47 protein-coding genes, 1 tRNA gene and 2 pseudogenes (2 of these 50 running past the window's edge) are annotated in these 57671 nt (G+C 70.1%); 16 read left to right on the top strand and 34 right to left on the bottom strand.

Going from position 1 to position 57671, the window contains the following annotated elements; genetic code table 11:
- The 5 genes from LVB77_RS05940 to pilG form a co-directional block, all read right to left on the bottom strand.
- Positions 1-3334 carry the 5' portion of an Hpt domain-containing protein gene (locus LVB77_RS05940; protein WP_232909270.1) on the bottom strand. 3164 nt of this gene lie to the left of the window's left edge, so 3334 of the gene's 6498 nt are visible here — the first part of the coding sequence; the start codon lies at positions 3332-3334; its stop codon lies beyond the left edge, outside the window.
- Positions 3335-3436: 102 nt separating this feature from the next.
- Positions 3437-5461: a methyl-accepting chemotaxis protein gene (locus LVB77_RS05935; protein ID WP_232909269.1), complete on the bottom strand. Its 2025-nt coding sequence runs from the start codon at positions 5459-5461 to the stop codon at positions 3437-3439.
- A gap of 109 nt (positions 5462-5570) precedes the next feature.
- Complete coding sequence (locus LVB77_RS05930; RefSeq protein WP_232909268.1) at positions 5571-6122, bottom strand: chemotaxis protein CheW; 552 nt, start codon at positions 6120-6122, stop codon at positions 5571-5573.
- A gap of 18 nt (positions 6123-6140) precedes the next feature.
- A complete protein-coding gene (locus tag LVB77_RS05925) occupies positions 6141-6506 on the bottom strand; it encodes a response regulator (protein ID WP_232909267.1) in 366 nt (121 codons plus the stop codon).
- Between the two features lie 20 nt (positions 6507-6526).
- Positions 6527-6925, bottom strand: coding sequence for a twitching motility response regulator PilG (pilG, locus tag LVB77_RS05920; protein ID WP_055900524.1), 399 nt, complete (start codon positions 6923-6925; stop codon positions 6527-6529).
- A 339-nt stretch (positions 6926-7264) separates the two neighbouring features.
- Between pilG and gshB the strand changes: the two genes are divergently transcribed.
- Together gshB and LVB77_RS05910 are read left to right on the top strand one after the other, a co-directional pair.
- The gene (gene gshB / locus LVB77_RS05915; RefSeq protein WP_232909266.1) at positions 7265-8218 is read left to right on the top strand and encodes a glutathione synthase; all 954 of its coding nucleotides are present in this window, start codon (positions 7265-7267) and stop codon (positions 8216-8218) included.
- Between the two features lie 62 nt (positions 8219-8280).
- On the top strand, positions 8281-9096 hold the full coding sequence (locus LVB77_RS05910; protein ID WP_232910178.1) for an energy transducer TonB: 816 nt from the start codon (positions 8281-8283) through the stop codon (positions 9094-9096).
- A gap of 26 nt (positions 9097-9122) precedes the next feature.
- Here LVB77_RS05910 and lepB read toward each other — a convergent pair whose 3' ends face one another.
- The 6 genes from lepB to mrcB all read right to left on the bottom strand — a co-directional run bounded on the left by lepB (position 9123) and on the right by mrcB (position 16153).
- Positions 9123-9740 (bottom strand): signal peptidase I, encoded by a 618-nt coding sequence (gene lepB, locus LVB77_RS05905; protein ID WP_232909265.1) that lies wholly within the window; start codon positions 9738-9740, stop codon positions 9123-9125.
- Between the two features lie 94 nt (positions 9741-9834).
- Complete coding sequence (gene tsaB, locus LVB77_RS05900) at positions 9835-10581, bottom strand: tRNA (adenosine(37)-N6)-threonylcarbamoyltransferase complex dimerization subunit type 1 TsaB (protein WP_232909264.1); 747 nt, start codon at positions 10579-10581, stop codon at positions 9835-9837.
- Between the two features lie 50 nt (positions 10582-10631).
- Positions 10632-11060, bottom strand: coding sequence for a VOC family protein (locus LVB77_RS05895; RefSeq protein WP_232909263.1), 429 nt, complete (start codon positions 11058-11060; stop codon positions 10632-10634).
- Positions 11053-13164, bottom strand: a complete 2112-nt coding sequence (locus LVB77_RS05890) for an ATP-dependent DNA helicase (protein ID WP_232909262.1) — start codon at positions 13162-13164, stop codon at positions 11053-11055. The genes LVB77_RS05895 and LVB77_RS05890 overlap by 8 nt, the downstream gene beginning before the upstream one ends.
- Positions 13165-13182: 18 nt before the next feature.
- Complete coding sequence (locus tag LVB77_RS05885) at positions 13183-13755, bottom strand: hypothetical protein (RefSeq protein WP_232909261.1); 573 nt, start codon at positions 13753-13755, stop codon at positions 13183-13185.
- A gap of 7 nt (positions 13756-13762) precedes the next feature.
- On the bottom strand, positions 13763-16153 hold the full coding sequence (gene mrcB, locus LVB77_RS05880) for a penicillin-binding protein 1B (protein WP_232910176.1): 2391 nt from the start codon (positions 16151-16153) through the stop codon (positions 13763-13765).
- Between the two features lie 137 nt (positions 16154-16290).
- On the opposite strand from mrcB, the gene LVB77_RS05875 reads away from it, so the two are divergent.
- Positions 16291-18393 (top strand): glycosyltransferase, encoded by a 2103-nt coding sequence (locus LVB77_RS05875; RefSeq protein WP_232909260.1) that lies wholly within the window; start codon positions 16291-16293, stop codon positions 18391-18393.
- Positions 18394-18715: 322 nt separating this feature from the next.
- On the opposite strand, the gene LVB77_RS05870 is transcribed toward LVB77_RS05875, so the two are convergent.
- Together LVB77_RS05870 and LVB77_RS05865 are read right to left on the bottom strand one after the other, a co-directional pair.
- Entirely contained in the window at positions 18716-20329 is a 1614-nt protein-coding gene (locus LVB77_RS05870) for a hypothetical protein (RefSeq protein ID WP_232909259.1), read from the bottom strand.
- Positions 20330-20408: 79 nt separating this feature from the next.
- The gene (locus tag LVB77_RS05865) at positions 20409-22592 is read right to left on the bottom strand and encodes a bifunctional (p)ppGpp synthetase/guanosine-3',5'-bis(diphosphate) 3'-pyrophosphohydrolase (RefSeq protein WP_232909258.1); all 2184 of its coding nucleotides are present in this window, start codon (positions 22590-22592) and stop codon (positions 20409-20411) included.
- A gap of 76 nt (positions 22593-22668) precedes the next feature.
- Here LVB77_RS05865 and LVB77_RS05860 point away from each other — a divergent pair, with 76 nt between their 5' ends.
- Together LVB77_RS05860 and LVB77_RS05855 are read left to right on the top strand one after the other, a co-directional pair.
- Positions 22669-23163, top strand: coding sequence for a hypothetical protein (locus LVB77_RS05860; RefSeq protein ID WP_232909257.1), 495 nt, complete (start codon positions 22669-22671; stop codon positions 23161-23163).
- A 370-nt stretch (positions 23164-23533) separates the two neighbouring features.
- The gene (locus tag LVB77_RS05855) at positions 23534-24040 is read left to right on the top strand and encodes a hypothetical protein (protein WP_232909256.1); all 507 of its coding nucleotides are present in this window, start codon (positions 23534-23536) and stop codon (positions 24038-24040) included.
- Positions 24041-24536: 496 nt separating this feature from the next.
- Here LVB77_RS05855 and hrpA read toward each other — a convergent pair whose 3' ends face one another.
- Entirely contained in the window at positions 24537-28721 is a 4185-nt protein-coding gene (gene hrpA, locus LVB77_RS05850) for an ATP-dependent RNA helicase HrpA (protein WP_232909255.1), read from the bottom strand.
- Between the two features lie 141 nt (positions 28722-28862).
- Here hrpA and LVB77_RS05845 point away from each other — a divergent pair, with 141 nt between their 5' ends.
- The 5 genes from LVB77_RS05845 (at position 28863) to LVB77_RS05825 (ending at position 34396) form a co-directional block, all read left to right on the top strand.
- A complete protein-coding gene (locus LVB77_RS05845) occupies positions 28863-29438 on the top strand; it encodes a Dps family protein (protein ID WP_232909254.1) in 576 nt (191 codons plus the stop codon).
- Positions 29439-29620: 182 nt separating this feature from the next.
- Positions 29621-31432 carry a DNA helicase RecQ gene (gene recQ, locus LVB77_RS05840; RefSeq protein ID WP_232909253.1) on the top strand — a complete coding sequence of 604 codons (1812 nt, stop codon included), beginning with the start codon at positions 29621-29623 and terminating at the stop codon, positions 31430-31432.
- Between the two features lie 874 nt (positions 31433-32306).
- Positions 32307-33260 carry a prolyl aminopeptidase gene (gene pip / locus LVB77_RS05835; RefSeq protein ID WP_232909252.1) on the top strand — a complete coding sequence of 318 codons (954 nt, stop codon included), beginning with the start codon at positions 32307-32309 and terminating at the stop codon, positions 33258-33260.
- An 81-nt stretch (positions 33261-33341) separates the two neighbouring features.
- Positions 33342-33869, top strand: coding sequence for a hypothetical protein (locus tag LVB77_RS05830; protein ID WP_232909251.1), 528 nt, complete (start codon positions 33342-33344; stop codon positions 33867-33869).
- Positions 33866-34396 (top strand): hypothetical protein, encoded by a 531-nt coding sequence (locus LVB77_RS05825; RefSeq protein WP_232909250.1) that lies wholly within the window; start codon positions 33866-33868, stop codon positions 34394-34396. Before LVB77_RS05830 ends, LVB77_RS05825 begins: the two co-directional genes overlap by 4 nt.
- Before the next feature lie 173 nt (positions 34397-34569).
- Here LVB77_RS05825 and LVB77_RS05820 read toward each other — a convergent pair whose 3' ends face one another.
- A complete protein-coding gene (locus LVB77_RS05820) occupies positions 34570-35169 on the bottom strand; it encodes a hypothetical protein (RefSeq protein ID WP_232909249.1) in 600 nt (199 codons plus the stop codon).
- A gap of 231 nt (positions 35170-35400) precedes the next feature.
- On the opposite strand from LVB77_RS05820, the pseudogene LVB77_RS05815 reads away from it, so the two are divergent.
- Positions 35401-35979 (top strand): annotated as a pseudogene (locus LVB77_RS05815) (GAP family protein); the annotation flags it as partial.
- Between the two features lie 114 nt (positions 35980-36093).
- Here the strand turns inward: LVB77_RS05815 and LVB77_RS05810 are convergent.
- A complete protein-coding gene (locus tag LVB77_RS05810; protein WP_232909248.1) occupies positions 36094-36963 on the bottom strand; it encodes a LysR family transcriptional regulator in 870 nt (289 codons plus the stop codon).
- Positions 36964-37060: 97 nt separating this feature from the next.
- On the opposite strand from LVB77_RS05810, the gene LVB77_RS05805 reads away from it, so the two are divergent.
- Positions 37061-37798 (top strand): alpha/beta hydrolase, encoded by a 738-nt coding sequence (locus LVB77_RS05805; RefSeq protein WP_232909247.1) that lies wholly within the window; start codon positions 37061-37063, stop codon positions 37796-37798.
- Between the two features lie 102 nt (positions 37799-37900).
- On the opposite strand, the gene LVB77_RS05800 is transcribed toward LVB77_RS05805, so the two are convergent.
- Positions 37901-39409: a PLP-dependent aminotransferase family protein gene (locus LVB77_RS05800; protein ID WP_232909246.1), complete on the bottom strand. Its 1509-nt coding sequence runs from the start codon at positions 39407-39409 to the stop codon at positions 37901-37903.
- A 111-nt stretch (positions 39410-39520) separates the two neighbouring features.
- Here LVB77_RS05800 and LVB77_RS05795 point away from each other — a divergent pair, with 111 nt between their 5' ends.
- Entirely contained in the window at positions 39521-39952 is a 432-nt protein-coding gene (locus LVB77_RS05795; protein ID WP_232909245.1) for a nuclear transport factor 2 family protein, read from the top strand.
- 95 nt (positions 39953-40047) lie between these two features.
- Positions 40048-40929 (top strand): MBL fold metallo-hydrolase, encoded by an 882-nt coding sequence (locus LVB77_RS05790; protein WP_232909244.1) that lies wholly within the window; start codon positions 40048-40050, stop codon positions 40927-40929.
- Between the two features lie 95 nt (positions 40930-41024).
- Here the strand turns inward: LVB77_RS05790 and LVB77_RS05785 are convergent.
- The 17 genes and pseudogenes from LVB77_RS05785 to LVB77_RS05705 form a co-directional block, all read right to left on the bottom strand.
- Positions 41025-41100, bottom strand: a tRNA-Lys gene (locus LVB77_RS05785).
- Between the two features lie 91 nt (positions 41101-41191).
- Positions 41192-41890 (bottom strand): 7-cyano-7-deazaguanine synthase QueC, encoded by a 699-nt coding sequence (gene queC, locus LVB77_RS05780; protein ID WP_232909243.1) that lies wholly within the window; start codon positions 41888-41890, stop codon positions 41192-41194.
- Between the two features lie 386 nt (positions 41891-42276).
- Positions 42277-42954 carry a 7-carboxy-7-deazaguanine synthase QueE gene (gene queE / locus LVB77_RS05775; RefSeq protein WP_232909242.1) on the bottom strand — a complete coding sequence of 226 codons (678 nt, stop codon included), beginning with the start codon at positions 42952-42954 and terminating at the stop codon, positions 42277-42279.
- A 277-nt stretch (positions 42955-43231) separates the two neighbouring features.
- A complete protein-coding gene (gene ybgF / locus LVB77_RS05770) occupies positions 43232-44092 on the bottom strand; it encodes a tol-pal system protein YbgF (protein ID WP_232909241.1) in 861 nt (286 codons plus the stop codon).
- 15 nt (positions 44093-44107) lie between these two features.
- Positions 44108-44647 (bottom strand): peptidoglycan-associated lipoprotein Pal, encoded by a 540-nt coding sequence (pal, locus tag LVB77_RS05765; RefSeq protein WP_232909240.1) that lies wholly within the window; start codon positions 44645-44647, stop codon positions 44108-44110.
- An 87-nt stretch (positions 44648-44734) separates the two neighbouring features.
- Positions 44735-46048: a Tol-Pal system beta propeller repeat protein TolB gene (gene tolB / locus LVB77_RS05760; RefSeq protein WP_232909239.1), complete on the bottom strand. Its 1314-nt coding sequence runs from the start codon at positions 46046-46048 to the stop codon at positions 44735-44737.
- A gap of 123 nt (positions 46049-46171) precedes the next feature.
- On the bottom strand, positions 46172-47131 hold the full coding sequence (locus tag LVB77_RS05755) for a cell envelope integrity protein TolA (protein ID WP_232909238.1): 960 nt from the start codon (positions 47129-47131) through the stop codon (positions 46172-46174).
- Positions 47128-47577, bottom strand: coding sequence for a protein TolR (gene tolR / locus LVB77_RS05750; RefSeq protein ID WP_232909237.1), 450 nt, complete (start codon positions 47575-47577; stop codon positions 47128-47130). Before tolR ends, LVB77_RS05755 begins: the two co-directional genes overlap by 4 nt.
- A gap of 89 nt (positions 47578-47666) precedes the next feature.
- Positions 47667-48452, bottom strand: a complete 786-nt coding sequence (tolQ, locus tag LVB77_RS05745; RefSeq protein ID WP_232909236.1) for a protein TolQ — start codon at positions 48450-48452, stop codon at positions 47667-47669.
- A 37-nt stretch (positions 48453-48489) separates the two neighbouring features.
- Positions 48490-48924, bottom strand: a complete 435-nt coding sequence (gene ybgC / locus LVB77_RS05740; protein ID WP_232909235.1) for a tol-pal system-associated acyl-CoA thioesterase — start codon at positions 48922-48924, stop codon at positions 48490-48492.
- Between the two features lie 4 nt (positions 48925-48928).
- Positions 48929-49957: a Holliday junction branch migration DNA helicase RuvB gene (gene ruvB / locus LVB77_RS05735; protein WP_232909234.1), complete on the bottom strand. Its 1029-nt coding sequence runs from the start codon at positions 49955-49957 to the stop codon at positions 48929-48931.
- Between the two features lie 69 nt (positions 49958-50026).
- Entirely contained in the window at positions 50027-50482 is a 456-nt protein-coding gene (locus tag LVB77_RS05730; RefSeq protein WP_232909233.1) for a cupin domain-containing protein, read from the bottom strand.
- A 141-nt stretch (positions 50483-50623) separates the two neighbouring features.
- Positions 50624-52468: pseudogene (locus LVB77_RS05725) on the bottom strand (potassium transporter Kup); the annotation flags it as partial.
- A 136-nt stretch (positions 52469-52604) separates the two neighbouring features.
- Positions 52605-53195: a Holliday junction branch migration protein RuvA gene (gene ruvA / locus LVB77_RS05720; protein WP_232909231.1), complete on the bottom strand. Its 591-nt coding sequence runs from the start codon at positions 53193-53195 to the stop codon at positions 52605-52607.
- 34 nt (positions 53196-53229) lie between these two features.
- Positions 53230-53757: a crossover junction endodeoxyribonuclease RuvC gene (gene ruvC, locus LVB77_RS05715; protein ID WP_232909230.1), complete on the bottom strand. Its 528-nt coding sequence runs from the start codon at positions 53755-53757 to the stop codon at positions 53230-53232.
- 9 nt (positions 53758-53766) lie between these two features.
- Positions 53767-54498, bottom strand: coding sequence for a YebC/PmpR family DNA-binding transcriptional regulator (locus tag LVB77_RS05710; RefSeq protein WP_232909229.1), 732 nt, complete (start codon positions 54496-54498; stop codon positions 53767-53769).
- A 93-nt stretch (positions 54499-54591) separates the two neighbouring features.
- Complete coding sequence (locus LVB77_RS05705) at positions 54592-55227, bottom strand: alpha/beta hydrolase (protein WP_232909228.1); 636 nt, start codon at positions 55225-55227, stop codon at positions 54592-54594.
- A 297-nt stretch (positions 55228-55524) separates the two neighbouring features.
- Here LVB77_RS05705 and LVB77_RS05700 point away from each other — a divergent pair, with 297 nt between their 5' ends.
- Positions 55525-56514, top strand: a complete 990-nt coding sequence (locus LVB77_RS05700; protein ID WP_232909227.1) for a hypothetical protein — start codon at positions 55525-55527, stop codon at positions 56512-56514.
- 227 nt (positions 56515-56741) lie between these two features.
- Positions 56742-57671, top strand: the 5' portion of a protein-coding gene (locus tag LVB77_RS05695) for a DUF4832 domain-containing protein (RefSeq protein ID WP_232909226.1). 540 nt of this gene lie beyond the right edge of the window; only the first 930 of its 1470 coding nucleotides appear in the window; it begins with the start codon at positions 56742-56744; its stop codon lies off the right edge, out of view.

Raw genomic sequence — 57671 nt, 5'->3', positions numbered from 1 at the left:
CGGCCGCGACACGCTCGGCTTCGGCGCGTTCGGCTTCGGCCTGCTCGGCCGCGACGCGATCGGCTTCGGCGCGCTCGGCCTCGGCCTGTTCCGCGGCCACACGCTCGGCTTCGGCCGCGGCGGCCGACGTCAGGGCGTCGTCGTTGGGAATGGCGGAGGCGATGGCGCCGGCGATCACGCCGACGAATTCGCCCGCCGCGGAGGTTTCCTGCTCCGGCGCGTCCAGATCGGCGGCGCTGTGGCCGCGCACCAGACCGGCCGGCGCTTCGACCGCATGCTCGTCGAGCTGGCCGAATTCGCTGAGGTCCAGGGCGGTGAGTTCGGCGTCCAGGCTGGCATCGGCGAACGGCGACTGCGCCGACTCCACCGTTTCCAGATGCGGCTCTTCGACCTGCAGGTGCGAGCGCGCGTCGGGCAGGCTGTCGCGCAGCGCGATCATGCGCTCGGCCAGGCCGGGGAACACCGGCACGCTCTGCGGTTCGTTCTTGAGGCTGGCCAGGGTGCGTTCGATCGCCATGGCGACCGCGCCGATGGCGGCGACGCCTTCGTCGCTGGCCGGGCTGCCCGCGGCCAGCAGGCGCTTGACGTAGACCTCGGTGGGCGCGATCACGTCGGTGATGACCGGCACTTCGGTCATCGCGAACGCGCCGTTGAGGGTGTGGATCGCGCGCTGCAGGCCGTCGTCGGCGGGCGACGGCGCGGCCTGCGCGGCGGCGAGCCAGCGCTGGATGGTGACCAGGTGGCCGGTGACCTCGGTGTCGAGGATTTCCAGCAGCACCGCGTCGACCGAGGCCGGCACGCTGTCGGCGGCGGCATCGGCCGCGGCGACGGGTTCGGCTTCGAGCGCGGCTTCCAGCGCCTCGGGCTCGGCATCGAGCACGAACGCTTCGGTCGCGTCCGCGGCCGGCGCTTCGGCGGCCACTTCGATCACCGGCTCCGCCGGCGCTTCGGCCGGGATCTCCGGCGCGGGCGCGCTGGGCGCGACCAGGTGCATCGGGCGGTAGAAGGCTTCCTCGCCGGTCGCGAGCAGGTCGGCGTGGGCCTCGATGCCGGCCAGATCGGCGGTGATCGGACCTTCGTTGCGCAGCGCCGCGTACAGCTGCGGCAGCGCGCGATGCGCGTGTCCGACCAGGTCGATCAGCTCGGGGCTGACCACGCGGCCGTGGTCGCGCACGCGGTTGAGCAGGCTTTCGATCTTCCAGCTGAACTCGCCCAGGGTCTTGGCGCCGACGAGGCGGCCGCTGCCCTTGAGGGTGTGGAAGACGCGACGGATCGGATGCAGGCGCTCCAGGTTGTCCGGCGCTTCGCGCCAGGCCGGCAGCATCTCGTCGAGGTTGCCGATTTCTTCCTTGAATTCTTCCAGGAAGATGTCGCGGATCTCGTCGTCGATGTCCTCGCTGTGGGCGAAGCCGCCGCTGTCCGCGGACTGGCGCGGCAGTTCGGCCGCGGCGGGCGCGGTCTCGGCCACGGGCGCGGCCTCGACGGGCGGCGCCACCGGCGCCGGCACCAACGCTTCGGGCGCGACGTAATCCAGGTGCGCGCGGCCGGCGACCATGGCGTCGATCTCGGCCGCTTCCGGCAGCTCGATGCGGCCGGCGGCCGGCGCTTCGCTGGCGGCCAGCGCGGGATCGGGCGCGCGCACGACTTCGGGCAGGGGCCAGTAACGCAGCGCTTCCAGGCTCTGGCGCGCGATGTCGAGGATGTCGTCGCGGTTGGGACGCTGCTCGCGCAGCGCTTCCAGGTAGTACTCCAGGCTGGCCAGGGCATCGGCCAGGGTGTCGAGTTGCTGACCGTTGGGCACGCGATGGCGGCCGATCAGCTCGACTTCGGTATAGCGCTTGACGCCGGTCAGGTAGTCGGCGGGCAGCGGCAGCTCCAGCATGCGCAGCGCGCCGGCGACTTCGTCCAGCACGCGCGGCACTTCGACCAGCTCGGCGTGATCCCAGTTGGTCTCGACGAAGGCGACGAAGGACTGGCGCGCATCGCCGAAGTTGGCGATGGCTTCGCGCACCACCACGTCCAGCACCTTGCGCGACTCGCCGGCCAGCAGGTCTTCGTCGGCCTTCTCTTCCGGCAGGCCCAGGCGCGAAACCTGGTCGTCCAGCGAGGCGTCGACGTACAGCAGCGCGCCGGCCACATCGAGCAGCGCGCCCTCGTCGGCGGGACGCTTGCCCGCGACGATTTCGATCATGGCGTCGCGCTGCTGCAGCACGACGGTGCGGGCCACGCCCAGGCCCATCATGCCCAGCGTGTCGCTGACCCGGGCCAAGGCCTCGACCTGCGGGCCCAGTTGCGCCGCGTCGGTCTGGTTGGTGCGCAGGTGCAGGTCCAGCGCGTCCTTGACCCGCAGCAGGTCTTCCTTGATCGCCGCCGACACGGTGTCCAGCAGCGCGCGGTTGCGGCCGCTGAGGCTGCCGCGCGCGTGTTCGAGTTCGGACTCGCTGGGCAGGTGCGCGGCCAGTTCGAAGGTCTGGCGCAGGTCGTCCAGCGCCGGATGGCGGCCGTCGCTGTGGGCGACGTGATACAGCAGCTGACGGGTCGGCTCGGCCGCGGGCTCGCCGCGCGGTGCGGAGAAACCGTCGTCGGCCAGCATCTGGCGCGCTTCGCGCTCGACGCCGCCGAAGGCCTGGCGCAGCGCGCGTGTGGGCGGCAGCGCGCCGTCGCGCAGCGCGCCGGCGACCGAGGAGGCCACCCACAGCATGCGCCGCACCGGCTCCAGCACCACGTCGGCCAGCAGGCCGTCGACCGCCTGGGCCAGCTTGCCGGCATCGGCCGGGGCGCCGTCTTCCGGCCACGCCGCCAGCGCATCGCGCAGCGTGGACAGGTGCGCATTGGTGTTGCCGCGCGCGGCCGAACTCGGCGGCGGCGGCGCGATATGCGCCGGCAGCGGACGGTCGAGGTCGGGCGCGAACAGCACGCTTTCGTTGAGGCCGGCTTCGCCGCGCGAGGCGCGCAGCTCGTTCAGCAGCGGCAGCAGCACGATCGGAATATCGCGGTGGCCGCCCTGCAGGCGTTCCAGATAGTCGGGCAGCAGCACCACGCCGCGCATCAGCGCCGCGCAGGCCTCGTCGCGGTCGGCGACCTGGCCCTGCTGCAGCGCCAGCGCCAGACGCTCCATTTCCTCGGCCACCATGGCCGGCGCGTACAGCTCGACCATGCGCAGGGTGCCGTGCACCTGATGCAGGTGGCTGGCGCAAAAGCGCATGCGACTGGTGTCGGTGGGATCTTCGGCGTAGGCCTCGATCTCCTGGCGCGCCTGGCGCAGGGTTTCGTCCAGCTCCGGCTTGATCCAGCCCAGCGTGGTGGTATCGATCGCTTCTCGCAGCGCGGTCATGCCGCCCCCCGCCCGTAAGCGAGGCCTCGGCGTGTTCGCCGGTCCTGGAGAAGCCTTGCGGCTGGGATCTTCATCCTGATTGCGACCTCGTCGTTCCTGGGCTTAGGCCGGCAGCTTGAAGTCGGCGACCGAGCGGCGCAGGTCGGCGGCCAACTGCGCCAGATTACCGATCGACTCGGCGGTCTGGTTGGCGCCCTGCGAGGTTTGCGAGGTGATTTGCTGAATCGTGTTCATGGTTTGAGTGATGTTCGAGGCCGCGCTGGACTGCTGCTGTGCCGCGCTGGAAATGCCTTGAATGAGGTTGGACAAGTCGGAGGACACCTTTTCGATCTCGCCCAGCGCGGTACCCGCGTCCTCGGCAAGTCGGGCGCCGGCGACCACTTCCGAGGTCGTCTGCTCCATCGAGCTCACAGCTTCGTTGGTGTCGGACTGAATTGTCTGGACCAGCGTCTCGATTCGCTTGGTCGCGTTGGACGCGCGTTCTGCGAGGCGCTGCACTTCGTCGGCCACGACCGCGAACCCGCGGCCCGCTTCACCGGCCGAGGCGGCCTGAATTGCGGCGTTCAGCGCCAGAATGTTGGTCTGTTCCGAGATGTCGTTGATCAGTTCGACGATGGAGCCGATTTCCTGCGAGCTTTCGCCCAGGCGCTTGATTCGCTTCGAGGTTTCCTGGATCTGGTCGCGGATCGAGTCCATGCCCTGAATCGTCTGCCGCACCACGCCCGCGCCCTTGGTCGCGATCTGCACCGAGCGCTGCGCCACGTCCGCCGATTCGGCCGAGTTCTTCGAGACCTGGTCGATCGAGGCCGCGATTTCGCTGATGCGGTCGGAGGCGGAGTTGATTTCCTGCGCCTGGTGTTCGGCGGCCTCGGCCAGATGCATGGCGGTGGCCTGGGTTTCCTGGGCCGAGGACGCCACCTGCACCGAGGTGTCGGTAATCGTCTGCACCAGGCTGCGCAGCTGCTCGACGGCGAAGTTGATCGAGTCGGCGATCGCGCCGGTCATGTCTTCGGTGACCGTCGCCTTTACCGTCAGGTCGCCTTCTGCCAGCGAACCCATTTCGTCCAGCAGGCGCATGATCGCCTCCTGGTTACGGTCGTTGAGTTCCTTGGTGGTCTGGTAGCGCTTCTGCTGCGCGCGGTTCAAGGAGAACAGCAAGCCGGCGATGGCCAGCAGCGCGACGATACCGGAGATGATCGAGACCAGGATGTGGCCGAGCGGATTGGTGCTGCGCACCGAGCCGAACGAGGTGAAGGCGCTGAACAGGCTTTCGCTGTCGCTGAGCAGCTTGTCCGAACCGCTGGTGATCGACTCGGCCGCGGTCTGCGCGGCGAACAGCTTGGGCGAGCTGGCCGCGATCGCGTCCAGGTCCTTCTTCATTTCGGCCCACAGCGCCTCGGCCTGGGTCAGCGCGGTCAGCGCGCCGCCGTTGCTCAGCGGCAGCACGCCGCTGGAGGTGTCGCCGCCCTTGCGCAGGCCGTTGAGCACGTTGCCGAACACCGCCGCGTCGCGGCCCAGCGCGTCGCCGGCCAGCGAGGCGCCGCTGCCGCCGGCGCGCATTTCGGTAATGCGGCGGGCCATGTTGCCGGCCAGCAGCACCTGACGCAGCGCGATGTAGACCTGCGAGGACGGCGAGCCGGAGGCCGACATCGCGCGCACCAGTTCGTCCAGGCGCGCCTGCAGCTGCGGCACGCGGCCGGAGAAGCTGTCGAAGTTCTTGGCCAGGTCCAGGACCTGCTTTTCCGAGTTCAGCACCTGGTCGGCGTTCTTGCCCAGCAGGCCCCAGGTGTTGGTGACGGTCTCGATCGGCGCCGATACCTCGAAGGTGCCGCCGTAGATGCTGTTGAGGTCCTGGATATCCTTGTCGATGACGCCCTTGGTGGCCCTGAAGGCCGCGAAGGCCTCCTTGGCGCCGCCGACCGCTTCGCGTCCCTGCACCGCCAGTCGCTGCGAGTTCACCTGCAGCTGCGAGGCCGAGGTACTCGCGCCGCCCAGTCGCGCCGCCTTCCAGGTCGCGTAACCCGTGTTCAAACCGAACACCGTCACCGAGATGCCCAGGATGATCAGCCAGGTATTGACGCCCAGGTTGCGGCCCTTGCCGGCCACGTTGTCCATCACAGTGCTCATGTTCGACCTCAGAAAGTGTTGCTTATGCGGATTTGATGGTTTGGGCGGGGGAGCGGTTCGGGTGCAGCGTTACAGCCAGGGCAATGCGTAGCGGATCGGGCCGTCGCGGTCAGGCGGCGGCCTGGCGGAACTCGGGCGTGCGGGCCAGCCGGTCCAGGCTGAAGATCCCCCACGGGTGATCGGCCAGGCGGTAGGCCCGGTCGATGAAGTTGGCGTAGCGGCCTTCGGCCATGCGCTCCAGCGCGATCTCGTCGTCGGCGACCAGTTGCTGGTCGTTGAAGCTGCGCTGGCCGTACAGCTCGTCGATCAGCACCGCGACGTCGCCGCCGGGCTGGCGCACCAGCAGCACGCGCTGGCTTTCGTGCAGCACGGTGCGGGTGCCTTCGAGGAATTGCTTGAGGTCGACCACCGGCAGCAGGTTGCCGCGCACGTTGGCCAGGCCGAGCATCCACGGCTGCGAGCCGGGCACCGCGGTGACCTGGGGCAAGGGCAGGATTTCCACCACCTCGTCGAAACCCGAGGCCAGGCGGCGATCGCCGATGCGGTAACCGACGCCGCGCCAGAGGCCCGGCGCATTGAGCTGTTCGGGCAAGCCGACCACGTGCGCCAGGCTGCGGCGCTCGTAATCGACCAGCACATCGAACGGCGACTGCGTGTTCATAGACCGTACCTGATGGCGTCAGCCGCCGAGCAACGCGTTGATGCGCGCGATCAGCTCATCCTCGCGCGGCGGCTTGACGATGTAATCCTTGGCGCCCTGGCGCATGCCCCAGGCCTTGTCGGTGTCCATGCCCTTGGTGCTCACGATGAGCACCGGGATGGCGCTGGTATCGGCGTCGCGCGACAGCGCGCGGGTCGCCTGGAAGCCGTTCATCCCCGGCAGCACCACATCCATGAGCACCAGATCGGGCTTTTCGCGCTTGCAGGCCTCGATGCCGTCCTCGGCGCTGCCGGAGGCGGTCACTTCGTGGCCGTTGCGCTGCAACAGCTGGGTCAGGACCGCCGTGTCGGTCGGCGAGTCCTCGATCAGAAGAATGCGTGCCATTGGATTGCCTTACCCCCCGGTCAGGCGTGTACGTGCTTGCGGATCGCGTCGAGGAGCTCCTCGCGCGTAAACGGTTTGGTGAGGTACTGCTCCGACCCGACGATACGACCCCTCGCCTTGTCGAACAGACCGTCCTTCGAGGACAGCATGATCACCGGCGTGCTCTTGAACAACTGGTTGTTCTTGATCAGCGCGCAGGTTTGATAGCCGTCCAATCGCGGCATCATGATATCCACGAAGATGATTTGTGGATGCTGGTCGGCGATCTTCGCCAGTGCTTCGAATCCGTCCGTGGCCGTGACCACCTCACAACCTTCGCGTTTCAACAGCGTCTCGGCGGTTCGACGGATGGTCTTGGAATCATCGATCACCATGACCTTCAAACCGTCGAGGCTGCCGTTACGAGCCTCATCGAGCATTCTTTGTATCCCCCGGAGCGAAACGCCGCGCATTCCCCGGCGCGTCGCGAAGATGCCTTTATTCCAAGCCGCGCGCATGCTGTCAAGCACGCGTTTTTCCAGCAATAAAGCTGAACGCGTGGACCGCGGCGCCGGCCGCGGCCCGAAGGCTGCAGCGGGCGCCAGGGCCCGTTCGCGTCCGGGCATGCGCACGTTTGGGTCGGTCCCGCCGGGAATCCGGCGAAGGCCGACCCGACGAGTCAGAAAGGGCCCGGCAAGGACCAATCCTGACGCTACATGATGGCAGATATCGATGACCCGCCTGCTACCATCGCGCACATTTCCAGGTACGAACCGCCCATGCCGCTCGATATCGTCGTCGTGATGGACCCGATCGGGTCGATCAAGATCGCCAAAGACTCGACCTTCGCGATGCTGCTGGAAGCGCAGCGCCGCGGCCACCGGCTGCACTACGTGCGCCCGGGCGCGCTGATTCTGCGCGACGGTACCGCGCTGGCCGAGGCCGCCCCGCTGACGGTGCGCGACGATCCCCAGGGCTGGTACGAACTGGGGCCGTGGTCACACCTGGCGCTGGGCAGCGGCCACGTGGTGCTGATGCGCAAGGATCCGCCGGTCGACGCCAACTACCTGCACGACACCCAGATCCTCAGCGTGGCCCAGAACGCCGGCGCCCTGGTCGTCAACGACCCTCAGGGCCTGCGCGACTTCAACGAGAAGCTGGCCGCCCTGCTGTTCCCGCAGTGCTGCCCGCCGACGCTGGTCAGCCGCGACCCGGCCGTGCTCAAGGATTTCGTGCAAATCCACGGCGAGGCGGTGCTCAAGCCGCTGGACGGCATGGGCGGGCGCTCGATCTTCCGCGTCCGCGCGGGCGAGCCCAACCTCAACGTGATTTTGGAGACCCTCACCGGCGGCCACGGCCTGGCGATGGCCCAGCGCTACCTGCCGGAGATCGCCGAGGGCGACAAGCGCATCCTGCTGGTCGACGGCGTGCCGGTGGACTTTTGCCTGGCGCGGATCCCGCAGGGCGACGAGTTCCGCGGCAACCTGGCCGCCGGCGGCGTCGGCGTCGGCCGCCCGCTGAGCGAGCGCGACCGCTGGATCGCGGCCCAGGTCGGCCCCGAGATGAAGCGCCGCGGCATGCTGTTCGTGGGCCTGGACGTGATCGGCGACTACCTGACCGAGGTCAACGTCACCAGCCCGACCTGCATCCGCGAGCTCGATGCCCAGTTCGGCCTCAACATCGCCGGCGGCCTGTTCGACGCCATCGAAGTCCGGGCGGCGAGCGCGGCATGAGCGCGACGGCGGCGCCCGGCCCCGGCGGCGGCCTGAACGGCGAAGGCCGCTTCAGCGCCACCATGGTGCTGTCCCTGCTGGTGCACGGCGTGTTCGTGCTCGGCGTCGGCTATGCCCTGGAGCAGGCCGCGCCGGTGATGCCGACCCTGGACGTGATCCTGACCCAGACCCAGACCGCGCTGACGCCCAAGCAGGCCGATTTCATGGCCCAGGCCAACAACCAGGGCGGCGGCGAGCACGACAAGAGCAGCCGCCCGCGCGAGAACCAGTCCGGCCCGGCGCCGCAGCCCGAACCCGGGGTGGCCGCGCGCGCCCTGCAGGCGCAGTCGCCCTCGCCGGCCCCGCCGCCGCAGGCGCGGGTGATCAGCTCCTCGCGCGGCGAGTACCAGACCACGCGCGCCGTGGCCACCACCCCGCCCAGCGAACAGCCGCTGCCGCTGGGCCAGGAAAAGATCGAGCGCGACATCCGCATGGCGCGCCTGGCCGCCGAGATCCACCTGCGCTCGGAGCGTTACGCCAAGCGCCCCAAGCGCAAATTCGTCTCCGCCAGCACCCAGGAGTACGCCTGGGCCGGCTATCTGCGCGGCTGGGTCGACCGGGTCGAGCGGGTCGGCAACCTCAACTACCCCGACGAGGCGCGCCGGCGCCGCCTGCAGGGCCAGGTCGTGATCAGCGTGGCGGTGCGCCGTAACGGCAGCGTCGAGCGCGCCGACATCGTCCAGTCCAGCGGCATCCCGCTGCTGGATGCCTCGGCGCTGCGCATCGCCCGCCTGGCCGAGCCCTACCCGCCGCTGCCGCACACCGACGAAGACCCGGACATCCTGCACGTGACCCGGACCTGGCAGTTCCTGCCGGACGGCGCCCTGGTCGACGACTGAGGGGCCGCCGCCCTACCCCGGGGCGGTCAGAGTTCCTTCCAAACCGGGCCTTCGCCGCTGCGCCAATACACGCCCAGCGCGCGCGCATACAAGGCATCGGCCGGCACCAGGCCGAAGTAGCGGCCGTCCTGGCTGTTGCCGCGGTGGTCGCCCATCACCAGCACCTGCCCGGCGGGAATGGTCGCGTCGAGCACATCGGGACCGCCGCCCGCGTCCAGGTTCAGATCGGCGCGGTGGGCGCCGAACCATTCCACGTCCGGTGCGCCCGCCGAAGCCAGCGGCCGGCCGTCGATCGACAGATGCCCATCGATCACGCTGACCCGGTCGCCGCCCACCGCGACCACGCGCTTGATCAGGCGCGTGCCGTCGGCCGGCGACTTGAACACGACCACGTCGCCGCGTTGCGGCCGGTCGCGCTCGATCAGGGTGGTGTCGGTGAACGGTATCCGCAGGCCGTAGGCCGACATGTCGACCGCGACCCGGTCGCCCGGCATCAGGGTGTGCTCCATCGAACCGCTGGGCACGACGTAGTGGTTGGCGAACGAGGTGCGCGCCACGGTCAGCAAGACCAGCATCACCAGCAGAGACTTGCCTTCGCTGCGCAGCCAGCCGCGCAGGCCGGGTGGTTTCTCGTTCTTGGCCATGACCGCCTCTCCTTGGGATGAGGCTAGTGACCCGGGGCGCTAGGACGGAGTTCCCGATTTTTCGGCCACTAGGCCACAGGTCATGCGAGGCGCGTCAACGCGAGGCGCGCAAGGCCTGCTGCTGCGCGATCGTCAACGCGACGTTATTGCGCAGGTAGGCCGGTTCGACGCGCTCCGGCGCCAAGGCCTCGCCGCGCGCATAGGCGGCGACCGCCAGGCGGGCGAGGTCGGCGGCGTGCGGCAGCGCGGCGGCGTCGATCCCGGCGAAGCGGCCTTGGAAGTGTCGTGCCAATGCGCCCTCGGCGGCGCCGAAACCGGTGCCGACGCCGAGCCAACCGTCGCGTTCGTCGGGCAGGGTGGCGGCCTCGGGCGCGAGCACGGCTTCGGCGCTCAGCGCGAACGCGTCGCCGTCGCGCAGTTCGAACGCGCCGGTGTAAATCTCGCCCATGCGCGCGTCGATGGAGGCCAGGACGCGGGCGGGCGCTGCGGCGCCGTCATCGCGACCCACGTCGATCGCGGAGGACGACGAGGTTCGTGCCTGCAGCGCCAGCGTCGCCAACGTCGACACCGCCACGATCGGGCGGTCCAGCGCCAGCGCGATGCCCTGCCCGATCGCGATCGCCAGGCGCACGCCGGTGAACGCGCCGGGGCCGCGGCCCAGCGCGATCGCGTCCAGCTGCGATTTGCGCAGGCCGGCGTCGGCCAGCAACTGCTCGGCCCAGGGCAGCGACAGCTCGGCATGGCGGCGCGGCGCCAGCTCGTGACGCTCGCGCACCTCGCCGTCGATCCATAGCGCGACCGAACAGACTTCGGTGGCGGTTTCGAAAGCGAGCAGTTTCATGCGGCGGGCCGGTATGCGTGGGTCATGCGAGAAGGTGGGCGGCCGTGCGCTTATGCCGGCGGCGTCGTGGAGGCGTCGTCGGGGCTGGGTTCCCACAGCTCGATCAGCGCGCCTTCGGGATCGACCACGTAGCCGAACTTGCCCTGCTCGCTTTCCTCGTAGCGGTCCAGTACCTGGCAGCCCTCGGCGCGCAGCGCGGCCAGGGTGCCGGCCAGATCGTCGACGCGGTAGTTGAGCATGTAGGGCTTGTCGCTGGGCTGGAAGTACTCGGTGTCGGCCTTGAACGGCGACCACACCGTGCACGCGCTTTCGCCGGTGTCGGCGCGGTTCCAATGCAGCAGCGCGCCGCCCCAGTCCTGGGCGTCGATGCCCAGATGGCGCGCGTACCACTGCGACAGCGCGGCCGGATCGCGGGCCTTGAAGAACACGCCGCCCAGGCCGTGCACGCGCGGTTTGCGGGGGGTATCGCCGTCAGTCACGGTCCAGCTCCCAATGGGCATCCGACGCCGATTCTAGCGATTCGGCCCGCGCCGAGACGGCGTCGGCGTCGGCGCCGGCAAAAAAGTCCGCCACGTCCGCTAGCTCGCGCGTGCGCGGCAGCGGCGGCAGCGAATCCAGGAACACGCGGCCGTAGCTTTTGGACAGCAGGCGCGGGTCGCACAGCACCAGCACGCCGCGGTCGGTCTCGGTGCGGATCAGGCGGCCGGCGCCCTGCTTGAGCGCGATCACCGCCTGCGGCAGCTGCTCGTCGCGGAACGGATTGCCGCCGCTGCGCCTGATCGCGTCCAAGCGCGCCTCGAACACCGGGTCGTCGGGCGCGGCGAACGGCAGCTTGTCGATCACCACCACGCTCAACGCATCGCCGGCCACGTCCACGCCTTCGCGGAAGCTGGCCGCGCCCAACAGCACGCCGTTGCCTGAGGCGCGAAAGCGTTCCAGCAACACCGGGCGCGGCGCCTCGCCCTGCACGAACAGCGGCCAGGGACCGCCGCGCAACAGCTCGGCGGCCTCGCGCAGCGCACGGTGCGAGGCGAACAGCACGAACGCGCGCCCGCCCGAAGCCTCCAGCACCGGCCGCAGCTTATCGACCAAGCTTTCGTTGTAGTGGCGCACCATCGGATCGGGCAGGCCGCGCGGCAGATAGCACAGCGCCTGGCGCGGCCAGTCGAAGGGGCTGGGCGCCAGCAAGGTCGCCGGTTCGATCAGGCCCAGCTTGTGCGCGTAGTGATCGAAACGGCCACCGACGGCGAGCGTGGCCGAAGTGAACACCCACGATGCACGCGAGCGTTCGCGATGCTCGGCCAGCGGGCCGGCCACGTCCAGCGGCGTGCGGCTGAGGCGGAAACCGCGCGCGGTGAGTTCGTACCACAGCACGCTGGCATCGGCCTGCGGCGGCGCCGGTTCGTCGCCGTCCTCGTCGCTGGCCGGCAGCGGCATGCGCACTTCGAAATCGTCGCCGTCCTCGTCGACGATGTCGTCGGCCTGGCCGTGGCGGCGCGGCTCGCCGCGCCAGCGGCTCAGGCGCGCCTCGAATTCCTTGGCGCGCGCCAGGCAGCCGTCGAAGCCCGGCGCCGCCTCGCGCAGCGGCGTCAGCGCGGTCTGCAGCTGCTGCAGCGCCGCGGCCAGCACGTCGAAGGCGTACTCCACCGCCGGCAGCTCGGCCGCGCGACGGCGCGTGGCGCGCACCGGCAACTCGTCCATCGCCGTGCGCAGCGCGCGCACCGCCTGTTCCAGATCGCGCGCCGGCCCCTGCATCACCGCCAGCGAACCGGGCGAGTTCTTGCATTCGGCCAGCGCGTCGCGCGCCAGCTCGACCAGCGGGCGCGCGCTCAGCGCCTCGCCGAAGAACTGCGCGGCCAGATCCGGCAGCTGGTGCGCCTCGTCGACCACGAACGCCTGCGCGCCGGGCAGGATCTCGCCGAAGCCCTCCTGCTTCAGCGCCAGATCGGCCAACAGCAGATGGTGGTTGACCACCACCACGTCGGCGGCCTGCGCGCGCTGACGCGCCTGGATCACGAAGCAGTCGCCGAAGAACGGGCATTCGCTGCCCAGGCAGTTCTCCGCGGTCGAGGTCACCATCGGCAGCAGCGGCGAATCCTCGGGCAGCGCCTCCAGCTCGGCCAGATCGCCCATGCGCGTGCGCCCCGACCAGGCGACGATGCGCTGGAACTGCGCCGCCAGTTCGCGGCTGCCGAAGCGCGGCTCGCCCTGCGCCTGCTTCAGACGGTAGTGGCAGAGATAGTTCGCGCGCCCCTTCAGCAGCGCGGTCTTCAGGCCCACGCCCAGGGCATCGCGCACGCGCGGCAGGTCGCGGTGGTAGAGCTGGTCCTGCAGCGCGCGGGTGCCGGTGGAGACGATGGTCTTCAGGCCCGACAGCAGCGCCGGCACCAGATAGGCGAAGGTCTTGCCGGTGCCGGTGCCGGCCTCGGCCAGCAGGGTGCCGCGCGACTCGAAGGCGTCGGCGATCGCCGACGACAGATCCTGTTGGGCCGGACGCGGCGCGAACGCGGGCAGCGCCTTGGCCAGGTCGCCGCCTTCGCTCAAGGCCGCGCGGCTGGCCACGCCGAGGCGGCCAGGCTCCATTACGCCCACCTCATCGGCTCAGTACCGCGGCGGCGCGCCGACGGTGCAGGCGTCGGCCTGCGCGCGCGCGGCGGCCACGTCGCGGCCGGCCTGGGAGATGCGCGCCAGCACGGCGTCGAACTCTTCCTTGTAGACCGGCGTGGTCTTGAGCAGGTCCAGACGCGTCTGGCGCACGGCCGCTATCGTGCTCCAGTGCCGGCGGCACAGCGGACCGACCTTGGAACCGCCGTCGTAGGCCTGCTTGGCGTAGCGTTCGGCGTCGTCGAGCTTGCGCAGCAGCAGCGCCGCTTCGGCGCGCTCCTGCAACAACGCCGGATCGCCGGCGGTGATCGCCAGCGCCTGGTCCAACGTCGCCGCCGATTCGACGTACTTGCGCTGCTTTTCCAGGGCGCTGGCGCTCTGGCGCAGATCCTCGACGCGGTTGTCGCGCAACGGCTGCACGTCCAGCTCGCGCGCGGCGACAGCGGATTTGCGGATCGCGGCGACCGCGGTTTCGGCGTCGAACACCGGTTGCGCGGGCGCCAGCGGCGCCGTGCTGCAGCCCGTGCCGACGGCGCTCGCCGCCAGCAGCGCGACCAGACTCCACCTCATGACCACGTCACTGCTCCTGCTGCGGCGCCGGCTCGGCCTGAGCCGGCTCGTCGTCGCGCTTGCCGATACCGAACCAGTCGCGCCAGCCGCCGCCGCTCTCTTCTTCCGGCTCGGCCTGCGGCATCGGGCACGGCGCGTAGTCGGGCGCGAACCCGGCGACGAAGGCGAAGCGGCGCGCGCTGGCGCAGCCCGGATCGGTGGTGTTCTGGTTGACGATGAACTGCCAGTCGATGCCCTTGTCGCCGACCTGCAACGGCGCGCTGGGCAGGCGCGAGAAGATCGCCGACCACACCCGCATCGCGCCGGTACCGCCGTACAGGCCGGTTTCCTTGTTCTGGTCGTTGCCGACCCAGATCACCGCCAGGTGGTCGCCGGTCCAGCCGGCGAACCAGCTGTCGCGGCCGTCGTTGCTGGTGCCGGTCTTGCCGGCCGGCGACAGACGGCCGAGGCCGTCGCCGATCAGCTGGCGGCCGGTGCCGCTGGTCACCGCGTGCTGCAGGGCGATGGTGATCAGGCGCGCGGCGATCGCGTCGCCTTCCTGCGCCGGCGCGGGTTCCTTGTCGTAGCGGTTGACCGCGCGGCCGTTGGCGTCGAGCACGCCGCGCACCGCGTGCAGCGGCTGGATTTCGCCGCCGGAGGCCAGGAACTGGTACAGCTGCGCCATCGCGTACGGGCTCTGGTCGACCGAGCCCAGGATCAGCGAAGGATTGGGCGTGGCCTCGATGCCGGCCAGGGTCTTGATCAGGCCGCCCAGGCGTTCGGGCGCGACCTGCATGCCCACGCGCACCGTGGCCTGGTTGTAGGACTGCGCCAGCGCATCGATCAGACGCACGGTGCCGTGGCTGCGGCCGTCGGAATTGCCGGGCGACCAGCGCTTGCCCTTGCCCAGGGTGACGGTGACCGGTGAATCGTCGACGTAGCTGGCCAGCGAGTACTTGCCCGGCTGCGCCAGCGCCAGCAGGTACACGAAGGGCTTGAGCAGCGAGCCCACCGGACGCTGCGCCTCGACCGCGCGGTTGAACCCGTGCTGGGTGAACTCGCGGCTGCCGACCACGGCCACCACTTCGCCGTTGTGCACGTCGGTCATCACCAGACCGGTGTTGAGCGGCGGACGGCGCTTGTTGTCCAGGCTCTTGAGCGTGCGCGCGACCGCGCCTTCGGCCTGCGCCTGCGCCGACGGCGCCATGCCGCTCATCACGCTCAGGCCGGCGCCGGCCAGCGCGTCGGCCGGATAGTCGCGCGCCAGCTGGCGGCGGATCAGGTCGACGTAGGCCGGGAAACGGTTGGCGGCGGTGCTGCCGGGGGTCTTGGTGATGCCCAGCGGCGTCTTCAACGCACGCTGGTATTCGGCGTCGTCGATGAGCTGGGTTTCGTGCATCTCGCCGAGCACGAAATTGCGCCGGTCCAGCGCGCGCTCTGGATTGCGGCGCGGGTCGTAGTACGACGGCCCCTTGACGATGCCGATCAGCAGCGCGATTTGCTCGGTGCTCAGATCGCGCAGGTCGCGGCCGAACCAGAACTCGGCGCCGGCGGCGACGCCGTGGATCGCCTGAGAACCGCGCTGGCCCAGGTACACCTGGTTGAAGTAGGCCTCCAGGATGGTGCGCTTGTCGTAACGCGCCTCGATCAGCAGCGCGTACAGGATTTCCTTGGCCTTGCGGGTCGGGGTCTGCTCCTGGCCGATGCCGAGCAGGCCGCTGCGCGCCAACTGCTGGGTCAGCGTACTCGCGCCCTGGCGCGTGCCGGTGGCGGTCTTGAACGCCGCGCGGATCATGCCGGAGATGTCGATGCCGAAATGGCTGTTGAAATCGCGGTCCTCGACCGCCTGCAGGCCGGTGACCAGCAGCTCGGGCACGTCCTCGATGCGGACCAGCCGGCGCTCTTCCTGCTTCTGGCCGTACAGGGTGGCGATGCGCGCCGGGTCCAGGCGCGCGAGCTTCAGCGATTTCTTGCTGGCCGCGTCGCGCAGGCTGGCCACGCGTCCGCCGGACAGCACCACCTCGATGCGGCGTCCGGCGATCGCGCCGTCGACGTCGTTGTAGCCGCGGCTGGAGATCGACCAGCGCCCGCCCTCGCGGGCGTAGGTGCCCGCGCGCGCGCCGGCGCCGTCGTCGCGGTAGGCCGAGGCGTCCAGCTCGGTCTTGAGCGTGCCCGCGTCCAGGGTTAAGCCGGGAGTCAGTTCCAGCGGACGCGCGTAGACGCGCGTGGGGATCTGCCAGCGCAACTGGCCGAAGCGCTGCCCGACCTCGTGATTGAGGTAAAGCGTATACGGGATCAGGAAACCCAGGCCCAGGCCGACCGCGGCCAGGGTCCAGGTGACCAGGCGCCGCCGCCAGGTCGGAGCGCCGCCGTCGTGCGACCGGGAGTCGTCGGAACTGTCGTCTTCGTCGTAATCGATTCGGGCCACGGCATGGGACAATGACGGGGCTGCGCCCTCGTAGCCATCGAGTCTAACGCAGCCGGCCGGCGCCGCCGCGCGGCGGGCGCGGCCACCGTATCCGTATTAGGGAATCCCTTCAGCATGGCGAGCAGTCGATGGCGATGAGTTGGACCGATCTTCGGTTTATGTTGGACCGGGGAATGGGCCTGGCTCGACGCGGTCTGATCAGCCTGCGCACTCGCGGCCTCGCCGCGTCCTGGCAACGCGTGCAGCGCCAGTTCCGGCGCCTGCCCGGGGTCGAGCGCGCCACCCTGTGGCTGCCGCCGGACCAGGCCTTCGCCCCGTTCGCCCTGCCGACCTCGGACCGCCCGCGCGCCAGCGTGGTGATCCCGGTCTACAACCAGTTCGCCCACACTCTGGCCTGCCTGCGCGCGCTCGCCGCGCGTCCGCCGCAGGCCGCGTTCGAAGTGATCGTGGTCGACGACGGCAGCTCCGACGCCACCGAGGCCTCGCTGGGCCAGGTCGCGGGCCTGCGCTACCACCGCCGCGCCCAGAACGGCGGTTTCATCGCCGCCTGCAACGACGGCGCGGCGATGGCGCGCGGCGAGTACGTGGTCTTCCTCAACAACGACACCATCCCGCAGCCGGGCTGGCTGGACGTGCTGCTGGCCACCTTCGACGAGCAGGCCGATGTCGGCCTGGTCGGCGCGCAGCTGGTGTACCCCGACGGCCGCCTGCAGGAAGCCGGCGGCATCGTGTTCGACGACGCCAGCGGCTGGAACTACGGCCGCTTCGATGCGCCCGACCATCCGCGCTATGCCTTCCTGCGCGACGCCGACTACTGTTCGGGCGCGGCGATCGCGCTGCCGACGGCGCTGTTCGCGCGCCTGGGTCGCTTCGACACCCGTTATGCGCCGGCCTACTACGAGGACACCGACCTCGCCTTCGCGGTGCGCGCGGCCGGCCTGCGCGTGATCTACCAGCCCAAGTCGCGGGTGGTGCATTGCGAGGGCATCACCGCCGGCACCGACACCGGTTCGGGGGTGAAGGCCTACCAGGTGCGCAACCGCGGCGTGTTTGCCGACAAGTGGCGCGACGTGCTCGGCGCGCAGTGGCCGGCGAACACGCCGGCCGAACGCGCCGCGTTCGCGCGCGGCCGGCGCTGCGTGCTGATCGTCGACGCGCTGGTGCCGCAACCGGATCGCGACTCGGGCTCGCTGCGCCTGGTCAATCTGATGCGCCTGCTGCTGGAGGAAGGCGCGCACGTGGTGTTCATGCCGGCCAATCGCGCCAACGACGGCCGCTACACCGAAGACCTGCAGCGCATGGGCGTGGAGGTCTGGTACGCGCCGCACGCGCAGCGCGCGCCGGCCTGGCTGCGCGAGCACGGTCCGCGCTTCGACACCGTCATGGTCTGCCGCCACTACGTGCTGCGCGAACTGCTGCCGCTGCTGCGCAAGCACGCGCCGCAGGCGCGGCTGGTGTTCGACACGGTCGATCTGCACTACCTGCGCGAGCGCCGCGGCGCCGAAGTCGCCGGCGACGCCGCGCTGGCGCGCACGGCCGAGGCCACGCGCAAGCTCGAACTGGACGTGATCGCGCGTTCGGACGCGACCTTCGTGGTCAGCGAAGTCGAACGCAGCCTGCTGGCCCAGGACGCGCCGCGGGCGCAGGTCGACATCCTGTCCAACCTGCATCGCGTCGCCGGCGCCGGCCGCAGTTTCGAGCAACGCCACGACCTGGTCTTCGTCGGCGGATTCCGCCACCCGCCGAACGTGGATGCGGTGCTGTGGTTCGCGACCGAGGTGTTTCCGCTGATCCGCGCCGAACTGCCCGAGCTGCGCTTCCACTGCATCGGCGCCGACGCGCCGCCGGAGATCGCCGCGCTGGCGGCGCAGCCGGGTATCGACATCCACGGCCATGTGCCCGACCTGGACCCGTACATGGACGGCGCGCGCATCGCGGTGGCGCCGCTGCGCTACGGCGCCGGCGTCAAGGGCAAGGTCAACCTGAGCATGGCCCACGGCCAGCCGGTGGTGGCCACGCGCTGCGCGGTCGAGGGCATGCATCTGCGCGACGGCGAGGACGCGCTGGTGGCCGACGACGCCGCCGGCTACGCGCAGGCGGTGGTGCGTTTGTATCGCGACCCCGAGCTTTGGCAGCGCCTGTCCGAGAACGGCCTGCGCAACGTCGCCACGCATTTCTCGCTGGATGCGGCGCGCGAGGTGGTGCGCCGGGTGTTGTTGCACGGGGGCTGAAGCCATTGCGGCTTGCGCCGCAATCGGCTGGCTTCGCGGCCCTCACCCCAACCCCTCTCTCGCAAGCGGGAGAGGGGCTAATGCGACGCCGCTGCTCTGGCTCTCGTGTAGCGGAGGCGATGCCGCACTCCTGCGCGATTGGAAGCACTTGCGACGCCCCCGCTTTTGGCCCCTCTCCCGCCTGCGGGGTGAGGAGCAGCGCTTGCGAGCCACCGGCTCGCGCTGCGCCGAACGCCCGACCGCTGTGCGGTCGGGCCGGGGTGTGGGTAGGGGTGAGGGAATGAGCGCGCAGCGCGAATGCAGTTCGCGCGAGACCTGCGAATCAATCGCGACCGGCACCCGCCGCGCGCACGCGATCGGCCAGGTCGTCGATGCCCGTCGCCGCCGGGTCCAGCTCGCGGGCCGCTTTCAGTGCCGCCTGCGCCGCGTGCAGCTCGCCCGCGCCCAGGCGTTCGTCGCCCACCGCCAGCCAGCGCAAGGCCAGCCGGCGGCGCGCTTCGGCCACGGCCGCGCCCTCGCCTTCCAGCGCGCGGCGCGCGTCCAGGCATTCGCCGGCGCGGCCGAGCCGGTTGCCGCGCAACTCGTCCTCGAAGCAACGCCGCGCGGCCGGCAACAACCGCGCCGCGGCCGCGCGCACTTTCGGATCCTGCGGCGCCAGCGCCTGCGCCGCGCGCAGTTTGTCGTAGGCGCTGTCGCCGGGTGGTGCCAGCAATTGCCCGCGCGCCTCGGCAGCCGCGGCTTCTTCCAGCAAGCGCCGCAGGCGCTGCTGGCGTTGCGCCGGAGGCAACTCGCCGCCGAAGCGCTTGCGCGACTGGCGCGCGCGCTCCAAATGCGCGCGCGCATCGGTCACCGCCGCGGTCGCGGGCGCGATCGCTTCGGCGTCGCGCAGGGCGACGGCGGCTTCGTCGAAGCGGAAGTCGGCGGCCAGGCGTTCGCTGCGCTGCGCGTACGCGGCGGCGACCGCGCCCAGGCCGCGCTGCGCGGCTGCGTCGTCGGGTATCGCCGCCAGCAGTTCGCGATAGCTTTCGGCGGCCTCGGGTAGGCGGCCGCGACGCAAGGCGCCATCGGCGTGGCCGCGACGCACGTCGGCGCGACGCGCCAGGTCGGTCAGCGCGTCGGGCAGCTCGGCGTGGCCGGGGTCGGCGGATTGCACGCGGCGGATGCGCGCGGCGCCGGCCAGCAGGTCGCCGCCCGCCAGGGCCCGGCGCGCTTGCTGCAACAAGTCGGCCAGGGTGTCCTCGCGGCCTTCCAAGGCTTCGATGCGCTTGGGCTGCAGCGCCAGCACGCGCTGGTAGAGCGGCAAGGCGGCGTGGTCGCCGTCGTCCAGATGCCCCGCCGCGCGCGCGCTCGCAGCCTGCGCCAGCAAGCGGTCCAGGCCGGCGTCGGCGGCTTCGCGTTCGCGCAGGCGACGTTCCAGGGCCTCGGCCTGCGCGCGCGGCACCGCCAGCTCGGCGGCCAGATTCAGGTGCGCGTGGGCCTGCGCATAACGGCGTTGGGCGATCGCCCGCTCGGCCTGCACCAACGCGGCCTGGCCTACCCGGGTCAGGCCGGCGCGGGCTTCGTCGCGGTCCGGATCCAACGCCAGCGCGGCCTCGTACAACTCGCGCGCGCCGCGTCCGTCGGGCGAGCTCAGCCGGCCCTCGCGCAGGGCCTGGGCGGCGTCGCTGCGCAGTTGCTGCAGACGCGAGTCCGGCCACAACCGGTCCGACAAGGGCTGGCGCAACCACACCAGCGCTAGCAGCACCAGCATCACCGCGCCGGCCGCGCCCCAGCCGAACCAGGGCCGCGCCGGCGGCGGCCGCGGGGCGCGATCGCGTTCGAAACGCAGCTCGCGCCAGCGCCCGAATTCGGGCTCGATCCGTGCCGGCGCGATGGCCGCTGCGCGCGCGCCGGGCGGCTCGCTGCGATCGTGCGGGGGCGGGTGGTCGGACGTCACGTTCGCAGCATAGCCCTGTCGTGGCGGCATCCGGGTGACGGCCGTGCGACGCGCCGGGCGTCCAGCCGCGGCCGCGCCTTCAGCAACGCTGCGCCTGCTCCACGCCGGGCAACGAGGACAGCTTGCCCAGCAGGGTCGACAGCTGGCCGTAGTCGGCCACGCGCAGGCGCAGACGCAGCCGCACGCGCGCGCCGCTGCGCTCGACGTCGCTGCGGATGCTGACCACGTGGGCATTGCCCTGCGCGATCAGGTTGGTGACTTCCTTCAGCAGCCATTTGCGGTCCAGCGCCAGCACCTCGATGTCGGTTTCGTAGCCGCTGCCCTTGCGCCCCCACTCCACCGGCAGCACGCGCTGCGGCTGGCCGGCGGCCAGGCGCTCGAACGCCGCGCAACCCGGCCGGTGCACGCTGACGCCGCGGCCGCGGGTGAGGTAGCCGACGATGGGTTCGCCCGGCAGCGGTTGGCAGCAACGCGCCAGCTGCACCAGCAGATTGCCCACGCCCTCGACGGTGAAATCGGTGCTCTTGCTGGGCCGGCGCCGCGGCACCGGCGCCAAGGTGGTGGTGCCGGTCGGCGGCGGCGGCGGCGCGGCCAGCGCGCGCTCGTGCTCGTGCAAGGCGCGTCCGATCTGGTGCGGCCCGACGTCGCCCAAGGCGACCTGCACGTACAGCTCGGCGTCGTTGGCGGCGTTGAAACGTTCGCGCGCCGGCGCCAGGTCGGCGTTGAGCAGGCCCAGGCGACGCAGTTCCTTATCCAGCAGCTCGCGCCCGGCCTGTTCGTTGCGCGCGCGATCGAGCTTGTGGAACCAGGCGCGCACCTTGTCGCGCGAGCGGCCGCTGGCGAGGAAGCCGTTGGCCGCGACCAGCCAGTCGCGGCGCGGCTCGCCGGTCTTGGCGGTGAGGATCTCGACGCGGTCGCCGCTGCGCAGCTTGTGGTCCAGCGGCACGATGCGGCCGTCGACCTTGGCGCCGCGGCAGCGGTGCCCGACCTCGGTGTGCACGTGATAGGCGAAGTCCAGCGGCGTGGCCCCGGTCGGCAGGTCGATCACCTCGCCCTTGGGCGTGAGCACGTAGACCCGGTCCTCGACCAGCTCGGTGTCCAGCTCGCCGGCCAGGGTGGCCTCGCCGTTGTCGCGACCGCCCTCGCCGTGGGCGTCGAGCAGCTTGCGCATCCAGGCGATCTTGCGGTCGAACGAGGCATCGGCGGCCTGGCTGCCGACCTCTTTGTACTTCCAGTGCGCGGCCACGCCCAGTTCGGCCTGGCGGTGCATGTCGTGGGTGCGAATCTGCACTTCCAGGGTCTTGCCTTCCGGCCCGACCACGGCGGTGTGCAGGGAGCGGTAATCGTTGCGCTTGGGCCGCGCGATGTAGTCGTCGAACTCGCTGGGGATCGGCGTCCACTGCGCATGCACCACGCCCAGCGCGGTGTAGCACGCCGCCAGGTCCCCGACCATGACGCGCACCGCGCGCAGGTCGTAGAGTTCGCCGATCGGCACGTCCTTGCGCTGCATCTTCTTCCAGATGCTGTAGATGTGCTTGGGCCGGCCGGCGACTTCGGTGCCCTGCAGCCCGGCCGCGGCCAAGGCGCCGCGCAGGGTGCGCTTGACCTGTTCGATATAGCGCTCGCGGTCGCCGCGCTTTTCGTCGAGCAGGCGCGCGATCTTCTGATAGGTCTGCGGTTCCAGGTAGCGGAACGCCAGATCCTCCAGCTCCCACTTGAGCTGCCAGATGCCCAGGCGGTTGGCCAGCGGGGCGTGGATGTCGCGGGTCAGCGCGGCCAGTTCGCGGCGCGCGTCCGGGGCCAGTGCATCGGCGTTGCGCATGCGCGCGAGCTGGCGCGCGAGCAGGATCGGCACCACCCGCAGGTCGCGCACGATCGCCAGCAGCAGGCGGCGCAAGCCCTCGTGGCCGGAGCGCGCGTCGTGCTCGGCGTGCAGGGTCCAGACCTGGGCCGCGGCGCGCTGGCCGTCGAGCAACGCCGCCACCGCCGGGAACTGCTTGTCCAGCGCGGTCCCAAGCGCCGCCGCCAGGCCCGGATAGGCGTGCAGCAGCGCGGCGGCGACGGTGTCGCCGTCGGCGCCCAGCAGGCCCAGGGCGTCCAGCGTGGCGGCGACCACCGGCGGCGCGTCCAGGGCGTCGCGGGCCACCGCCGGGTCGCGCGCGGCCTCCTCCAGGCGCTGCCGCAGCGGGCCGGCGATCGCTGCCGCGGAGGCGTGTGCCAGCGCGGTCTGGACCGGAGCGGGGACGGAAGGCGACGCGTTCATCGCGGATTGCGTGTCGGGATCGAAGCGGTTTGGGGGAGCGTCTACACTAGCCGCCAACCGACCCGAGGAACAGCACATGCTCCGCACCCGCCCGCTGATCGTCGCTACCCTGCTTGCGCTGGCACCGCTCGCGGCATTCGCGCAATCGCAGCCCCCGATCGAACAGCAGATGACGCCGGAGCAGTTCAAGGCCGCGGGCCTGGACAAGCTCAGTGCCGACGAACTGGGCCGCCTCAACGACTGGCTCAACCGCAAGATCGTCGACGAGAGCGCCAAGGTGGCCAAGAGCACCAAGGAAGTGATCGAGACCGAGCACCGCGGCTTCTTCAATTTCGGCGGCTCCAACGAACCGATCGCCTCGCGCATCACCGGCGAGTTCCGCGGTTTCGGCCGCGGCCGCCAGTACACGCTGGACAACGGCCAGGTCTGGCAGCAGTCCGACGACGCTTCGCTGGCCGGCGTGAAGCTCAGCAGCCCGGAGGTCAAGATCAATCCGGGCCTGATCGGCAACGTCTGGTACATGTCGGTGCAGGGCTACAACGCGCGCGCCAAGGTACAGCGGATCAAGTGAAGCAATGGCCCGTGCGCGAAGCGCACGGCTTTGCCATTGCTTCACCCCCGCGAAAGCGGGGGTCCAGTGACTTCAGCGCCATGCAGCGTGAACGCAATCACGTGCGCCAAGCGCACGGCTTTGCCATTGCGTCACCCCCGCGAAAGCGGGGGTCCAGTGACTTCCGCGCCATGCGGGCAAGGCGACGTCCGCCCATGCATGCGCGTATAACCTGATGCGCCCTCCCGCACGCCGCGCCCACGCGCTGGCCATGTCAAGAAACTGTCACGCCTCCGCAATAGTCTGAGCGCCCTACCCGTGCGGCCACCGCACGCGCCCGACACCGGGCGCGTTCGCGACGCCCAGCCCCGCTCCGTCGCCAGGCTTCCCCATGCGCCGATTCCACCGCAACGCCCTCCTGCTCGCACTGGTCCTGCTGCCCAGCCTGGCCTTCGCGCAGACCGCCTACCGCGACGTCGAACAGCGCCTGACGCCCGCGCAGCTGCGCGAAACCGGTCTGGACCATCTCAGCCCGGCGCAGCTGGCCCTGCTCAACCGCCTGCTGCGCGAGGACGCCGACCGCGAAGCCGCGGCCGCGCCGCCAGCCGCCGCACCGGCGAGCGCGGACACCGCGCCCGGCCGCGACGACGCCGGCCTGCTGGAAGGCGCCGCCGACGGCCCGATCCGCAGCCGCCTGGTCGGCACGGTGGCCGAATGGGCGCCGGGCACCGTGTTCGTACTGGAGAATGGCCAGCAATGGCGCGTGCTGAAGGGAGCGCTGAAGCTGCCCAAGCCGATGTCGGCACCCGAGATCGTGGTGGTGCCCGGCGTCAGCGGACGCTGGTTCCTGCAGGTCGACGAGGATTTGCCGAAGGCGCGGGTGCAGCGGATCAAGTGACGCACCGGGCCGCGCGCGGCTTTTCCGGCACGGCATTCCGGTGAACGCCTTGAGCGCCACGCGCTGAGGCAAGTCGCGTAGTCGCGACATGGCGCTGAAGTCGCTCTTCCCGGCCCGAGCGTATAGCGCTCGGGCGTTCGGTCGTGCGCGAACCAATGGCTCGCAAACGCACGCCCTCACCCGCGCTTTCGCTGGGATGACGAGCAAGGGCAAAGACTGCAAACGACGGCAGGTCGGTATGTCGCGCCGCTGCATGGCGTTGTCTGACGGCGTCATCGCGACATGACGCTGAAGTCGCTGGATCCCCGCCTTCGCGGGGATGACGAGCAAAGGCAACAGCAAAGAACGGCATGTCGGTATGTCGGGCCGCCGCATGGTGTTGTCTGACGGCGTCATCGCGACATGGCGCTGAAGTCGCTGGATCCCCGCCTTCGCGGGGATGACGAGCAAAAAAAAGCACAGGCGACGACGAAACGCCGCGGCGACCCGACCCGCCTTACCCGCGCAGCTGCGCCAACCGGTTGGCCAGCTTCTTCGGCGACACGCCGCCGCGCACGCCCAGTTCTTGCGCGAACAGGGACACGCGCAGTTCCTCCAAGTCCCAACGCAGCGCCTGCCAGCCCGGCGCCGAGGCCGCGCCGGCCGAATTCGCGGCCGCCAATGCATCGGCGAAGGGCTTGAGTTCCAGCATGCGCGCCTGGTCGCGCACCGGGTCGCGCAGCGCACGTTCGCCGCGCAATGCCAGCGCCTTGAGATAGCGCGGATACTCGCGCAAGGCCTCGGCCGGCACCTGGCTCAGAAAACCCGGCGGCGTCAGGCTCGCCAGTTGCGCGCGCATGTCGTCCAGATTCCCGCTGGCCCAGCCCATCAACGGCGACTCCAGCTTGGCGCGCGCCTCGGCCACCGCGACCAGGATGGTCTCGGCCTGCCGCAAACGCTCCATCGCCTCCGGGAACAGCTTTCGTGCCACCTGTTCGCGCCGCGCGTCGAACGCAGCCGCGTCGCGCACCTGCTGCAGTTCGTCGTCGTCGCCGAACAGCGATCGCAGGGCGCCGTCGACCAGGTCGTCGCGCAGCCGGTCGCCGTCGCGTTTGCTGCCGCCGTCGGCCAACTTGTCCATGCGCGGGCCGGTCGATTCGATCGCCGCGTACAGCAGGCCGGTCTTGGGCGCCACCGGCAGCTGCTTGCGCGCCTGCTTGAGTTTGTCGGCCAGCGCGATCGTCAGCAGGCGACGCACGCCGCCCGGATGCGCGCGCAAGGCGGCCTCGCGCTCGGCATGCACGCGCAGCGACACGGTGTCGCCGTCGTCGTGCAAGGCCGGGAACGCGGGCACGCCGGCGGCGCCGGGCACCGAGGCCGGGATCGGCTGCTCGGGGAACGCGGTCAGGCCCTGCTGACCCAGGCCGTCGGCGGCGCGGGCCGCGAACGCGCGCGCGGCGCGCTCGCCGAAACGCGCGCGCAGCTCGTCCAGATCGCGCGATTCCGCCAGTACTGCGGGCTCGCTCTTGCGGCCGCCCGGCTGGCGTTCGTCGATGGCGTCGAGCAGACGCAGGTTCATGCGCAGGTGCGCTTCGATCGCGCCAGGATCGAAATCCGTCGCCGCGACCTCCACCCCGGCCAGCTTGCGCAGGAAGCGTGCGAGCGCGCCGGCCAGGTCGTCGGCCTCGGGCTTGGCGTGCGCTTCCTGGAAGGCCTTGGCGAAATCCGGTGCGGGCACGAAGTTGCGCCGCAGGATCTTGGGCAGCGACTTGATCAACGCCGCCGCCTTGTCGGCGACGAAACCGGGCGCCAGCCACGACAACTGCGCTGGATCCAGCGCATTGAGCAGATGCAGCGGCACCGCGACCGTCATGCCGTCGTCGGGCGCGCCCGGCTCGAAGCGGTAGCGCACCGCCAGGCGCGCGTTGCCCAACTGCAGGTACGGCGGGAACCGCGTGGCCTCGCTTTCGCCGCCGACCATCAGGTCGGCGCCGGACCATTCCAGCGCCGCCTTTTCCGGCGCGGACAGCTTGGCGTACCACGCGTCCAGCGCCTGCGCGTTGTGCACCTGTGCCGGCAACCGGTCCAGGTACCACTGCGCCATCCAGTCCTCGTCCACCACCAGACCGGCGCGGCGCTGCTTGGCTTCCTCGTCGCGCGCCTTGGCCAGCGTGGCCAGGTTGCGCGCCAGGAACGCCGCGCGGGTGTTGATCTCGCCGGCGACCAGGGCGTCGCGGGCGAAGATCGCGCGGCTTTCTTCCGGGAACAAGGCGCCGTAATGCACCGGCCGCTTCGGCGCCAGCACCAGCCCGAACAGGCTGATCTGTTCGCTGCCGACCACGCGTCCCTGCGAACGCGCCCAGCGCGGGTCGTGATAACGGCGTGCGAGCAGATGCGGCAGCTCCTGGATCGCCCAGTCCGGCTCGATGCCGGCGTTGGTCATCGACCACACCCGCTCGGTGTCCAGCAGGGTCGCGGCCAGCACCCACGGCGGCGGCTTCTTGGCCAGCGGCGAGCCGGGGAACAGCTGAAATTTGCGCCCGCGCGGACCGTCGTAGACGCCGCGATCGCCACGCTGTCCGATCTGGCTGGGCAGGCCGGTCAGCAGCGCGCGGTGCAAGGTCGCGTAGGCCGAGGCCTCGTCGTCGGCGGCCTTGCCGCCCTGGCGATGACCGGGCGGCGCGTCGGTGCGCGCATCGCGGACGCGCGCGTCGCCGGCCGCGCGTGCCGACGGCGCGTCGCCGCGGCCGCTGGCCCAGCCGAGTTCCTCGCACAGCAGCTTGAGCTGGCGATGCAGCTCGCGCCACTCGCGCATGCGCAGGAAGCCCAGGAAATGCTTCTCGCACCAGCCGCGCAGCTTGGACTGGGTCAGCGCTTCGTGCGCGCTCTGGTAGGCGTCCCACAGCTTGAGGATGCCGATGAATTCAGAACGCGGATCGGCGAACTCGGCATGCGCCGCGTCGGCCGCACCACGCTGGTCTGACGGGCGCTCGCGTGGGTCCTGGATGCCGAGAAAAGCGGCGATCGCGATCATCTCGCGCAGGCAGCCGTGGGCCTGGGCCGCCACCAGCATGCGCGCCAGCTTCACGTCCACCGGAAGCCGCGCCATGCTGCGGCCGATCGCGGTGAGCCGGCGTTGTTCGTCCACCGCGCCCAGTTCGGTCAGCTGCTGCCAGCCGTCGGCGATGGCGCGGCCGTCGGGCGGCTCCAGGAACGGGAAGTCCTCGATGATGCGCGCCGCGCCGCCCGCATCGTCCGCGGCGCCGCGCTTCGAGGTGCGGCCGTCGACGCTGCCCAGGCCCAGCGAGAGCATGCGCAGGATGACGCCGGCCAGTGCGGCGCGGCGGATTTCCGGGTCGGTGTAGCGCGAGCGCGATTCGAAATCGGCCTCGCTGTAGAGGCGGTAGCAGGTGCCTTCGCTGATGCGGCCGCAACGGCCTTTGCGCTGGTCGGCGCTGGCCTGCGACACCGGCTCGATATGCAGGCGGTCGAGCTTGCCGCGCGGGCTGTAGCGCTTGACCCGGGCCAGGCCCGGATCGACCACGTAGCGGATGCGCGGCACCGTCAGCGAGGTCTCGGCGACGTTGGTCGCCAGCACGATGCGGCGCTTGGGGCCGGGGTTGAACACCCGGTCCTGGTCGCGCACCGACAGCCGCGCGTACAGCGGCAGCACTTCGGTCTCGCGGTACTTGCGCCGCTCCAGCGCCTGGTGGGCGTCGCGGATCTCGCGCTCGCCGGACAGGAAGATCAGCACGTCGCCGCGCGGATCCTCGCGGGTGATCTCGTCGCAGGCGGCAACGATGCCGTCGTTGACGCTGCGCTCGCCCTGGCGCACCTCGCGGCTGCGGCCATCGGCGGTCTCGCCCTCGCCCTCGCCCTCCAGCGGGCGGTAGCGCACGTTCACCGGATAGCCGCGCCCTTCCACGCTGACCACCGGCGCGTTGTCGAAATGGGCGGCGAAGCGCTCGGTGTCGATGGTGGCCGAGGTCACGATCAGTTTCAGATCGGGACGCTTCTTCAGCAGCTGCTTGAGGTAGCCGAGCAGGAAATCGATGTTGAGGCTGCGCTCGTGCGCCTCGTCGATCAGGATGGTGTCGTAGGCCGACAGCCAGCGGTCGGACTGGATCTCCGCCAGCAGGATGCCGTCGGTCATGAACTTGATCGCGGTGCGCTCGCCGACGTTCTCGTTGAAGCGCACCTGGTAGCCGACCGCGCCGCCCACGGGCGTGTTCAGTTCTTCGGCCACGCGCCGCGCCACCGCGCGCGCCGCGATCCGGCGCGGCTGGGTGCAGCCGATCATGCCGGCGGCGCCGCGCCCGGCGGCCAGGCACAGCTTGGGCAACTGGGTGGTTTTGCCCGAACCGGTCTCGCCGGCGATCACCACCACCGGGTGCTTGCGGATCAGCTCGACGATGCGCTCGGCCTCGGCGGCGATCGGCAGCGAAGGCTCCACCGGCGCGCTGGGCAAGGCCGCGGCGCGCGCCTCGCGCTGCGCCACCGACACCGCCAGGGCCTGGGTGAAGGCGTCGCGCGCGGCCGCGTCGCCGGGCTTGCCGCTCCAGCGCGACCACAGCCCGTGCAGGCGGCCACGGTCGCGGCTCAACGCGCCGTCGATGGCGCGCCGGGCCTGGCGTAACGCGGCGCTAGCATTCTGGGCGCTAGCATCGTCGGCGGGTGTTTGCCTGGAGTGTTCGTTCTTCATCGATAGATCGTCTGCATCGCAGCGCTAGGTACAAACCATTTAACATCGGCGGCGACAGCGCCTATTGTCGTCGCTACGCCGGAAAAACCCTATCCGGCCGCTTTCACCCCTTCCCATCCCACAGGAACAGGAGCCTCCCCCATGGCCAAGTCGAGCAAGCCCGACAAGACCAAAGCCGGCAAGACCAAGCCCGCCAAGCCGCTGACGCCGGCCGCATCGCCCGCACCGGGCAGCGCCGCGCCGTCCATCGATATCGGGATCTCGCCGGCCGATCGCAAGAAGATCGCCGAGGGCCTGTCGCGCTTCCTGGCCGACAGCTACACCCTGTACCTGAAGACCCACAACTTCCATTGGAACGTCACGGGCCCGATGTTCAACGCCCTGCACGTGATGTTCGAAACCCAGTACACCGAACAGTGGACCGCGCTGGACGAGATCGCCGAGCGCATCCGCGCGCTGGGCTTCAACGCGCCGGGCTCCTACGCCGAATTCGTGCGCCTGAGCTCGATCCCGGAAGAACCGGGCCTCAGCGACGCCGCCGACTGGCGCGAAATGGTCCGCCAGCTGGTGGTCGGCAACGAGGCGGTATGCCGCACCGCGCGCAAGGTACTCGACCAGGCCGACGACGTCGACGACGCACCCACCGAGGACCTGCTGACCCAGCGTCTGCAGACCCACGAGAAGTACGCCTGGATGCTGCGTTCGCTGCTGCAGTAAGGGCGGCTGAGGAGGCCGCTCCCTTCGACGGCGAGCGGCCTTTTTGCTGTCCGTGGGAGCGGTAACCTGCCCCAGAGGCGGCCGGCCGAATCTGCGCCCTACCCCGGACCGCGGGAAAGTCCTACCGCCGCCCGCGCCATCCGCTTAGCGGCCGTAACGACGGCGCTCGCTACACTAGCGCCATGTCAGACCACGCCCTAGACCTGCTGCGCCGTACCTTCGGCCATTCCGACTTCCGCGGCGAACAGGCGCAGATCGTCAACCACGTCAGCGAGGGCGGCGACGCCCTGGTGCTGATGCCCACCGGCGGCGGCAAGTCGCTGTGCTACCAGTTGCCCTCGCTGCTGCGCGACGGCTGCGGCATCGTGGTCTCGCCGTTGATCGCGTTGATGCAGGACCAGGTCGAGGCCCTGCGCCAGCTCGGCGTGCAGGCGGCCTACCTCAACTCCACCCTGGACGCGGCCGCCGCGGCCGAGGTCGAGCGCCAGTTGCTGGCCGGCGAACTCGACCTGCTCTACATCGCGCCCGAGCGCCTGCTGACCGGGCGCTGCCTGGCCCTGCTCGACCGCGCCCCGATCGCCCTGTTCGCGATCGACGAGGCGCACTGCGTCTCGCAGTGGGGTCACGATTTCCGCCCCGAGTACCGCGAACTCACCATCCTGCACGAGCGCTGGCCCGACATCCCGCGCATCGCCCTGACCGCGACCGCCGACGCCCCGACCCAGCGCGAGATCGCCGAACGCCTCAACCTGGAGGACGCGCGCCGCTTCGTCAGCTCCTTCGACCGCCCCAACCTGCGCTATCGCGTGGTCCACAAGGACAACGGCACGCGTCAGCTGCTGGATTTCCTGGCCGCCCACCGCGGCGACAGCGGCATCGTCTACGCCTTCTCTCGCCGGCGCGTGGACGCGGTGGCCGAGCAGCTGGTGCAGGCCGGCATCCACGCGCTGCCTTATCACGCCGGCATGGACGCGGCCTCGCGCGCGTCCAACCAGCGCCGCTTCCTGCAGGAGGACGGCGTGGTCATGGTCGCCACCATCGCCTTCGGCATGGGCATCGACAAACCCGACGTGCGCTTCGTCGCCCACGTCGACCTGCCCAAGTCGATCGAGGGCTACTACCAGGAGACCGGCCGCGCCGGCCGCGACGGCGAGCCCGCCGAGGCCTGGCTCTGCTACGGCCTGGGCGACGTGGTCAACCTGCGCCAGCTGATCCAGCAGGGCGAGGCCGGCGAGGAGCGCAAGCGTCTGGAGCTGCGCAAGCTCGACGCGCTGCTGGGTTACTGCGAGTCCACCCAATGCCGGCGCCAGGCGCTGCTGGGCTGGTTCGGCGAACCGCACCCGGGCGCCTGCGGCAACTGCGACAACTGCATCGACCCGCCGCAAAGCTGGGACGGCACCGAGGCCGCGCGCAAGGCGCTGTCCTGCGTCTACCGCACCGGCCAGCGCTTCGGCGCGGGCCATGTGATCGACGTGCTGCGCGGCGTGGAGACCGAAAAGGCGCTCAAGTTCGGCCACGACCGCCTCAGCACCTGGGGCATCGGCGCCGATCTGGACGTTCGTCAGTGGAGCAGCGTGTTCCGCCAACTCGTCGCCGGTGGCCTGCTCGAAGCCGACATCGAACGCCACGGCGCGCTGCGCCTCACCGCCGACAGCGGCCCGGTGCTGCGCGGCGAACGCGACCTGCGCTTCCGCACCGAGCAGCCCAAGGCCGCGCGCAGCCGCAAGCCCCGCGGCGGCGCGGCCGCGGCGCCGATGATCGACCTCGATCCGGCCTCGCTGGCGCGCTTCAACGCCCTGCGCGAGTGGCGCTCGACCACCGCCCGCGAGCAGAACGTACCGGCCTACGTGATCTTCCACGACGCCACCCTGCGCGCGATCGCCGAAGCCGCACCGGATGATCTAGACGACCTTTCGGGCATCCCCGGTATCGGCGCCAGCAAGCTGGACCGCTACGGCGAAGCGGTGCTGCAGCATCTGCTGGATCACGCTTGAGCCCAATCGTCATGTCGGCCTTGGGGTAGGAGCGGCGTAAGCCGCGACCGCGATCTACGGCAGCCGCGAAACTTCCGCCGCCGCGCGAGTTTCCGGGTCGCGGCTCACGCCGCTCCTACCCCAAACCCGCACCTCGCTTTCTGTGGGAGCGGCGTAAGCCGCGATTGCTCCCCAAGACCCGAAACCATCCCGACTTGCGTCGTCCGCACAGCAAGCCAAAGCATCCCGCCTTGGGGTAGGAGCGGCGTAAGCCGCGACCGCGACCTACGACAGCCGCGAAACTTCCGCCGCCGCGCGAATTTCAGGGTCGCGGCTCACGCCGCTCCTACCCCAAACCCGCACCTCGCTTTCTGTGGGAGCGGTGTAAGCCGCGATTGCTCCCCAAGACCCGAAACCATCCCGACTTACGTCGTCCGCACAGCAAGCCAAAGCATCCCGCCTTGGGGTAGGAGCGGCGTAAGCCGCGACCGCGACCTAAGACAGCCGCGAAACTTCCGCCGCCGAGCGAATTTCAGGGTCGCGGCTCACGCCGCTCCTACCCCAAACCCGCACCTCGCTTTCTGTGGGAGCGGCGTAAGCCGCGATTGCCTCCCAAGACCCGAAACCATCCCGACTTACGTCGTCCGCACAGCAAGCCAAAGCATCCCGCCTTAGGGTAGGAGCGGCGTAAGCCGCGACCGCGATCTACAGCAGCCGCGAAACTTCCACCGCCGCGCGAATTTCAGGGTCGCGGCTCACGCCGCTCCTACCCCAGAACATGCAGCAATTGCCTTGAGGCATACCGCCCCCCCAAAACCACCGTCGCCTCGGCGCCCCGCCGTCGCCTGCAACTCCGCCGCGCCGTATCCTTGCCCAAACCCCACGGACCGCCGCCATGCGCGAGCTTTACCCCGAGATCGAGCCCTACCGCACGCAACGCCTGCAGGTCGACGGCCTGCATGAGCTGCACGTCGAAGAATGCGGCAACCCCGACGGCCTGCCGGTGATCTTCCTGCACGGCGGTCCCGGCGCCGGCGTGTCGCCGTATCACCGCCGCTTCTTCGATCCGGCGCGCTACCGCATCGTGCTGTTCGACCAGCGCGGCGCCGGCAAGTCCACGCCGCATGCCGAGCTGCGCGACAACACCACCTGGCATCTGGTCGCCGATATCGAACGCATCCGCGAGCATTTCGGCATCGAACGCTGGGTGGTGTTCGGCGGCTCCTGGGGCTCGACCCTGGCTCTGGCCTACGCGCAGGCGCATCCCGAGCGCACGCTGGGGCTGGTGCTGCGCGGCATCTTCCTGGGCCGGCCCGGCGAACTGCGCTGGTTCAACGAACTCGACGGCGGCGCGCGCTGGATCTTCCCGGAACGCTGGACGCGCTACCTGGAACACATTCCCGAAGCCGAGCGCGACAACATGACCGAGGCCTACTGGCGCCGGCTCGACAGCGACGACGCGGCGGTGCGCCTGGCTGCGGCGCAGGCCTGGGGGTATTGGGAGGGCGGCAGCACCACCCTGATCCACGACCCCGACGAGGCCGGCAACTTCGAGGAACCGCATCTGGCCATCAGCGTCGCCCGCGCCGAAGCGCACTACTTCCGCCACGACGTGTTCCTGGAGCCCGACCAGCTGCTGCGCGACGTCGGCCGCATCCGCCACATCCCCGCGACCATCGTGCAAGGGCGCTACGACATCATCTGCCCGGTGAAAAGCGCCTACGACCTCGCCCAGGCCTGGCCCGAAGCCGACTTCCGGGTGGTGCTGGCGGGTCACAGCGCGGCCGATCCGGCCATCGTCGACGTACTGGTGTCCTCGACCGACGCACTGGCCGACCGCTTCGCGTGAGCGGCGCGGAGCGGCCACCCCGCTCCGCCGACTCGCATCTACTCCGACCCACTGCATCCGCAGCCTCTACCGGACTACATCATGCGCATCCCGTTGGCGACCCTGGTCACGCTGGACGAAGACGCACTGTCGGGGGCGCTGGTCTGGATCGACTGGCGCTCGTTCGAATCCGAAGTGGTCGAGGGATTCTCCGAGCAGCTCGACGAGGACGACGCGATCGAGATGTTGGACGAAGAGTCGCCCACCGATCTCGTCCATCGAGGCGTCGCGTATCGCATTCCGCTGACCGAAAGCGGCCGCGACCGCTACGTGATGATCGCCTCGGTCGCCGAAATCCTAAAAGACCGCTACAGCGTGTTCGTGCATAGCGACTCCTACGGCGGATCGGACACGCACGGTTTCCTGCTGCTGAGCAACGCCGATGCCGAACACGCGCGGCAACATCACGCCGACTGGCTGAGCGCGAACTTCGAGCCGCTGCCGATGGGCATCGACGGCTTCAGCGGCGAGGCCATCGCCTATCTCGGCCACGAGCTGCCCGCGCAGGCGTCGGCGGATTCGCGCACCGCGGCGCCGGCGCACAAGAAGCCGTTCTGGAAGTTCTGGTGAACGACGCCGGGTCGCGCGCCGCGAGCCTGCGCACGGCCCTGGCGCCGCATGCGGCGATCGCGTCGATTCTGGGCAAGCGCCTGACCGGCCTGTGCCATGGCGAACTGGAGATCGAAGACCCGTTGGGCAGCGACGACCTGGGCCCGCTGGAGTTGAGCTTCGACGACGGCAGCTCGCTGCAGGCGCGCCTGGTCTCGGACGGCGAGTCGGCGACATTCGCCGTCTATGCGTCGGCGCCCGCACTGCTGTACGCGCAGAACTGCCACTGGCGGCGGGTCAACCTGGGCGCGCGCCCGCGCCTGCACGATCTGCTGGGGACGCAGGTGGTGGCGATCGACGCGCTGGTGTTCGCCGCCGCCGGCACGCCCCAGCTTTCGGTGGCCGGCTACGTGTTCCGTTTCCAGCACGGCCGTTATCTGAGCTACCACAACGGCGGCGACTCAGCGCGCATCTATCTCGACGCCTTGCCGCTGCAGCCGGGACCGCCGTTCGAGTTGACTGCGGAGCCGATCGCGGCCCTGCCATGAGCCAAGGCCGCCGGCGGCGCGAGGTCTAAGCTGGAGCTGGCCCATGCAGGTAGGCGGCTCCCTGCACGCGATCGCCGCCGCATCGGCCTCGCCTTTTAAGACATCCGTGCGACATGCATCAGGCGCCTTGCCGGCACACCGCGACGCGCATTGCGCGCGTCGCGGCGCGGTCGTCACTTCTGCGCGGGCGCGAACTTCACCGTTTCGTACAACTGCGCCATGCCGGCGCTGGCGGCGCTTTCGTTCGCCGCCAGGGTCTGGGTGTAGAGCAGGCAGGTCCAGCCCTTGCCGCAGGGCTTGAGCGCGTACAGGTCGACGCGCTTGGCATAGGCCGAATCGGCGCCGAACACCGTGTGCGTGTAGCGGGCGACCCGCGCCGGGAAACGCCCGCCCAGCTGGTAGTCGGCGTGCTTGGCTTCGGTGTAGTTCTCCGAACCTTCGGTCTGCTGCTGCACCAGGAACTCCGCCGCGCCTTCCAGCGACGGCGCGATGGCGTCGGGATAAACCTGCACGGTGATGTCCAGGCCCAGGGTCTCGAAGTCCGGCTTGTCGGCCTCGATGCCCAGCGCGCGGCCGCCGCCCTCGTCCATGGCCGTGTTCTCGATCACCTTCCAGTTGCCGGGCAGCGACACGCTGATGCCGTCCTGGGAATACTTCTTGGCGTGGGCGACGTCGGGCGCGGCGATCGCGGGCGTGGCGACTTCTTTCGCGTGCAGCGGAGCGGCGATCGCGGCGGCGACGAGCAGCGCGAGGCTGAGGGTGGTGCGAAGCATGGGAATCCTTTCGATGGGGGAAGGGCGCCGCGTGGGCGCAGGCCACGATAGTGGCTCGCGCGGCCGGCGACAATCCGGGCGCAGCCGGCTCCCGAGTCGCTCGCGGCGGCGCGACGCGTCCGCAACGGTTGCGGCACGGCGACCGCGGCGAACCGGGCATGCCGATCGGCCCAGGCGTCGCCGCCCGAACCCGCGCCACAATGCGTCTCCGTCCGCCGAGCACGCCCGCGCATGACCGACATCGCTTTGCCCGTGCTCGGCTTGGCCGTGGTGGACAGCGTCAACCCTTCCGCCTTGGCGGTAGCGCTGTGGTGGATGGCGCGGCCCGGCGCCGCGCCGCGGCTGCTGGCCTACATCGCCGGCATCGCGCTGACCTACACCGCGCTGGGCATCGCGCTGATGCTGGGCCTGGGCGCGACGATGCAGCGTTACGGTGCGGCCTTCGATCATCCGATCGCCCTGGCGCTGCAGTTCGCGCTGGGCCTGGGCATGCTGGCCTATGCGATCTTCGCGCCCAAGCAATCCAAGCACGCCGACGAACAGCCGCAACCGCGCGTGGGCGGTCTGCTGGGCATGGTGCTACTGGGCATGACGGTCACCGCCATCGAGATGGTCACCGCCCTGCCCTACTTCGCCGCGATCGCGCTGATGACCTCGGCCACGATGCCCGTATGGCAGTGGCTGCCGTTGCTGTTGGTCTACAACGCGATCTTCGTCGCGCCGCCCTTGCTGCTGCTGGGCCTGTATCTGATCGCGGGCCGCCGTCTCCAGGGCCGCTTCGAACGCTGGCGCGTATCGCTGCAGCGCGGCGCGCGCGAGACGCTGCTGTGGATCGTCGGCATCGCCGGCGTGGCGCTGGCCGCGGACGCGGCCGGCCGCTGGAGCGGCCACCGCGCCGATCTGGACGCGATCCTCGCCGCGCGCTCAGGCGTCGGCGCGCGCGAAGCCGTCGCGGATGCAGCGTTCCAACGCGCGCAGCGCATCGCCGTCGGCGCCAGGCAGGCGGCGCAGGTTGACGTAGTAGTGCGGCAGGGCCGGCAGACCGTGATCGCGTAGCGTCTCCAAACCCTCGGGCACGCTGTCGGCCAGGAAGGTCGACACCGCCATGTCGGCCGCCACCGTGCCGGCCACCGATTCGAGATGGCCGAGGTGGCCGATCGGCCGCCACGGAATGCCCGCGCGTCCCAAGGCCTCGATGGTCGCCGCGCGCACGCCGCAACGCTCCTCGTGACAGACCGCGACCGGCAGCGGCCGGCTCAGCGGCGCCGCGCCACCGGGCGCGCCGACCCAGACCAGATCGTCGCTGAGCAGCAGCTCCTCGCCCTGCCCGGGCTCGCGTTCGGCCAGCAGCGCCAGGTCCACCCGTCCGCCGCGCAGCAGCTCGCGCATGCTGCCGTTGCTGTCGCTGAGCAAGCTCAACTGCACCTGCGGATGACGGCGCCGGAACTCCTGGAACACGTTGGGCGCCAGCAGCTCGGCGACGTCGTGCGCCACGCCCAGGCGGATCTCCTGCGGCGCGTCGTCGCCGCGCATCGCGCGCAGCACCTCGTCGTTGAGCGCGATCAGGCGATGCGCGTGCGCGAGCAGGCGTTGACCGGCCGCTGTCGGCTTCAGACTGTCGCCGCCGCGATCGAACAGGATCGCATCCAGCAGACCCTCCAGGCGCTTGATCTGCTGGCTCACCGCGCCCTGCGTGAGGCTGACCGCCCGCGCCGCCGCGGTCATGCTGCCGGTGTTCACCACCGCCACGAAGGCACGCAGCAGTGCGATGTCGATATCCCGGACGCCGGTCATTCGCATTCCTAATGGAGGCCAGCAATAAAATTGGCTGGTTGAGCATGCGGTGCCGGCGCTAGCCTCGCAAGACGTTCTCAGCCCCTGGAGCCCCACCATGCCCACCGATCCGCGCAGCGACGCCGCCTCCCTTTCCGCCCCCGCCGACACGATGCCGAACGCCACCACCTTCGTACTGGTGCACGGCGCCTGGGCCGGCGCCTGGGCCTGGGCGCGGGTGGCCGACGGCCTGCGCGCGCGCGGGCATCGCGTGCACGTGCCGGCGCTGAGCGGCCTGGGCGAGCGCTCGCATCTGTCCGCGCAGGCGATCGATCTGAATACCCATATCGACGACGTGGTCAACGAAATCCTTTGGAACGATCTCGACGGCATCGTGCTGGTCGGCCATTCGTATTCGGGCTTCGTGGTCACCGGCGTGGCCGAGCGCATCGCGCCACGCATCGCCTCCATCGTCTATCTGGAGGCCTTCATCCCCGAGGACGGGCAGTCTTTCCACGATCTCGCGACCTGGCTGGACCCCTCGCTACCGACGCAGCCGGTGCCGCCGTCGTCGCCCGGCGACTACCTGCGCGAGACCGACCGCGCCTGGGTGGACAGCAAGGCCACGCCTCATCCCACCGGCAGCTTCACGCAGAAGCTGCGCGTGAGCGGCGCCTACCAAGGCATCGCCAAGAAAGCCTTCGTGATGGCCACCGGCTGGGACGGTCCGTTCGCCGACGCGCTGGAAACCGCGCGCACCACGCCGGGCTGGAGCGCCTACGTGATCGACTGCGGACACGACGTGCCGGTGGAGCGACCGGACGAACTGGTGACGATCCTGGAAGATTGCGCCTGATGCGGATGCGGCCGGCGCCGACCTGCCACGAATGCCGCACTTTCCGCGATCCCCGGCATTCGCCATGTCGCGCCGCTCACGCCGCGTAGGCACGCGCCCCGCCTATGTCCTCGGGACGCGCCGCCGACGTGCGATATCGGCCAGCAGCTCGGACAGCGTCTGCACCCCGCGAACGATCTCCGCCTCCGAAACGCCGCCGAACCCCAGGATCAAACCCGGGTCGGCGGCATCGGTCGCGTAGCAGCTGGACAGCGCGATCGCGCTGATGCCGCGCGCACGCGCAAGGCGCACCACCTCCGCGTCGTCGAATCCCGCCGGCAAGCGCGCGGTGAGGTGCATGCCCGCATCGGCGTTGACGATGGTCAGCAGGCCGCGCAGGTGTTGGTCGATTTCGCGGACCAGCGCATCGCGGCGGCCCTGGTAGATCGCGCGCATGCGACGCAGATGCCGGGAAAAATGCCCTTCGCACAGGAAGTCGGTCAGCACCAGTTGATCCAGCCGCTGCGGGAACAGGTCCAGGATCAGCCGCTGCGCCACGAACTGCTCCACCAGCGCGGGCGGCGCCACCAGGTAGCCGATGCGCAGCGACGGGAACAGCACCTTGCTGAAGGTGCCCGTGTAGATGACCTGTTCGGCGCCATTCATTCCCTGCAATGCGCCCAAGGGGCGACTGGAAAAACGATAGTCGCTGTCGTAATCGTCCTCGACGATCCAGGCCTGGTGCTCTCGCGCCCAGGCCAGCCACTCCAGGCGGCGCGACACGTTCATCGAAACGCCCAGCGGATACTGGTGCGACGGCGTGACGTAGACGGCGCGCGCCGGCCGTCGCGCGGAACGCCTCGGCGGCAACTGCAGCCCCTCTCCGTCCACCGGCAAGGGTTGCAGCCTCGCGCCGGTCGCGCTCAGGGCCGCCCTCGCCCCGGGGTAGCCGGGATTTTCGAAGTAGAACCGGTCGCCGGGCTTGAGCAGCACGCGTGCGCACAAATGCAGCGCCATCTGCGAGCCGGACACGATCAGCACCTGACTGGCATCGCAGGCCACGGCGCGCGCCGTGCGCAGGTAGTCGGCCACGGCATGGCGCAGCGGCAGGTGGCCCGCGGGATCGCCGTAGCTCATCGACTCGATCGACATCGCGCGCGCGTGCCGGGTGACCAGCCGGGCCCATAGCTTGTTCGGAAAATGATCCAAAGCCGGCTGGCTGACCCGAAACGCACCCAGCTCCGCTTTCGGCTCCGGCGCCTTGCGTGCGTGGGATGCCGGTGCGCGGGCGAACTCGGGCCCGGCCGCACCCTGCTTCGGCCCGACGCGAGCGGCCAGTGCCGTCGCCTCGCGCAGGTCGTGTATCGGCGCGGCCACGAACGTCCCCGATCCCGCGCGCCCTTCCAGATAGCCCTCGTGCAGCAGTTGCTCGAACGCGGTCAGCACCGGCAGTCGCGAGATGCCCAGTTCGCGCGCGAGCGCGCGCGTCGAGGGAATTCGCTGCCCCGCGCGCAGCCGCCCTTCCAGTATCGCCGCGCGGTAGCCGTCGTAGATCTGGCGATACAGCGGACGCGCGTCGGCCTCGACGGCAACGAAGGGGACGACCGCGTCGCTGGCCGGGCGCTGGGCCAAGTGGTTATCCAAAAAGCATACCTAGTGGTAATTGTGTCATAGCCGCTTGGCCGGCACCTTGAACGCTCCCGAGCCCGGCCGCCGGCCGGCGCCGGGCCCAGGGAGACCGCCATGAAATCCGTTGCGCCCGTCCTCGCGCTGTTGCTCGCCGCCCACGCCTCGCCGGCGCCTGCCTCCGACCTGCCGGCGGATCTCGCCCAGGCCGTGCGGGACTACGACCGCGCCCAGTTCGACAACGACGTCGCCACGCTGGCGCGGCTGGTCGACGACGACTACGTACTGGTGAACTCCAACGCCACGGTCGAGGACAAGCGGCAGTTTTTGGCCGACTTCCATCTGCCGGGATTCAAGATCGAACCCTACGTAGTCGAACAACCCGTGCGGAAGGTCTGGAGCGACGGCGCCGTGATCGGCGGGCTGGTCGACCTGCACTGGACCCAGGACGGCACGCGCCAGAACCGCCGCTTGCGCGTGGCCTACGTGTGGGCGAAGCGCGACGGCCGCTGGCGCGCCACTTACGCGCAGGTCACGCGCCTGCCCTGAGCGCGGCCAGGCCGGGCCCACCACCGCCGCACGGCCGATGCGGGCACGACGCGGCGCCGGCCGACGAATCCCTTCCCGCCATGGAGTCCGCCATCATGCCGTTCGCAAACCCGTTCGAGCGACGGCTGGCCGCCGTCGCGCTGGCCCTAGGCCTGACCGCGTTCGGCCCGCCCGCCCCGGCGCAAGCCGCCCAACCCGAGTACCGGACCACCGAGGTCGCGCCGGGTTTGTACAGCTTCGGCGCCGGCATGGCCTTCAACGCCTTCATGGTCACCGACGACGGTGTGGTGGTCATGGACAGCTTCGATCGGGATTTCGCCGAGGCCTCGTTGCAGGCCATCCGCAGGATCACCGACCAACCGATTCGCTACCTGATCTATTCGCACAATCACTACGACCACATCGGCGGCGGCGCGGTGTTCAAGGCGCAGGGCGCCACGGTGCTCAGCCACGCCACCACCGCCCGGTGGCTGAGGCTGCACCCCAGCCCGGACGTGGTCATGCCCGACCGGACCTGGTCCGGAGCCCGCTCGGAGCTTAAGCTCGGCCGCAGCCGACTCAAGCTGCGGTACTTCGGCGCCAACCACGGCCAAGGCATGACCGTGTTCGAGTTCCCGCAGGAGAAGACGATCTACACCGTCGATCTGGTGGTGCCCAAGCGGGTGGCCTTCACCTATATGCCCGACTTCTCGCCCAGGCAATGGGAGCGCACGCTGGCTGAAATGGACGCGCTGGATTTCGAGCGGGTGATGTACGCCCACAACGCGCCGATGGGGCCCAGGGCCAGCGTCGCGGAGCAGTTGAAGTTCCTGCAAGACCTGCGCGCCGCGATCGAGGCGGAATTGAACAAGGGTACGCCCTTCATGCGGATCCCCGACACGGTGAAGCTGCCGCAATACGAAACCTGGGACGGCTACGAGGAATGGCTGCCCATGAATGCCTGGCGCGTGCTGCTGGAGATCGCCATGGGCGTCTGAGCCGCGCGGTCGTGCACGCATTGGCGTCGTGCCGTTACCGCTGCGAAGAAGGAGGCGTGCCGCGCGAGGCGCTGGGCGCAGCGCCGGGGGCTGGATGGTGGGCCGTGTAGGATTCGAACCTACGACCAAAAGATTAAAAGTCTTCTGCTCTACCGACTGAGCTAACGGCCCGGTGCAACGCCGGCTGCGCGCCGGAGTCGGACATTCTAACAAGCCCGCCGCGCCGAGTCAGGCCCCACATACCGGCGCCGGCCTGAGCGGTTCAGACGTAGCGCGTGGGATCGGCCACGCCGGCGGCGGCGAAGCCCTCGGCGCGCAGGCGGCAGGCATCGCAATGGCCGCAGGCGCGGCCCTCGTCGTCGGCCTGGTAGCACGAGACGGTCTGAGCGAAATCCACGCCCAGGCGCAGGCCTTCGCGCACGATGTCGGCCTTGCTCAGGTACTGCAGCGGCGCGCGCACGCGCAGGCCCGCGCCCTCGACGCCGGCCTTGGTGGCCAGGTTGGCCAGCCGCTCGAAGGCCTCGACGAACTCCGGGCGGCAGTCGGGGTAACCCGAGTAGTCGACCGCGTTGACGCCGCAGTAGATGTCGGCCGCGCCCAACACCTCGGCCCAGCCCAGCGCCACCGACAGCATGATGGTGTTGCGCGCCGGCACGTAGGTGACCGGGATGTCGTCCTTGGGCGCGTCCACGCCGACCGGGTGGTGGTCGGTATCCAGCGGCACGCTGATCGCCTCGTCGGTCAACGCCGAGCCGCCGATGCTGCGCAGGTCGACGTTGACGGTCTTGTGCGCGACCGCGCCCAGCGAGCGCGCCACGCGCGCGGCGGCGTCGAGTTCGGAGGTATGGCGCTGGCCGTAGCGCACGCTCAGCGCATGCACGGCATACCCCTGCTCGCGCGCGATGGCGATGACGACGGCGGAATCCATACCACCGGAGACGAGGACGACGGCTTTTTTCATGGCTTTGCTTTATCGGGAATCGGGAATCGGGAATCGGGAATCGGGAATCGGGAATCGGGAATCGGGTAAGGCTAAACGAAGCGGCTATTGCCTTTGCTCGTCATTCCCGCGAAGGCGGGCTCCGCTCTACTTCGGCGAAGCCGAACATCCAGTGACTTTCACGTAGTCGCATGTCGCGCCGTAGCTGGCAGAACTTCGTCGCATCATCGCTCTTCGTGAGCGACGACGAAATTGAGACGTCGTGCTGAAGTCACTGGATTCCCGCTTTCGCGGGAATGACGAGCCAAAAAGACGAGTACGAGGGCAACGACCACGGGAGCGACGAACCGGAACAAACCGCCCGCCCGGAACCTCGCCCGGAACCTCGCCCGGAACCTCCCCCAACCTCACCGCCCCGGCTCGTCGTTCCACAAAATCTTGTGCAACTGCAACTGGAACCGCACCGGCAAACGATCGGCGACGATCCAGTCGGCCAGGTCGCTGGGTTTGATCTGGCTGAAGCTGGGCGAGAACAGCACGTCGCAGACTTCGGTCAACCGGTGCTCGGCGACCACGCCCTTGGCCCAGTCGTAATCCTCGCGGCTGCAGATCACCAGCTTGACCTGGTCGCGCGCGGTCAGCAGCGGCAGGTTGCTCCACAGGTTGCGGTGCGCTTCCTTGGAGTCCGGCGTCTTGATGTCCAGCACGCGCGACACGCGCGGGTCGACCTCGGCGATGTCGATCGCGCCGGAGGTTTCCAGCGAGACCTCGTAGCCGGCATCGCAGAGACGGTTCAGCAGGCCGATGCAGCGCTTCTGCGCCAGCGGCTCGCCGCCGGTCACGCAGACGTGGCGCGCGCCGTGGCGGGCGACTTCGGCCAGGATGTCGTCCATCTGCCACCACTGCCCGCCGTGGAAGGCGTAGGCGGTGTCGCAATACTGGCAGCGCAGCGGGCAGCCGGTCAGGCGCACGAACACGGTCGGCCAGCCGATGCTGCGGGCCTCGCCTTGCAGGGACAGGAAGATTTCGGTCAGCCGCAGGCGCTCGGGCGACGCCAGGGCCGCGTCGGTCGATACGGCGTTCATGGGCATAGTTTATCGGACGCGGCCGGCCGGGGCGGGAACGGCGCTGGAACGTAGCGGCTCGTGGGCCGTGGAGCGCGGTCTTGGCGAAAACCCAGGCCGCGCTGCGGGGCGGCCTACGGCGGCGGACCGGGAACAGCGAAGATCAAAATGGGGTTCCGGCTTTCGCCGGAATGACGGGCTGGTGAGGCTCCAAGGGCCAGTGCCGCGGGCGGCGCAGGCGATCGGGCTGGCGCGGTCGCGGCTCGCACCGCTCCTAACTGAGGAGCGGTGCGGCGTCTCAGCGCAGGCGGCCGAGCTGCAGCGCGTTGAGGCGGTCGGAGGCCGCGCGCGCGGCGTCGGTGCCGGGGAAGCGCGCGACCACTTCGCCCAGGGTGCGCTCGGCGGCGTCGATCTGACGCAGGCCCTGCTGCGACAGGCCGATCTTGAGCAGCGCGCCCGGGGCCTTGTCGTGGGTCGGGTAGCGGTCGTACAGGGACTGGAACTGCACCTGCGCCAGCTGATAGTTCTGGGTCACGTAGTAGCTCTCGCCCAGCCAATACAGCGCGTTGGGCGTGTAGGTGCCGTTCGGGTAGGTCTCGATGAAGGCCTGGAACATGCGCGCCGAGTCGGCATACAGGCCGGCCTTGAGCGCGTTGAAGGCGATGTCGTAGGCGCTGCGTTCGTCGGCGCTCTGCGCGACCGAGCCGGCGTCGCCGTAGACCGCCGGCGGGCGCTCCTGGGCCGACGCGTGCGGCGCCGGAGCGGGAGCAGCGGCGACCGGAGCCGGCGGCGGTGCGGCCGCAGGCCGGGGCGCGGCGGCGGCCGGCGCGGAGGCCGGTGCCGGCGCAGCGGGGGCGCCGCCTTCGAGCTGGTTGAGGCGGCCGTCCAGGTCCAGGTACTGGTTCTTGCTGGACTGCTGCAGCTGCTGGTTCTGTTGCTGAAGTTCCTCGACCTGCGAGCGCAGCGCCTGCATTTCGGACTTCAGCTGGGTGACCTGGTTGAGCAGGTCGACGTTGGCCTGATTGTTGGCCGCGCGCTGCTCCAGCACCGCGACGCGGTCGGCCAGGCTGGCGCGTTGGGCGTGCGCGGGGGCGGCGGCCGCGAGGGCCGCCGCTCCGCAGACGATCGAGGCCGCGAGGGTCTTGGCGAACATGCGCATCGATCGTGGGTCCGATTACTTGGCGGTGTAGACGATCTCGACGCGACGGTTCTTGGCCCAGCAATCCTCGTTCGAGTCGGTGCAGACCGGGCGCTCTTCGCCGTAGGAGGTCACGGTGATCTGGCTGCCCGAACCGCCGTTGGCCTGGATCGCCGAGGACACCGCGTTGCCGCGGCGCTCGCCGAGGCCGAGGTTGTACTCGCGGCTGCCGCGCTCGTCGGCGTTGCCTTCCAGGGTCATGCGCGAGGACGGACGGTCGCGCAGGTACTTGGCGTGGCAGCCGACGATGGCCTGGAATTCCGGCTTCAGGCTGTCCTGATCCAGATCGAAGTAGACCACGCGCTGACGCAGGCAGGCGTCGGTGTCCAGATCGTTCGGGCCGTAGGCGCCGGACGCGACCGGGCCGGTGGTGTCCGTGGGCTGGGTGGTGCCGGTGCTGCCGTCGGTCGTGGTCGGCGGAACTTCCTTGACCTTCTTCGAGCAGGCGACGGCGACGGTGCAAAGCAGTGCGGCGAGCACGACCTTGCCGACGGTGGCAGGAGCGATCTTGTTCATGGGTGTTTCCTCGTCTGGTGGAACAGGGGGCAGGACTAAGGGGACAGCCGGTGCCGGGGGATGGGTGGTGTGCGGCGGGTTCGCGCCTTACTGCGGCGTGCGGAACGGACCCCAGGCCGGTTCGCGCACGTCGCCGTCGTCCAGCACCACGCGCTCGCGTACGCGGGCGTCGGCGGAGACCGAATACAGCACGCCCCGGCGGCCTTCGCGCGCAGCATAAATGATCATGGCGCCGTTCGGAGCGAAGGTCGGGGACTCGTCCAGCGAGCCCGGCGACAGCGTGCTCCAGCGCGCCGATCCCAGGCTGCTGTCCATCATGGCGATGCGGTACGTATTTCCCGCGCCCTGTGCGACCGCGATCTTCTTGCCGTCGGCCGACACGCTGGGGGTGGCGTTGTAGCTGCCCTGGAAGGTCACGCGGCTGGCGGCGCCGCCGCTGGAGGCGACCTGGTAGATCTGCGGCTTGCCGCCGCGATCGGAGGTGAAATAGATCTTGCTGCCGTCGGCGCTCCAGGTCGGCTCGGTGTCGATGCCGAAATGGTTGGTCAGCTGAGTCAGCGCCTTGCTGCCCAGGTCCATCACGTAGATCTCGGGGTTGCCGCTGCGCGACAGGGTCAGGGCCAGGCGGCGGCCGTCGGGCGAGAACGCCGGCGCGCCGTTGATGCCGCGGAACTTGGCGATCAGCTCGCGGCTGCCGGAGCTGATGTTCTGGATGTAGATCGAGGAATTGCCGCCCTCGAAGCTCACGTAAGCCAGGCGGTTGCCGTCCGGGCTCCAGGCCGGCGACAGCAGCGGCTCGGGCGAGCGCACCACCGGCTGCGGATTGAAGCCGTCGGAATCGGCGATCTTGAGCACGTAGTCGGCGCCGCGGCCGGTGCCGTTGGCGGTGACGTAGGCGATGCGCGTGTAGAACGCGCCGCGCACGCCGAGGATCTTCTGGTAGATCGCGTCGGCGATCTGGTGGGCGGCGTCGCGCACCACGTTGGCGCGCGCGGTGTAGGCGAAGCCGGCCAGGCGCTGTTGCTTGGCGACGTCGAACAGTTCGTACTCGATGCGGTAAGCGCCGGCGCCGCCGTCGACCACGCGGCCGACCACGATGTAGTCCTGGTTGATCGCGCGCCATTCCGGATAGTTGATGTCGGCGCCGCGGAACGGCTGGCTGCCCATGCGTTCCACCGGCAGGCCGCGGAACTGGCCGGAACGGTTGAGATCGTCGCGGATCACCTTGGCGATGTCGGTGGTCGGCGCGGTGCCGGCGCCCTGGTAGGGCATGGGCACCACCACGATCGGCAGCGCGGCGGCCTTGCCGCCGACGATATCGACATCCAGCCCCTGGGCGGCGGCGGAGAACGGAAGCAGCAGCGCAAGCAGCACGGCCAGCCAGGACAGGGGTCGGTTCATCGGCACTCCATACGGGTCATTCGGACGCGGACACTGTTCAGCTTGGGATTCTTAACAGTTTGGAGGTGAACGCCACCTCAAAGCTGAACGAATTCAGGCTGAAAGACCGCCCAGAGACCGGCTTTACTGGTCCTGGGCGGTGAAATTGAAGTTGAGCTGGCGGTTGAACACCTTCTCGAAGCCGGCGTAGGGCAAGGGCTGGGCCTTGAGCACGGCGGCCTCGATCGAGCGCCGGGCTTGCTCGTCGTAGGAACACGGCGACGATACCTGCACGTCGATGACGGTGCCGCCTTGCAGCTGGCGGATCACGAGACGGCATTTGGCGCCCAGGGGCACGCTCTCGGGCCGGGTCCACTTGGCCAGGATCGCCGCCTGCAGGGCGGCTTGGTAGGCGGCCATCAGGCTGGGATCGCCCTGCCCGCCGGCGCCGGCATTGGGCTGGCTGGCGTCGGCGGTCTGCTGCGAGGCGCTGCGGGCCTGGGCGTCGGCGAGCTGGCGCAGCTTCTGTTCGGCCAGGCTGGCCTCGCGCGCGGCCTGGGCGCGCTTGCGGCGGATGTCCTCGAGCTGCTTCTGGCGCTCCAGCTCCATCGCGGTCAGGCGCTGCTGGCGCTGGGCCTCGAGCTGGCGCTCCTGCGCGGTCAGGTCGACTTGCTCCTGACGCCGCTTGGCTTCCTGCAGCTTCTGCTCGTCGGTCGGGTTCGGGGTCGGGGTGTCGACCACCTGCTCCTGGCTGGTGTCGTCCGGGACCGGGATGAAGTCCTGCGGCGACTGCTGGACCGGAGTGGGCGAATCCTGCGGGCGCGGCTCGGGTTCCGGCTGCGGCAAAGGCAGGCTGTCTTCGGGCTCGGGTTCGGGCTGCGGCAGCGGTTCGGCGATCGGCTTGGGCCGGTTGCGCAGGGTGCGCTGCATGGCCGCCGACAGGTCGGACACGTCGGTCAGCTGCGAATCCATCGGCGAGCCGCCGCCGGCGGGCGCGCCGCCGAACTTCCACAGCGCGCCCAACACGAGCGCGGCGATCAACAGCCCGTGCAGCAGCAGGGACAGACCGACGGCTTGCGCGTTGTCGGCGCTGGTTTCCCTCATCGGGCCGCGCCCTTCTGCGGCTGGCTCATCAGACCGACCTTCTCGACCCCGGCGCTTTGCAGGATCTCCATCGCGTCCATGATCGGCTGGTAGTTGGAACGGCCGTCGCCGGCGATGTACACCTGCAACTTGTCCTTGGCGTTCTCGGCGACCAGCGCGCTGATGCGCGCGCGCAACATGTCGCGGGTGACCGCCTCGTTGCTGCCGGCCTTGACCGCCAGGAAGTAGTTGCCCTTTTCGTCCACCTGCACCACGACCGGGTCATTCTTGGTCTCGATCGACTTGGCGTTGGACTTGGGCAGGTCGACGTCGACGCCCAGGGTCAGCAAGGGCGCGGTGACCATGAAGATGATCAGCAGCACCAGCATCACGTCGATGTAGGGCACGACGTTGATTTCGGCCTTGAGTTTGCGCTTGCGATGGCGGCGCGCGGAGATGCCGGACATGGCCTTACCTCTCTATCTTTACGAAGCCTGCCGCGGCGGCGGCAGGCGCAGGCGCGCGGACGCGCTCGGGTGCGTGCGGTGGGCTCGCATCAGCCTTCGTCGAGGTGGGCCTGCCGTTGCAGGATCGAGGAGAACTCCTCGGAGAACGCGTCGTAGCGCACCGACAAACGCTCCACGCCGGTGGCGAAGCGGTTGTAGGCCCAGACCGCCGGGATCGCCACGAACAGGCCCATCGCGGTCGCCAGCAGCGCCTCGGAAATGCCCGGCGCGACGTCGGCGATGCCGACCTGCTTGGTGGTCGAGATCAGCGAGTGCATGGTGACCATGATGCCGAACACGGTGCCGACCAGGCCGATGTAGGGCGAGGTCGAACCGATGTTGGCCAGCAGTTCCAGGTTGTGCTCCAGGCCGTCCAGCTCGCGCGAACCGGTCGCGCGCATCGCGCGCTGGGCGCCTTCGAGCTGGGCGCGCGCGTCGACGCCGCGGCGCTGGCGGATGCGGTTGAACTCGCGGAAACCGGCCTCGAAGATCGCCTCCAGTCCGCCGACGCCGCGGCCGCGCTCGGTAGTGCCGGCGTAGAGCTTGCTCAGCTCGGCGCCGGACCAGAAGCGTTCCTCGAAATGGTCGGCTTCGTTCTTGGCGCGGCGGATCACCTTCCACTTGCGGAAGATGATGATCCAGGACGTGATCGAGGCCAGCACCAGCAGCGCCATGATGAACTGCACCGGCAGACTGGCGTCGCGCAGCAGGGCCAGCAGACTGAAGTCGCCGCCGGCCGCGGCGGCGGTGGCCGCGGCCTGCGTGGCCGCGCTGGCGGCCTGTTCCGGCAGGGCTTCCACGGTCGTGGCCAGTAGCGCGATCAACGATGACGTCATGCTTGTTTCTCCGTAGCCCGCAGCACGGGCCTGATGGTTACGTTGGTTCTTGCGGCGCCGGGGTCACCAGCGCTTGCAGCGGCTCGTACAGCGCCGCCGGAATCGGGCGCGGGCGGAAGTCGCGCGGGTCCAGCGCGGCCAATCGCACCGTCGCCGTGAACAAACGCTCCTCGCCGCGGTGGATGGCCTGCGCGAACACCAGGCTGGCGCGACGGCACTCGCGCAACTGCGCCGACACCGACAGGGCGTCGTCCAGGCGCGCGGGCTTGAGGAAGTCGATCTGCATCGCGCGGACCGCGAACACCAGCTCGAACTCCTGCCGCAACCGCTCCTGGCCGTAACCCTGCGCGCGCACCCATTCGCTGCGCGCGCGCTCCAGGAACGCCAGGTATTGCGCGTGGTAGACCACGCCACCGGCGTCGGTATCTTCCCAATAGACGCGTGTCGGCCAACTGAACGCCGGAGCAATCACTCGTTCAACCCTCGTCGAATAGCCCGCTGGCATTGGCTTTGGGCTTCAGGCCGATGTGCCGGTAGGCCTTGGGCGTGGCCATGCGGCCGCGCGCGCTGCGGACCAGATAGCCCTGCTGGATCAGGTAGGGCTCGATCACGTCCTCGAGCGTGCCGCGTTCCTCGCTGAGCGCGGCGGCCAGCGACTCGACCCCGACCGGGCCGCCGTCGAAGGACTCGACGATGGTGGTCAGCAGGCGCCGGTCGAGCTCGTCGAAGCCCTGCGGGTCGACCTTGAGCATGGCCATGGCGGCGTCGGCGGTGTCGCGGTCGATGCGGCCGCCCGCGCGCACCTGGGCGTAGTCGCGCACACGACGCAGCAGGCGGTTGGCGATGCGCGGGGTGCCGCGCGAGCGCTTGGCGATCTCGGCCGCGCCCTCGGGTTCGCAATCGATGCCCAGGATCTGCGCCGAGCGGCGCACGATCCGGGTCAGCTCCTCAGCGCTGTAGAACTCCAGGCGCTGGACGATGCCGAAGCGGTCGCGCAGCGGCGCGGTCAGCAGGCCGGCGCGGGTGGTCGCGCCGATCAGGGTGAACGGCGGCAGGTCGAGCTTGATCGAGCGCGCGGCCGGACCCTCGCCGATCATGATGTCGATCTGGTAGTCCTCCATCGCCGGGTACAGCACTTCCTCGACCACGGGCGAGAGGCGGTGGATTTCGTCGACGAACAGCACGTCGTGCGGCTGCAGGTTGGTCAGCAGCGCGGCCAGGTCGCCGGCCTTCTCGATCACCGGGCCCGAGGTCTGGCGCAGGTTCACGCCCAGCTCGTTGGCGATCACGTGACTCAGCGTGGTCTTGCCCAGGCCGGGCGGCCCGAAGATCAGGACGTGGTCCAGCGCCTCGCCGCGGCCCTTGGCGGCCTCGATGTAGATCTTGAGCTGCTCGCGGACCGGCTGCTGGCCCAGGTACTCGTCCAGGCGCTTGGGCCGGATCGAAGCCTCCAGGGCCTCGTCCTCGCGGGTGGCGCCGGGGGCGATGATGCGGTTCTCGGTCATGCGCCTATGTTCGCATGGGCGGGTGCGACCCGCCCACGGCGCAGCGCACGGATCGGCGCCGGGAGGGCCTCAGGCGTCGACGAAATGCACGTCGTAGCGCTCCGGCACCTCGTCCAGGGCGCCGGGGTCGGCTTCGCCGCGCAGGATCTTCGGCAGCAGGCGGAAGTAGTCGAAACGCTCGACCCCGGGGGTCAGCGTGATCAGCACGTCGGCCACCGCGTCGGCGGTCGCGCCGAAGGAGTGCGCGACGCCGGGCGGGATCACCACGTAACCGCCCTGGTCCACGGTCAGCGGCTCGCCGTCCACGACCATGCTCAGGCGGCCTTCGATCACGTAGAAGGCCTCGCTGGAGCGGGCGTGGTAGTGCGGCTTGGCGCCGGCCGCGCCGGCTTCCAGTCGCAGCCGGTTGGCGCCCAATGCGCCGCAACAGTCGCTGGCGTCGGCGAGCAGCCACAAGCGGCTGCCGTTGCCGTCGATGGTTTCGGCGGCTCGTTCCTGGATTACGTGGACTTGGGGGCGGGACATGGTTCGCGCTCGGGGTGATGTCCGCCGAGGCTAGGCAGCCGCCGCAGCCGCCACAACGCGTTGCGCGGAACGATCATTCCCGTCTCGCCACGCGCACCGCAGCGTTGCTGCGATGCGCTTGCGCGACCGGCGCGCGCTCGATCAGATCTCGACCTGCGCGCCCAGCTCGACCAGGCGATTGCCCGGAATGCGGAAGAAGCCCGTCGCCGGCGCCGCGTTGCGGTGCATGAAGGCGAACAGGCGGTCGCGCCAGATCGGCATGCCGCGGTGGCGGCTGGCCACCACGGTCTCGCGGCTGGCGAAATAGGTGGTGTCCATCGGGTCGAAATAGATGCCGCCGGCGTCGCAGGAGCGCATCAGCGCCAGCGGCACGTCGGGCACTTCCATGAAGCCGAAGCGGATCAGCACGCGGTAGAAATCGTCACCGATGGCCTCGATCTTCAAGCGCTTGTCGCGCGGCGCGTGCGGCACGTTCAAGGTTTCCACGGTCAGGAACACGTTGCGCTCGTGCAGCACCTTGTTGTGCTTGAGGTTGTGCAGCAGCGCGTGCGGCACCACGCCCTTGTCGGCGGTCATGAACACCGCGGTGCCGGGCACGCGCACCGGCGGCGCCAGCATCAGGCCGGGCAGGAAGCTGTCGAGCTGGATGCCTTCCTTGCGCACTTCCTCGTGCAGCAGCTCGCGGCCGCGGCGCCAGGTGCGCATCACCGTGAACACGGTCAGGCCCAACACCACCGGGAACCAGGCGCCGTCGAAGAACTTGGCGCCGTTGGCGATCACGAAGCCGACGTCGACGATGAAGAACACCACGCACAGCGGCAGCACCCAGGTGCGCCAGCGCGGCCACAGCGCGCGCGCGACCAGGGCCAGCAGCAGGGTGTCGATCAGCATGGTCGCCGACACCGAAATGCCGTAGGCGGTGGCCAGCGCGGTCGAGCTGCGGAAGGCCAGCACCACCGTGATCACCGCGATCGCCAGGATCCAGTTGATGTAGGGCACGTAGATCTGGCCGATGGTGTCGTGCGAGGTGTGCTTGATCTGCATGCGCGGGATGTAGCCCAGCTGCATGGCCTGACGCGCGACCGAATAGGCGCCGGTGATCACCGCCTGCGAGGCGATCACCGCCGCCATCGTCGCCAGCACGATCATCGGGTACAGCGCCCACGAGGGCACCGCTTCGTAGAAGGGGTTGCGCACCGCCGCCGGGTGGTCGAGCACGAACGCGCCCTGACCCAGGTAGTTCAGCATCAGGCAGGGCAGCACCATGATGTACCAGCCGTAGCGGATGGGCTTGGCGCCGAAATGGCCCATGTCGGCGTACAGCGCCTCGCCGCCGGTCACCGCCAGCACCACCACGCCCAGGATCAGCACCGAGTGGGCGCCGTGTTCCATGAAGAAGCGCGCGCCCCACATCGGGTTCAGCGCCTTCAGCACTTCCGGCGCGTCGATGATGTTGTGGATGCCGATCGCGGCCAGCGCCAGGAACCACAGCACCGTGATCGGGCCGAACACGCGGCCGACCTTTTCGGTGCCGAAGCGCTGGGCCAGGAACACCATCACCAGGATCACCACGGTGATCGGCACGATGAAGCGGTGCAGGCCGGGCGCGGCGACCTCCAGGCCCTCGACCGCGCCCAGCACCGAGATCGCCGGGGTGATCACGCTGTCGCCGAAGAACAGCGAGGCGCCGAAGATGCCCAGGATGCCGACCACGTACGCCGAGCGCCCGCCCTTGGCCAGGGTGCGCTGGGCCAGGGTCATCAGCGCCATGATGCCGCCCTCGCCCTCGTTGTCGGCGCGCATGATGATGGTCACGTACTTCAGGGTGACCACGATCATCAGCGCCCAGAACACCAGCGACAGGATGCCCAGCACGGTGTCGTGATTGCCGACCAGGCCGAAGTGCGGCGAGAACGCTTCCTTCAGGGTGTATAGCGGGCTGGTGCCGATATCGCCGAAGACCACGCCGATCGCGCCCACGACCAGTCCGGGCAGGCCCTTGTTGCCATGGCCGTGACCGTGGCCCTGGGCGTCATGGGACTTCTTGCGCGGCTGCGCATTGGCGGAAGGAACGGTGGAAGCCATGGTGCGTGTGCTCCGGGCGGGTCGGCCGCCGCTGGGCTCAGCGAAGCGCGGACTTTAGCGCTTTGCGGATGATGGCGGCGGCGTCGTCGCCGGCGGCGGTGGCTTCGCGCGCCATGCGCGCGGCCTCGGCGGGCTTGTAGCCCAGTTGCTGCAAGGCCACGGTGGCCTCGGTCTGCGGGTCGGCGGGCACGCCGCCGGTGCCCAGCGCGGTGCCGGCGCCGGCGAAGTCGGCGGCACGGTCGCGCAGCTCGACCACCATGCGCTCGGCGGTCTTCTTGCCGATCCCGGGGATGCGGGTCAGCGCGGTCACGTCGCCGGCCTGGACCAGGCGCGCGAACTCCTCCACCGGCACGCCCGACAGCACCGCCAGGGCGATCTTGGCGCCGATGCCGCTGACCTTCTGCACGTCGCGGAACAGGCGGCGTTCGGTCTCGCGCAGGAAGCCGTACAGCGAGACGCTGTCCTCCTTCTGCGCGTAGTGGGTGAACAGCGCGACCTCGCGGCCCAGTTCGGGCAGGTCGTAGAAGGTGCTCATCGGCGCTTCCAGCTCGTAGCCGACGCCGTTGACGTCGACCACCAGCCACGGCGGCGCCTTGTGCACCAGGATGCCTTTGAGACGACCGATCACGGGCACACTCCCCAGGGATGACGTAACGGCGCGCTCACGAGCCGCGCCTGCGCAGCTGCGCGGTGCTCAAACCGGTGCGCGCGCTGGTCGCACTCATATGCGCATGCGTCAGCGCCACCGCAAGGGCGTCGGCGGCGTCGGCCTGCAGCTTCATTTCCGACAGGTTCAGCAGCAGACGCACCATGTGCTGCACCTGCTGCTTGTCGGCGGCGCCGCGGCCGACCAGGGACTGCTTGATCACCCGCGGCGGGTACTCGCTGATCGGAATGCGCCGGCGCACCACGGTCGCCAGGGCGGCGCCGCGCGCGTGCCCCAGCTTCAGCGCCGAGGTCGCGGACTTGTCCATGAACACCGTTTCGATCGCGACCTGCTGCGGCTGCCAGGCGTCCAGCGCCTGCTCCAGCCCCTCGCACAGCAGGCCCAGGCGCGACGGGAAGTCCTCGGCGTCCAGCAACTTCAGCGCCTGCGCGTGCACGTAGGTGCAGCGGCCGTCGGCCGCGACGTCGATGACGCCCAGGCCGGTCCGCTGCGAACCGGGGTCGATGCCGAGGATGCGGATCACGCGGCCAGTCTACGCGTAGGCGTCGGCGCCGAGTTCGGCGTTGGAGTAGACGTTCTGGACATCATCCAGGTCTTCGAGCCAGGCCAGCATCTTGACCACCTGCTGGGCGGTTTCGCCGCTGACGGCGATGTCGTTCTCGGCGCGGTAGGTGACCTCGGCCTGCTCCGGCGCCAGGCCGGCGGCTTCCATCGCCGCCTTCACCGCGGCGAACGCGTCCGGCGCGGTCAGCACGTCGATCGAGCCGTCGTCCGGATAGACCACGACATCGTCGGCGCCGGCCTCGATCGCCGCTTCGGTGACCGCGTCCTCGTCGGAACCGCCCGGAAACCACAGCACGCCGCGCTTTTGGAACAGAAACGCGACCGAACCGTCGGTGCCCAGGTTGCCGCCGAACTTGCCGAAGGCATGACGCACGTCGGCGACGGTGCGCACACGGTTGTCGGTCAGGCAGTCGACGATCACCGCCACGCCGCCCGGGGCATAGCCCTCGTAACGGACTTCTTCGTACTCCACCCCTTCCAGGGCGCCGGTGGCCTTCTTGATCGCGCGTTCGATCACGTCCTTGGACATGTTGGCCGACAGGCCCTTGTCGATCGCGGTGCGCAGGCCGGGGTTGCCGCCCGGATCGCCGCCGCCGCGGCGCGCGGCCACGCTGATCTCGCGGATGATCTTGGTGAAGATCTTGCCGCGACGCGCGTCCTCGGCGTTCTTGCGCGCTTCGATCGACGGACCTCTACCCATGGCGTTACCGGCTCAATCTGTGAACAAGCCGGCGATTTTACTCGATAGTGCGTGCCTGCCGGGTTCGGCCGGCCGTCGCCGGGCCGGCCGGCCTCAATCGCCCAGGCGGCCGTGGCGGAAAAAGGCCGTGGCCATGCGCGCGGCCTGCGCCGAAAACAGCAGGCCGGTATGGCTGGCGGCGATCACGGCGTGGTCGCGCAGGCCGTCCAGGCGGGTCTCGGCCACCGCCACGGTGCCGTCGCTGTCGGTGCCCAGGTCGCCGAAATAACGCCCCAGGCCGTGCGGGGTGGAGCCGGCGATCACCGCCACCTGGGTCCGGCCGCACCAGGGCGGGCAGCCGTGCAGCAGCAGGTCGGCGCTGCGGCCCAGCGCGGCGGCGGTCCAGGCGTGGCGCGCCAGGCCGCCAGCGGCGGCGCTGCCGCGCAGGGGCGAGCCCAGGCAGACCACGCGCGGCACCGGCAGGTCGGGGTGGGCGGCCAGCGCGCTGAGCGTGATCAGGCCGCCCAGGCTGTGGGCCAGCACGTGGGTGGGGCCGGCGGCCAGGCGTTCGACCAGGCCGGGCACGGCTGCGTCCGGCCCGCCGATCGCGCCGGCGTAGGCGTACAGGCTGGGCTCGAAGCCGGCTTCGGCCAGGCGCGCGCTCATCCAGCGCATCGACAGCGCCGGCATCCAGATGCCGTGGATCAGCAGCAGCTTGCGGGTGTCGCTGTCGGCGGTTCGGGCGTCCATGGGCCTGCGCGGGTCTGTCCTGGGTCCGATATCGGGCCTGGCCGATCCTACGCAAGCGCGGCGGTGGGCGTCGCCAGGGGCGGCTTGAGGCAGCGACATGGCTTGCGGCCGCAATCGCGTCATCGTCTGTCGCGTTGGGGGGACGATGCGGTTCGCTGCGCTCACCGCATCCTACGGGCGGGCGTGGTCGCCGTAGCCATTCCCGCTCAGGCGCCATCGGTCGCGGTGACTTCCAGCACCGGGCGCCCTCGCCGCGATCGCCCACACTCGCGCTCCATCGCCCCGCAGGAGCGCTCCATGGCCCGCCCGCACCCCGCCGTCGCCGTCTGCCTCAGCGCGTGGCTCGCGCTGCACCCGCCCGCCGCACGCGCCGCCGAACTGCTGGCGCCGGGCGTGATCTCCACCGCCCACAACGAAACCAGCGCCAGCCTCACGCCGGACCGGCGCGAGCTGTACTTCATGCGCGGCGACCTGGTGTCCGGCGACAGCGCGATCCTGGTCGCGCAGCGCGACGGCGCGCGCTACCGCAACGTGCGCATAGCGCCGTTCTCGGGCGTGTGGAAAGACTCCGAACCGCACGTCTCGCCCGACGGCAAGCGCCTGTATTTCGTCTCCAACCGTCCCGCCGTCGCCGGCGGCGAGGGCCTGGTCGCAACGCGCGGCCGACAGAGCTTCCCCGGCGCCAACCTGTGGTACGTCGAGCGCCAGGGCGCCGGCTGGGGCGCGCCGGTGCGCATCGAAGGCGAGGTCAACCGCGTGCCGATGGTCTACAACCCCTCGGTCGCCGCCAACGGCAATCTGTATTTCTCCGCGCACCGCGAGGACTCCGGCGCCGCCTACCAGATCTACGTGGCCAAACCCGACGGCCAGGGGTACGGCGCGCCGCAGCGCATCGACCTGGGCATCGGCGTGAAGGGCAACCACATGGATCCGGCGATCGACCCGCAGGAGCGCTACCTGCTGTTCGCGGGCGACGAAGGCGACTCGGCCGGCGCCGCCGACATCTACATCGCGTTCCGCAGCGCCGACGGCGGCTGGGGCACGCCGCTGCGCCTGCCGGGCGAGGTCAACAGCGCCTACCTGGAAAACGCGCCTGCGCTGGGGCGCGATTTCGGCGAGCTGCTGGTCACCAGCATGCGCCCCGCACCCGCGCGCTTCCCCAAGCCGGCGCAGGACCTGGAGGCCTTCACCCGCCGCCTGGACGATCCGCTCAACGGTTCGCGCAACGTCTGGCGCTTCGACATCGCGCCGCTGCTGCGCGAGCACGGCATCGACGCGCCGGGCTGAGCGCGACATCGGCGCGTTGACCGCGCCGCGCTATCCGGAACGCCTCCGCTCGCGGAGGCGTTCGCGCATGTGCGGGTCTGCGGCTCGCGCCCCGCCAAGACGCAGCGTGATCGCGCTAGCGGAACCACTGTCCCATCCCTGGACCGCGCAGGATTGTGACGCCGCGCCAGGGCGCCCGCGATCGGCTGCGCCCACCATCGCCGCGCCCCCACCCTCACGGAGTCCATATGGACCTGCGACCCGCCCTGCCCGCCGCCCTCGCCGCCGCACTGACCGCGCTGCTCGCGCTCGCACCCGCGCAGGCGGGCGTGCTCACGCCCGCGCAAAGCAACGACGACCTGTCCAACCCGCACCGCGGTTTCCTGCTCTGGGGCACCACGGTCGGCGCCGACGGCGGCCTGCCCGACAACCATTACGGCGCGTCGATCTATCAGATCTACCTGCCCTGGCGCGAAGTCGAAACCGCCGACGAGCGCTACGACTGGGACGGCTTCGAACAGCTCCACCTCGCGCCCATTCTGGCCGAGGATCCCAACGCCACCTTCGTGCTGCGCCCGGTCGCCGACTACCCCGACAGCGTCGGCAACAACATCCATTACTACTACGACAGCGAGCAGCCCGAACGCGACTATCCCAAGTTCCTCGGCCAGGCCCCGCTCAACATCGCCGGCCACGCCTACACCAGTTGCGGCGGCGACGGCCCCGGCGTGGCGCCGGACTACAACAGCCCGGCGATGCGCGAGCAGCTGCAGCAGTTCGTGCGCGCGTTCGCGCGGCGCTACGACGGCGACCCGCGCATCACCGCGGTCCACGTCGGCCTGCTCGGCTTCTGGGGCGAGTGGCACACCTCCGGCTGCGCCAGCTACGAGCCCGACGCGACCACGCGCGCGCTGGTGCGCGACGCCTACGCCAGCGCCTTCGCGCAGACGCCGCTGCACACGCGCTATGCGCGCGCCAGCGACGTCGGCGGCGCGTCGTTCGGTTTCAGCGAGGACTTCTTTCCTTCCTTCACCGCGATGTGCAACGCGTATACGCCCAAGCTCAAGCGCTGCGACGACACCGGCTGGTGGAACCTGGAATGGGGTTACCGCAACGAAGTACCGGCCGCGCGCGAGAACTGGCGCCTCAATCCGATCGGCGGCGAAAGCCCCTATGCC

Source organism: Lysobacter sp. 5GHs7-4, from assembly GCF_021284765.1.
GTDB lineage: Bacteria > Pseudomonadota > Gammaproteobacteria > Xanthomonadales > Xanthomonadaceae > Lysobacter.
The sequence above is the reverse complement of the archived record's forward strand: the minus strand, read 5'-3'. Positions and strand labels throughout refer to the sequence as shown.

Excerpts from the sequence above, each read along its gene's own strand:
- LVB77_RS05935 (WP_232909269.1), bottom strand. The coding sequence starts at position 5,461 with ATGAGCACTGTGATGGACAACGTGGCCGGCAAGGGCCGCAACCTGGGC.
- LVB77_RS05930 (WP_232909268.1), bottom strand. The coding sequence starts at position 6,122 with ATGAACACGCAGTCGCCGTTCGATGTGCTGGTCGATTACGAGCGCCGC.
- LVB77_RS05925 (WP_232909267.1), bottom strand. The coding sequence starts at position 6,506 with ATGGCACGCATTCTTCTGATCGAGGACTCGCCGACCGACACGGCGGTC.
- pilG (WP_055900524.1), bottom strand. The coding sequence starts at position 6,925 with ATGCTCGATGAGGCTCGTAACGGCAGCCTCGACGGTTTGAAGGTCATG.
- gshB (WP_232909266.1), top strand. The coding sequence starts at position 7,265 with ATGCCGCTCGATATCGTCGTCGTGATGGACCCGATCGGGTCGATCAAG.
- LVB77_RS05910 (WP_232910178.1), top strand. The coding sequence starts at position 8,281 with ATGGTGCTGTCCCTGCTGGTGCACGGCGTGTTCGTGCTCGGCGTCGGC.
- lepB (WP_232909265.1), bottom strand. The coding sequence starts at position 9,740 with ATGGCCAAGAACGAGAAACCACCCGGCCTGCGCGGCTGGCTGCGCAGC.
- tsaB (WP_232909264.1), bottom strand. The coding sequence starts at position 10,581 with ATGAAACTGCTCGCTTTCGAAACCGCCACCGAAGTCTGTTCGGTCGCG.
- LVB77_RS05890 (WP_232909262.1), bottom strand. The coding sequence starts at position 13,164 with ATGGAGCCTGGCCGCCTCGGCGTGGCCAGCCGCGCGGCCTTGAGCGAA.
- LVB77_RS05885 (WP_232909261.1), bottom strand. The coding sequence starts at position 13,755 with ATGAGGTGGAGTCTGGTCGCGCTGCTGGCGGCGAGCGCCGTCGGCACG.
- LVB77_RS05875 (WP_232909260.1), top strand. The coding sequence starts at position 16,291 with ATGGCGATGAGTTGGACCGATCTTCGGTTTATGTTGGACCGGGGAATG.
- LVB77_RS05865 (WP_232909258.1), bottom strand. The coding sequence starts at position 22,592 with ATGAACGCGTCGCCTTCCGTCCCCGCTCCGGTCCAGACCGCGCTGGCA.
- LVB77_RS05860 (WP_232909257.1), top strand. The coding sequence starts at position 22,669 with ATGCTCCGCACCCGCCCGCTGATCGTCGCTACCCTGCTTGCGCTGGCA.
- LVB77_RS05855 (WP_232909256.1), top strand. The coding sequence starts at position 23,534 with ATGCGCCGATTCCACCGCAACGCCCTCCTGCTCGCACTGGTCCTGCTG.
- hrpA (WP_232909255.1), bottom strand. The coding sequence starts at position 28,721 with ATGAAGAACGAACACTCCAGGCAAACACCCGCCGACGATGCTAGCGCC.
- LVB77_RS05845 (WP_232909254.1), top strand. The coding sequence starts at position 28,863 with ATGGCCAAGTCGAGCAAGCCCGACAAGACCAAAGCCGGCAAGACCAAG.
- recQ (WP_232909253.1), top strand. The coding sequence starts at position 29,621 with ATGTCAGACCACGCCCTAGACCTGCTGCGCCGTACCTTCGGCCATTCC.
- pip (WP_232909252.1), top strand. The coding sequence starts at position 32,307 with ATGCGCGAGCTTTACCCCGAGATCGAGCCCTACCGCACGCAACGCCTG.
- LVB77_RS05830 (WP_232909251.1), top strand. The coding sequence starts at position 33,342 with ATGCGCATCCCGTTGGCGACCCTGGTCACGCTGGACGAAGACGCACTG.
- LVB77_RS05820 (WP_232909249.1), bottom strand. The coding sequence starts at position 35,169 with ATGCTTCGCACCACCCTCAGCCTCGCGCTGCTCGTCGCCGCCGCGATC.
- LVB77_RS05810 (WP_232909248.1), bottom strand. The coding sequence starts at position 36,963 with ATGACCGGCGTCCGGGATATCGACATCGCACTGCTGCGTGCCTTCGTG.
- LVB77_RS05805 (WP_232909247.1), top strand. The coding sequence starts at position 37,061 with ATGCCCACCGATCCGCGCAGCGACGCCGCCTCCCTTTCCGCCCCCGCC.
- LVB77_RS05795 (WP_232909245.1), top strand. The coding sequence starts at position 39,521 with ATGAAATCCGTTGCGCCCGTCCTCGCGCTGTTGCTCGCCGCCCACGCC.
- LVB77_RS05790 (WP_232909244.1), top strand. The coding sequence starts at position 40,048 with ATGCCGTTCGCAAACCCGTTCGAGCGACGGCTGGCCGCCGTCGCGCTG.
- queC (WP_232909243.1), bottom strand. The coding sequence starts at position 41,890 with ATGAAAAAAGCCGTCGTCCTCGTCTCCGGTGGTATGGATTCCGCCGTC.
- queE (WP_232909242.1), bottom strand. The coding sequence starts at position 42,954 with ATGAACGCCGTATCGACCGACGCGGCCCTGGCGTCGCCCGAGCGCCTG.
- ybgF (WP_232909241.1), bottom strand. The coding sequence starts at position 44,092 with ATGCGCATGTTCGCCAAGACCCTCGCGGCCTCGATCGTCTGCGGAGCG.
- pal (WP_232909240.1), bottom strand. The coding sequence starts at position 44,647 with ATGAACAAGATCGCTCCTGCCACCGTCGGCAAGGTCGTGCTCGCCGCA.
- tolB (WP_232909239.1), bottom strand. The coding sequence starts at position 46,048 with ATGAACCGACCCCTGTCCTGGCTGGCCGTGCTGCTTGCGCTGCTGCTT.
- LVB77_RS05755 (WP_232909238.1), bottom strand. The coding sequence starts at position 47,131 with ATGAGGGAAACCAGCGCCGACAACGCGCAAGCCGTCGGTCTGTCCCTG.
- tolR (WP_232909237.1), bottom strand. The coding sequence starts at position 47,577 with ATGTCCGGCATCTCCGCGCGCCGCCATCGCAAGCGCAAACTCAAGGCC.
- tolQ (WP_232909236.1), bottom strand. The coding sequence starts at position 48,452 with ATGACGTCATCGTTGATCGCGCTACTGGCCACGACCGTGGAAGCCCTG.
- ruvB (WP_232909234.1), bottom strand. The coding sequence starts at position 49,957 with ATGACCGAGAACCGCATCATCGCCCCCGGCGCCACCCGCGAGGACGAG.
- LVB77_RS05730 (WP_232909233.1), bottom strand. The coding sequence starts at position 50,482 with ATGTCCCGCCCCCAAGTCCACGTAATCCAGGAACGAGCCGCCGAAACC.
- LVB77_RS05710 (WP_232909229.1), bottom strand. The coding sequence starts at position 54,498 with ATGGGTAGAGGTCCGTCGATCGAAGCGCGCAAGAACGCCGAGGACGCG.
- LVB77_RS05705 (WP_232909228.1), bottom strand. The coding sequence starts at position 55,227 with ATGGACGCCCGAACCGCCGACAGCGACACCCGCAAGCTGCTGCTGATC.
- LVB77_RS05700 (WP_232909227.1), top strand. The coding sequence starts at position 55,525 with ATGGCCCGCCCGCACCCCGCCGTCGCCGTCTGCCTCAGCGCGTGGCTC.